Genomic DNA, 42,041 nt, shown 5'->3' on the forward strand with positions numbered 1-42,041 from the left:
ACGTGCACACACCCCGCAAGACACAACCCGCGAAACGGCGAACGAAGACGTCAACCACCCCACGACCACGCCGCACAGGTTAAAGATCAAGCTAGGGCCTGTTGCGAAAGTCCGTACGGATGTGTCCCTGTCCGCAGTGCTCGAGCTCGACGACACGCGGCGCTCGGGTGTCGGAGAGCGTCCTGGCGGAGCCGGGCATCCCGGCGTTAAGAGACGGGCATCGCGCCGTCAGTGCCGTCGAGTAGGTTCTCTCCGTTCGGCCCGACAGGCGGGCCGCCGAGCTGGGAGGACTCGTCGCCGTGAGTATCCACATGCACATGCGGGCCGTCGCGGAATCCGAGATCCGGGACGACCACACCTGGCTTGCAGTGTTCATGTGGGAGGCTTGGGAGAACCACCCCGCCGAGTACGCAGCGGGCATCGCCGAGTCGATCGACAAGGTCTGGGGCTCCGTCAATGACCTCTATGCCGCTGCCGATGTCCTCAATGCGGATGCCGACGACTCTTGGGAGCTGCCGATTTACGGCGGGCGGCCAGTGGCACACAGCGCCGATTCCGACCCCTCCAACCCGCCCCTGGGGATTCTGGAGCCGCCTGGGGTGTCACAGGCCGCAGGCTTCCTCGCACGTGTCTCGTTCGACGAGCTGTGGAACGTCGCCGGTGCCAAGCTCGTCTGGGCCGGCTGGGACGAAGCGCAGGTCAGGCAGGAGTTCCTCGACTATCACAGGGGCCTCCAAGGGTTCTACAGGCGGGCGGCTACAGCAGGCCACGCCGTGGTCAGGGCGGTGTGGGCTTGAGACGTGGTCGCGTGCCGGTCACAGCCATTCGTTGATGGCGGCGACCAGCAATGTCGCTTCGTAGCGCACAGCAAGTTTGTCGTATCGCGTGGCGACGGCCCGGTGCCGCTTCAGCCGGTTGATGCCGCACTCGACGGCGTGCCGAGCCTTGTAGTCCTCCGGGTCGAACTTCGGTGGACGGCCGCCGCGGGAGCCGAGCTTCTTTCGGTTGCGGGCCTGGTCGGCCTTGTCAGGGATGGTGCAGCGGATTCTACGTCTGCGCAGGTAAGCGCGGTTTTTCCGGGAGGCGTACGCCTTGTCGGCGCGCACGCGATCGGGCCGAGTGCGCGGCCTGCCCGGCCCCATGCGGGGCACGCGGACCTTGTCCAGGACGGGCTCGAACTGCGGGGAGTCGCCACGCTGTCCGGCTGTGACCACGATGGACATGGGCTTCTGCCCCTGCTCGGCGGCCAGGTGTAGCTTGGTGGTCAGGCCGCCGCGGGAGCGCCCGAGCCCATGGTCGTCCGGCTCGATGACGATGCCGCCGGGCGGTTCCTTTTGCAGGTCCCCCTTTTCCTTGCCCCGGCAGCGTGCTGGTGGGCCCGGACGATGGTGGAGTCGACGTTGAGGTCCCAGGTGATCAGGTCCTGGGCGTCGGCCCGGGCCTGCAGCTCGGTAAAGATCCGCTGCCAGATACCGTCTCTCTGCCAGCGGCGAAACAGGTCGTACGCCCGGCCCCAGGGCCCGTACCGCTCCGGAACATCACGCCACGGCGTCCCGGTCCGGGTCCGCCACCGTATGCCGTCGATCAGTCGTCGCCGGGTCCATATCGCCGGCCGGCCCGGCTTCTTGCCCTTCGGCAACAGCGGCTCCAGCACCGCCCACTGCGCGTCCGTCAGATCTCCTCGCCCCACGAATCAAGATCATCGCATGCTCAAGATCCACTTTCGAAACACGCCCTAGCCCCGCCCTTATACGTGCTGGCATCAGAAGATGCCCGCGGCGGCTAGGGGGTGCTCGATGGCCGTCCTGCCACGGCCCGGCCCTGGCTGCTCAACAGACCAGCTACGTGGGTCTGTTGGCGCCCTTAATCCCACGTCGGGAGCGCGATCCCCAAAGGTACGGTGAAGTCCCGTCGCCGAGATCAAGGAGTAAACGTGTCGCGCAGCGCACTCATCATTGGCGGTGGCCTGGCTGGTCTGCTTGCCGCAGCGGCTGTGTCTCAGTTCGTCGATGAGGTAACCCTGATCGAACGCGACACGTTGCCCGACGGCCCGCAGCCGCGAAAGGGGCTTCCACAGGGCCATCATGCCCACATCCTCCTGCCCAGCGGCCGGGATGCCATCGAGGCCCTCATACCCGGCGGGAGTATACGTAAGCGGCTGCTCGCTGCGGGCGCCCACGAGGTCTCCCTCACCTCCCTCGTCACGCTTGGCCCGGAGGGCTGGTTCCGGCGCTGGCGCCCTTCCAGTCACCCCTTGATCACCTGCAGCCGCGACCTGCTCGACTGGACCGTACGCGACGCAGTGCTGGGCACCACCAAGGTCACCGTGCGCAACGGCGAGGTGGTCGCTCTTCTCGGTAGCGGACAGCGCGTCACCGGCGTGCGCATTTCCACCGCGGACGGCGAGGAAGCAGATCTCTCCGCGGACTTGGTCGTTGACGCGAGCGGACGCGGGTCACGAGCTGTGCACTGGCTCGGCGACCTCGGCATCACCGACATACCCGAGTCCATTGTCGACTCCGGGCTCGTCTACGCCAGCCGCCTCTACCGAGTCCCCGAGGGGGCCGAGGAGTTCCCCCTGACCCAGGTGACCGCGGATCCGTTCGCCTCCCAGCCGGGCCGCTCCGCGAATCTGGTGCCCATTGAGGGCGGGCGCTGGCTGGTCAGCCTGGGCGGCACCCGCGGCGGTGAACCCCTCGCCGACGCCGAGGACTTCGTCCGATTCGCGCTGGGTCTGCGTCACCCCATCGTGGGCCAGCTCATCTCCGGTGCCGAGCCGCTCTCGGATGTGGCGCTCACCCGCAGCACCCGCAATGGCCGCCGCTACTTCGAGAAGGCCGAGACCTGGCCCGAGGGCCTTGTCGTGCTGGGCGATGCCATCGCGACCTACAACCCGGTCTATGGACAGGGCATGTCCGTTGCGGCGCTCGGCGCCCAAGCCCTTCAGCACGAGCTCGGCCGGAGCGGCGTCGCCGCGGCTGGGTTCGCGGGGCGCGTGCAGCGGGAGGTCGCCAAACCGGTGGAGGCTGCCTGGATGCTGAGCACCTCGCAGGACCGGTGGTTTCCCGGCGTGCAAGGCAGCGCGCCTACCATGGTCGACCGTCTCCTCACCCGGTATACGCGTCGCATGACCAGGGTGGCTGCCAGCTCCTATCGGGTATCCGCTGCCATGTGTAACGTCACCACGCTGCAAGAGGATGCGATCCGCCTGGTGCGGCCCTCCCTCTTGCTGGCCACGCTGGCCGGCCCTGTTCTGCCCGCGCTGTCCGGGCCGCCCCTCACCGCAGACGAACGCGCGCTCCTCCGCTCCCTCGACCGATCCGAGTGAACGCGTTCTGTGGTCGAACTTCGGGGATGGAAGGATGAAGCGATGAGCATGGAGATGAGCGACCTTGAATGGGAAGCGTTCATGAACAGCGCCTTCGGCCTCAGCACCTCCGAAGGTGGTGCGCTCCTTGACCCCGATGCCCAGCCGGACCTGACGCCCTGGCGCGCGGCGCAGCATGCGCAGAGGGGGACTGAGTCGCAGGCGGAGCTGCGTGTCGTCTGGTTCGTGCTGATGCCCTGGGTGCCGGCGGGCACGGACCGCCACGATCTGGCCCAGCGGCTGGCCGATCATTTGCGCAGCATGACGCGAGCCGGTAGCGGAGAGACGTACCCGTCAGCCGCCGACGTCTTTGTGATTGCCAGGAGCCGGATCGAGGTCTCGTCTCCCGGCCAGGAGGTGCCGAACCTGCTCGTTCACGGCTGGGCGCAGCGGCCGTGGGATCGGGAGGGCGAATGGCGAAACGTGGTCATGGACTTCTTCGAGTCCGCCAAAGCGTGGCTGCTTGAGGAGTATCCAGTGCCGCCGATCCATCAGCCGGGGTTCAGGCCGATCGTCGGCAAGGTGTCGGACAAGATGGTCGGGATGAGTGAGTTCGTCGCGCATACATCGGGCGTGCTGCCGCTCGGCTGGGCGGAGCACATCGCACAGCTGGGGGCGCGGCTCCCTGATGAACCGACCCTGTAGGCCCATCAGGGGAGGGGCCGCAATGGCTCCGCCAGGGTGCTGGGTGCCGTGCCCAGTAGGTGGCTTTCACGCGCTGGTCTTCTCCAGGCGGGCGCGGCGGCGGACGTCCTTGACTATCCGCGAGCGCAAGGCGCGGGAGATGTCGGTCAAGTCGCCGTTGTAGGCGGCGCGTTGGTCGGCCGCGGTGGTGGACTGCTCGGGCGGGGCCTCGCCGTTGGTAGCGCAGTGCAGGTCGACAGCGGCGGCGATCTTTGCGGCTTGGCCGATGGCCTCGGCCGCTTCCGCTTTGGCGTTGCCGGCCAGGGCGGCCGCGCACGCCTCGTGGTAGATCCGGATGTCGAAGTGGCTGCGGCAGGCCACGATCCGGTCGGAGATGTACGTCTGGCGTTGGGTCAGCCGCAGACGCACGTTCGGCTTCCACCAGGGCAGGGGCAGCGGGGTGGGGTGGGCTGCTCCCTGCACGGGTCGGACGGCTCTCGCCAGCGGGGCAAGCTGCAGGTAGCGGACTGCTTCCTCACCGCGGGGGCCGATGCTCGGCAGGATGAAACCGGACGCCACAAGGACCGCGCTGGGCGCGGTCGTTGCGCGGGCGACATCGATGAGGAAGTTCCAGTCGTGGCCCGCCCAGCGGGCGGCGACCGCTGCGGCCACGGCCGGGTCGTAGACGGCGCAATGCATCAGGTAGCCCGTTGCCAGCACGCGCAGTCCGATGCGGAGCGTGCCCCGTACCTGGTGCGACCAGCGCCAGCACAGGCGGCTGGCGGTCAGCGACGCGGCGGCGTGTGCGGTGACGTACAAGACGATCATCTCGCGGATGTACGGGGTGGTGGCGTAGTAGGTGTCGAAGGAGGACCGCTGCTCGACCGGTGTGTCGCCCAGCGCGAACAGGACGGCGATCAGAATGCAGCAGGTGCCGTACACAGCGATCGTGATGCGGGAAAGGCGCCGCGTTCGGGCAACGTCGGGTCCATCACGCCAGTTGAGGACGAGCACAATCGACGCGCCGGAGAACGCGGTCAGCAGGATGTAGATGACCGGGGCTGCGATGTTGGTGATCCCCGTGGCCCGGCGGAGGAAGACGATGGCGTCCTGGGCCGCCAGCGCGATGACGCCGCCACCGACCAGAAGCAGTGCGCAGATCGAGGCTAGCAGCCAGTCCCGGCCGCGGGCTCGGATGAGGGCCGGCAGCTTGAGCAGGCACGCCAGCAACAGCGATCCACCGGAGAAGAAGAAGACAAAATCACCGTTCATCAGCTGCGCGCGGCCTCCGTGCGGCTATCTCGGTGCACTCGTCCCTGCCGCCCGCGGCTGACATCAGAGTGGCGCGGGTCGTCCAGGGCGACCGTAGGTTATCTCGCAGTCATGTTCGACTCGACCCCGACACCGCCCGACCGGCGACTTCCGGCCTCCACGCGGAGTCCGGTTGGCGGGGAGCGCTATCGGGGAGGGTCGGCGCGGCGATGGGCACGCTGCATACCTGTGCGGCCGTCGTGCCGTCGGCCAGGCCTGCTGGTTCGCGGCCTGGTGTGTGCGCGTATCGCTGCGTTGACGATGGGAGTGCGCACGGCTCGGGAGAGGCGGACGAGATCGGTTTCGTCGGTGTCCAGCGGTCCGGGGCCGTCAGGCGGTGGGGTGCGCTGGGAGGAGTGCTGGGCGGCGACGGCGACCATGGCCGCGGCGCCGATGGCCTCCGCCTCCGTCAGGCTGGCGCCGCCCGCTATGGCTCTGCTGTAGGCGCGTTCCCGCACTTGGTCGTCGAGGCGGCTGGTCAGGCGGGTGAGGCCGTCTCGAATGGCGGTGGTGCGTTTGGTGAGCTGGAGTTCGACATCGGTGAGGGAGCGCCAGGACAGCGGCACCGTGTACCGCCCCTTGTCGGCCGGGTCGATCAAGAGCCTGAAGAGCGGTCGCAGCCGGAGGAACGTCACCGTGCTGTCGATGCGCGGACCGAGCAGAGGCAGGAGGTAGCCGGCCGTGACGAGGGTGGCGCCGATCGCAACGAGCAGCGGCGCGAGGTGGGTGCTCAGTGCATCCCAGTGGCGGCCCTTCCAGCGCGCGGCGACGGCGGTCAGTTTGAGGGCGCCGTAGGCGGTGTTGCACAGCCAGCCCAGGACGAGGACGTGCAGGGCCCGGCGATTCCAACCGCCGATCTGGCGGCTCCAGCGCCAGCACAGGACCGTGGTAGTGAAGGCGGCTGCCAGGTGGGCCGTCAGATACAGGACGATCATTTCGCGGATGAACGGGGTGGTGGCGTAGTAGGTGTCGAAGTCGGTACGGCGCTCGATGGGAGTGTCCCCGGCCGCGAACAGGGCGCCTTGAAGGGCGATCACCAGGGCGTAGGTGATGAGCCACCGGCGGGAGACAGACCGCACCTGGTCCGGGTCGCCGCCGCGCCAGTGGACGATCAGAGTGAGGGAGGCGGCGCTGAAGGCGGTCACGGCGGCGTACGCCAGTGGCGCCGCGGCGTTGGGTGTGCCGGTGAAGCGGTTGATGAAGGCGACGGTTGCCGGGGCGCCGAGGGCGAAGCAGGCTCCTGCGAGGAAGATCACAACGCATGATGATCTTTTGAGGGGATCACGCCAGCCGTGCCAGAGGCCGGGCAGTTGGGCCGCTAAGCCTGCCCACAGGGAGATGGCTGCGAGGTAGTAGATCCAGTTGTCCACTTCAGGCCCACGGACCTCGGCCCAGGGAACTCTCGATGCGCCCAGCAACTTGGTGCAGGTCGAGACGCCGGTGCGTCTTGCTGAAGGCTCGCAGGTCAGTAGCGAGCCTCAGCCCGAACATCTCCGCCTCGCCCTCGTCGTTGGCATCAAAGTCGGTGCGGGCGGCGTACTTGAGGTCCGAGACGCTGATGTTGCTCAGCCGGTTGTCTACGGGGGCGAGCAGGAGAGAGGCGATGTCTTCCACGGCCGCCGCGCGCGGGGAGTTGGCGCGGGCTGCGGCTCGTCCGGCCTTGGTGTGGGCTGTGCAGTGTCCTTTGTGCATGTGCCAGATCTCGTGCCCGAGGATCACGTGTTCGTGCCCGCTGTCGGCGGTGTGCGTGCTCACCGCCACGATGTCTATGTCGGGCAGGTCCAGCCACAGACCTGTGGCGGTGTTGGGAGGGAACTCCGCCCGTTTCAGGATCACCGGGCGGCCGCGCAGGTCGCTCAGGACGGGGGCGAGCGCGGTGAAGATCCCGTCGTCGGTGGGTTCCGTCTGTGCGAGGCCCGTGACCAGTGTGGCGCTCAGCGCCTTCATCTCGCGCTCTGCTGTACGCACTCGCGACACCGCGAACTCCCCGTTCCTGCCCTACTGCCGGTTCCACTGCGCGTGGTTGCTGCCTTCACACACTAGTCACACCGTCAACCCGGGTAGCCCAGACCGAGGCTGGGGATCGAGAGGGCATTCGGCCGTGCGGACGCCAGACATCCACGTCACCTGTCCTCCCGTTGTTCTTCGCGGACTTGCCGTTCCAGGGTTTCGATGAAGCCCTCGACGAGCCGCCATTGGTCGTCCGGCAGGGTGGCAGCGGTACGCAGGGCGACGGCCCGCCGCCCCGTGTCGGGGTTTCCCGCTTGCGAGCGCAACGTGGCCAGGACGGGCTGGAGCGCCTCGCTGAGCGCGGTCTCCGGTTCGGCGGAGAGCCAGCCGTTGGGCTGGCCGAAGAAGAACCTCTCGATACCGGCCTGAGTGGAAGCCAGCGGGCCGCCGGAGCGGCTCGGCCGCTGCTCCGCATGCCGTTCGGTGTTCGTCCTCTTGCGGCTGTTGACGAGGTTCGACAAAGACGCCCGGGACACGCCGAAGTCGGCGGCGATTTCCTCGTAGGAATGGCGGGTTCCGTCAGAGCGGCGCCGGGTCTCCCGCAGGTGTTCAAAGCGGCGGACGATCCGGTGGGTGACGTCCTCCGCAGGGGGCTCCTTGCCCTCCAGCAGGGTCTCGACCACGTCCTGTGGTTCGCCGCTGTCGATCGAGAGCTGCTCCACGTTGAGCACGTCGTCGCGGCTTTGCCCGTCCCCGAGGAAGGAGTCGATGTGGCGCAGGGTTTCGGCGAGCGCACGGCGCGTTTCTCTCACCGGCAAGTCTCCTGAAGTCAGGTGGGGGAGCGAACTACGAGTTGAGGTCCAGACGATAGCTGCTGCACACTCCGGCCAGCCAGAGCAATGGATAGCTCAATAGCCATAGACGGCTACAGCAGTTGACATAAATCGCTGCGGGTTGCAGGATCATCACACGACATGAAGGCCGGTCATCGCGCTGCGAGCGCGGTGGCTCGCGTGTGCTCTGGTGCCAGGGCCCACCGAGTGCACAGCCGCAGGCCGGGTCAACTCCCGCGGTGCCGCGATGAGCGCGGCGGTGTCCGGCGGTCACCGAGGCCGACGCAGTCACACCCGATGTCCGGAGGGCCCCACCGTGCACACGACAGAGCGTCGGCCCATCCTGCTCGTAGAGGCCGGCGTCCGTGCGTACCACGCTCACAGCCTCCTGCAGATCGCCGCACACCCGGTGGCGCTCGTCGACCACTCAGTACCGGCCTGGCCCCGACCCTGCCCTGCCGGCGATGTCGCAGGCGATCTGACGGAAGCCTCCATGCCGGCGAGGGCAACAACAGTTCAGATTTCGGCAGCGTCGGGCGCGGACCGGGAGGCTGCGGCGAAGGCGCAGCTGCTTGCGCCGAACTCCCCTCAGCGGGATCTGAGTACGAACTTCCGGTTCAAGGCCCCCCGCCTTGGACCGGGGCCAGGTCGAGGAGTCACTGTCATTTCGCCACACAGTGCCGGGCTGCGCCTTGGCTCGCGCGGCCCCGTCCTCGATCTGGGCAGGGGCGCCCGGAGCGGACCCGGGCGCCCCAGCTCAACTGTCGCTCACCGCAGGGTAAGCGCCATGATCCATGACTTCCGGGCTGGCGGCGTGCCCAGAGTCGAGGGAACCGTGATCGCCCCCACCAGCAAGGCTTTGGATGCGGTGCGGCTGCCTCGCCAACTCGGCCTCAAGGCCTTAGGCGATGTAGACGGAAGGGACGGCGCGATCGTTCTGCAGCCGGGTGACCGGGGGATGTACTTCCTCCTCCCGCCCGGCAGCACAGGACCTTGGAATGTGCCGCCGACCACTGCGCTCGGCGAGACCAACTCGTCCTGTCGCCGATGGGAAGGATGCCGCCGCCTGGACCGCACTGGCTTATCCCGCCTCGCCGCGGCCGACTACACACCAGCACGAGCGACCTCCGCTCCACACTCAGGGAATTTGCTGACCCTTCAGGTTTCAGCGGCGGAGACGAACAGCCACGACTTGATCTCGACTCGGGCAATGCCTGGACGAAGCGCGAAGTTGCGTACGAATGTACGACCATGCCCTTAGACCCCCGTTCCCGCACTTCACGCATACCCGAGGATCAGCCTAGGTCCCGGCATCCCCTGGACACCCGAGGCGACGCGTTGGCGGGTGGTTGCCTGACCTTGATCCTGCTGCTCCTTGAGATTCCAGTCGCCTTCCTGCTGATCTTGACGGTGGGATTGGACGGGTGGGCCCGTTCGAGCGAATCCAGGAATACCGTGACGCCTCCGATGGATTGGATGCCGGTGCTCTGGTTCGGCGGATTCACGCTGGCAGTCCTTTTAGCGGCTGTGGCCCTGTTGCGTTGGGCACATCCGCTCGCAGGGTCCATTCAGCTGCTCGTCGCGATAGCCGCATTGATCATCACGATCACTGTCTGGCGCGCCGAGTACGAGCGTGCCCATCCGTCTCCGCTGCCGTCGTGCCCGACGCGGGCGGGAGTGCCATGCGCTCCACAAAATACCGCTCCCTCTCCCTAACTCCAAAGGGCCCAGACCGCCATAACATCGCGAATGCAGCAGCTAGAGAAAGTCACCCTGGTTACCGGTCGACCCTTGCCCCCATGAACGGCGAGCGTGATGACGGCGGCTGAATGTTCAGGTGAGTGACTACTGGACATCTGCGCACCATGCGGTCGAGCACGAAGACGCCGAGACCTTGCCCGACTTCTGGCTGCCGGTGCTGATCCCGACGAGGTCTTCAATAATCTGACCCTGCTCACGCACGCGATCGACACAGAAGGCGACGGTGCCCTGCAGAACGGCCAGCCACTGACCGTCCACACCACTGCCGTGCTGCTGGAATTCGGCGCTGACCTTGAACTCGCTGACCCGGACGGTCATACGCCCATGAACCTCACTATCCACTACGGTCACAGCCTGGCCGTGAACCTGCTGAACGCGCACATCGGCAGGCGAGCCGGCCGAACTGGATGAGGATGCAGGCGATCCCGACGAAGCCGCGGAAGTGCTCGGCGCGCTTCCCATCTGGGCGGTGCAGGCAGCGGAAGTCGATGCGCTCCGCGCCCGGTGGTCTTGCGCTGGGCTGACCGACCGTACGGAATCAAATTTCCGCTTGCCGGGCCAAACTTCGCCGGCAATTCGCTCCGCTCGCCTCTGCGGCCAGCTTCTTGGGGTGACCGTTCCGGCCACGGCCTACGGCTCCCCGGTTGTCCCGAACCCAGGCACGCGCATGACTCCCGATGCAACCTGCCCGCAAAGAAGAGCAGGCAGCCGCAGCGGTTACGGGAGGATGGTTTCGATGGCGGTGTCGGGGGAGCAGCGCACTTGATGACGGCGTGATGGCTAGAGAGTTAAAAACCCGCCTGCATAATGTTTATTCCAGGGAGGTCGCCGGCTTCGGGATCCGTGTCGAACTGCGGTCGCACGGTGCATCAACTTCAGGTCGTCGAAATGCCGACGTCCAAGTTTGTCGCAAAGGCGTCAGCAGTGATGCACCGTTCAGCACGATTTGTTGGGGCTTGTGAGGCTGTTGTGAACCGTAGGCTTTTCCTAAAATAGATCGCAGTGGCACTGACCAGCTACTGCTGAAGGGCGGGGAACGTTGGACGCGGCTCTGGAAATCGGGGAGACGGATCGAAAGATTCTGAGGCTGCTGTATAGCGGACTGGACGATGCCCGAGTCGCGCTGGAATTGGGCGTGAGTCATCGCACTGTTCAGCGTCGCGTGCAAAGTCTCATGTTCCTCTTGGGGGCGAGAGGGCGTCTGGCTCTGGGGGCAAGAGCCCAGGAGGCAGGGCTTCTTTACAGCCATGATCGGGTTATGGATGCCACTCGCGCAACCACACCTGCTCAACTTCAGCGATCATGAACCCGCCCCGAGTGGGTTATCAGTATCCGTGCACTCGGTAATGCATCCTATTGAATTCCGAGGCGGCCGGACCCGCCCCTGAAGTGGATCACCGAAAGAGTCAACTCGCGCTTTTTTGCGTCCTATTTCAGGAATCACCTTGCCCGACTTGGGCATCAGCCGACTTTCCTCTTCCTGGAAAGCGGCACGACGAGAGTGAAGTGAACGGAGGGGAATGCGAAAGATATTCGGAGTGCTAGCCGGTGCAGCCGCGGTGCTCGTCACGGCAACAGCCGTGGCACCTGTCGCGCAGGCCGATGACGAGGACAACCTCTACAGCATGCAGGCGTGCGACGAGCTGCCGTCTACCTCGGACTTCAAGTTCCACATCTACTACAACTCGGGGCAGGGAGGGGCGTGGAGGAACATCGGCTACTCCGTCTACGACTTCAACGCGCTGCGGCCCGGGGATGGTCACGCGCACCCGCTGCGCTTCTGCAACATCGGCGCGAGTAATCCCTGGCCTGGATCCCTCCAGAACATCAAAAACAACGCAGCCTCCGGCGAGAACGACCACTACAGGTACTGGGCCAGGGTGTACTTCCACAGCGGCTACAAGGGCAACCAGGACGCGATGGCCCCTTACCAGCACATTGACCGATTCAGGAACGTCTACAACGAGAACGCCTCGTTCCGTTGGACGTCCTGATCTGCCGAATGAAGGCGAGGGGGAATACCGTGAACCGCCCCAAGAGCATCGCGAAATTAGCTGCGCCGGTCCTGGTCGCTGCGGCGGTGGGAGCCGTGGCTTTCTCGACTACGTGGCCGGACACGCCGTCCGACGGCCACTCAGTTCCTCAGAGTCCGGGCGCAGTCCGGCACCAGCAGCCCATGGCTGAAGCAGTGGTGGGCGACCCGAAAGACCCGGCGACCTGGCGACTGCCGATCGAGGCCTACATGCCGACCAAGGCAGAAGTGCGGCTTCTGACCGGCACACGCGACAGCCTCATCGATGAGTGCATGGCCGCCGCAGGCAACGCTCAATGGACCCCGGCCCCAGATCTGCCCCAGGTCGGTGGCAAGACGCTGACCGACTGGCGCTACGGCATCCACGACGCTGAACTAGCCGCGCGTCGCGGCTACCACCCCGACGCTCAGGAGCAGAAGGCGTACGACGCAGCCATGGAAGCCGGCGCCGTCGACGAGTCCGGAGCCGACGAGACCAGACTCAAGGGCTGCGTCGCACAGGCAGACAACGCGGTGCCCGCCGCCACGAATCCCGACCTGGTGCAGAAGATCAGCGGCGACGCCTACCTGCAATCCGAGCAGACCCCTGCCGTCGTCGACGTGTTCGCAAAGTGGTCGTCCTGCATGAAGGCCAAGGGCTACACCTACGCCAAGCCGATGGACGCCAACGACGACCCCAGCTTCAACGACCCCAACACCGTCACCGCCACAGAGGTCGCCACGGCAACGGCAGACATCGCATGCCGGGACAAGTACGCCGTGCAGAAGACCTGGTTCGACGCCGAAGTCACCCTGCAACAGGCAGCCATCGTGAAGAACAAGGACGCCCTCGAGCAGGTGAGCGCTGACACCAAGTCGGCCGTCGTCAAGGCAAAGGCCGCAGCAGCCCGCTAGCTCCCGTACGCGCCCAGAAGCTTGAGCGCGGAGGGATGGCACGGCACAGGTACCGCTGCATCCAGTACACGCGCCTACGCACCACCGCACGTCATCAACTAGCCGTCCGATGGGCCCCGCAGAGGCTCATAGTCGCGCGTGGACGTCGCGTTCCGTGCGGCAAAAAGCCGTCCCGAGACCTCTCCCTGAGCCCAACAGCGGGTTGCCAGGCGACGATTCCCGCTGCTCGAGACACGCGGGCCGAACCAGCACAGCGGGCTGCAGATGACAGGCCGCTATCGCACCACGGGGCCCACTCCCACCGAACGTGGCGCCCCTGTTTCCCGCGGTCGCTTGAGAGCACGCGGCCGCCTACGGCTCAGGAAGGCAATGTGAGACTCCGAAGACAAGGGAAGAGATGGGCGGCCGCCGCAGCTTCAGCGCTGACCATAACGCTGCTGCCGCCGGCATCCGCCTGGGCCTCGCCTCAGGGACAGACCAGTGACCAGACGTCAGTCCGGAAGGCCCCGGCCGCCTCAGAATCCGCAGAGACAGACACCGATCCGTCAGAGGTCACCACGCCTGACAGCAAGCTGCCGAAGGGCTGGCGCACCTCGGACGACCGCGCCGTCACAGCCGTCGGCGACGCACAGGGACTTCACGTGCTCGTCGCTGACAGCGAGCAGGCCTACCAATGGCGGGAAGCCGCGACGCTGCGGGAGGACGGATTCGACGCCGACGCCTGGATCGGCAACGTCTGCGTCACCGGCTCGGGAAAGCGAGCGGTGGTGGCTTACGCCCCGCGCACGTTCACCAACCGGCCCGCCCTCTTCGACCGGGGAGCGTTTGCCGCAGTCATCGACCTCGACAAGCACACCGTGACGAAGCTGCGCCAGCAGGTCTCCCTCGCCTACTTCAACCCCGGGTGCGGGGCGGGCGAAGACGCGGTGCTGACGCAGGCCGCCGATGAGGAACTCGGCAAGACCCGTCTGCTCCGCCTGGACACGGCCACCGCCAAGGTGACCCACAGGCTCACCGTCCGGGGGGAGGCGACCTCGGCCGTCCCGGTGGGCAAGGACATCGTCGCCGCCCTCGGCAACCGCCTCACCCGCGTCCACCAGGACGGCAGCCGGCAGCTCATCGCCACGACCTCCGGGCCAGCCTTCCACCTGCATCCCGACAGCACGGGAGCGGTGGCCTTCCTCGACCGCAAGGCCAACCGCGCGGACGTCAAGCGGGCAGCCGGATCCAAGGTCACCACACTGGCCCACGGGAAGCTCGGCGCGGTCGGTCTGTCCCCCGGCACGAAGGGGCGGCTGTTCCTGACCGGCGACCCGAAGGGCGTCAGCCCGCTTCCCTCCGGCATCCGGCAGACCAAGGCCGATGCCACCGCCGTGCTGTCCTCACGGGGCCAACTGGCCGTGGACCGGGCCGTATCCGTCGGGCTGCGGTCCCACGTCACCGATCCCCTCGCCGCGCAGGTGGCCGACGAGGCACTTCCCTACAAGATCACGGCGCATGTTCCAGCGACCGGGAAGAAGCTGGCCTTCACCGTGCCGGGTGCCTCCACCGGACGTACGGAGAAGCAGTCGCCCGCGCTGGCCAGCACCACGGCCGGGACAGCCGCAGTCGGCAAGTCAATTTCTGCGAGCCGCACCGCCGCCGCCACGCTCCAAGCGGCCACCGCCTCCTCCGCGTCGCCTCAGGACCCGGAGCGCAACTGCTCCATCGCCCGCAACGACCAGGGCGCGCAGGCCCTGCAGCCCACCCCCAACCAGGTGGAATGGGCCGTCGACATGGCCATCAGGGGCAACCTCACCAGCAACTACATCACCCAGGGCGGCTGGCGCGCGGGGGACAGCCTCGGCTCCTCCGTCTCGCCCTCGACCATGTTCCCGCTGCCTGCACTGAAGGGGGCCCCGTCCGGATCCCGCATTCCGGCGCAGGTGCTGCTTGGCATCCTGGCCCAGGAGTCCAACCTGTGGCAGGCCTCATACCACGCGCTTCCGGGCCAGACCGGGAACCCCCTGGTCGGGAACTTCTACGGCACCAACATCTATCCCGGTACGCCAGGTTACGACCCGAACAAGATCTGGTCGATCGACTGGGCCAAGGCCGACTGCGGCTACGGCATCGGCCAGCAGACCGACGGCATGAGCATCGCCGCACGCCAGCAGCCTGGCAAGCCCGGCGCCTTCCCCGCCGACCAGCAGCGGGCCATCGCGCTCGACTACACGGCGAACGTCGCCGTCGCCGCCCAGACACTCGCCAAGAAGTGGAACGAGCTGCACACCGACGGCCAGACCATCAAGATCAACGATGATGATCCCAAGTACCTCGAAAACTGGTTCGCCGCCGCCTGGAACTACAACCTCGGCTACAACACCCCGGACTCGACCGGGAAGTGGGGTCTGGGCTGGCTCAACAACCCGGCGAACCCGAAGTACCCGGCCGACCGTTTCGCCTTCCTCGACAACAACCACTACGCGGACGCCGCCCAGCCGCAGAAGTGGCCCTACCCGGAGAAGGCGATGGGCTGGGCCGCCTACCCCATCGACACCGGCCGCTCCTACAGCGACGCGGGAGTGCAGGACAACGGCAACACTCACGGCTTCCAGGCCGCCTGGTGGGGCGACGCGGGAGCCCGAACGAGGGTCAAGCCGTCTCTGGACACCTTCTGCAACAGCAGCAACGGCTGTGACTCCGGCAACCCGCCGCAATGCACCACCGAAGCCTGCTACAAGCAGTACTGGTACCACGCCAACGCCAAGTGGAAGACGACCTGCTCCATCGAGTGCGGCAACGAAACCCTCACCTACAAGACCCTGCGCGCCGAACTCGGCCGCGGCAACAGCGGCCAACCCAACTGCAGCACCGGCGGGCTGCCGGCGGGCGCCCTGATCATCGACGACGTCCCCGCGAGTGCGGCGACCCTTCGCAGCGACTGCTCCAAGCCCTGGACCAACAGTGGCAAACTGGAGTGGGAGTTCAAGGGAACCAGCGTCCCGAACAGCACCATAACCACCTATGAAGGCAAGGAAGACTTCCACCAGATCGGCGGCGGCTTCGGAGCCCACTTCTGGTTCGCCCACACCCGCGACGACCAGCACCGCATCGACCCGATGAGGGTTACCGGCACCTGGACGCTCGACAAGAGCCTCAACCAATGGGCCCGCGTCCTCGTCCATCTGCCCGACACAGGCGCCGAGACCCAGCAGGCCCACTACACGATTGACCTGGGCAACGGGACACGGCACCGGTACCTCAACCAGAGATACAGAGCCAACACATGGGTGCCACTAGGGACATACCGCTTCGCGGGAACGCCCAAGGTGAGCCTCGACAACCAGGCCGACGACGGCACAGCGGACAACGACGTAGCCTGGGACGCCATCGCCATCCAGCCCTTGTCGGCAAAGCCCAAACAGATGGTCGTTGCGATGGGCGACTCCTACACCTCGGGCGAAGGTGCCGGGGACTACGCCAAGCCTTCCGACACCGACCACGGAAAAGACACCTGGAACGCCTGCCGCCGCAGCGCGAACGCCTGGCCCCGCAAGGTGACGCTGACCGGACACACGGACACGGTGGGAGCCCTCGCCGACAAGAACGATCCGTCGCTCGACTTCCAGTTCGTCGCCTGTTCAGGAGCTGAAACGGGCCAACTGACCCAAGGCAATCCCATCGGCACGGATGGCAAGGTGCACTGGGGTTGGGACGGGAACTTCCACGAGAAGTCGCAGATCGACTCCGGGGTGCTCAGCGCCGACACCACGTTGGTCATGCTGACCATCGGCGGCAATGACGCCGAGTTCGACAAGAAGATCGAAGCCTGTGTAGTCAGCGGATGCCCCTCCGAAGCCTCGATGAAGGCGGACATCGACGCGGCGGTGGCCGGTACCAAGAACGTGCTGGAACAGATTCATACATATGCGCCAACGGCCACCATCGCCCTCATGGGCTACCCCCTCCTGTTCAGTCCGACAGAGGCCTGCTCCACCGTGGTGAGCGCATCCCAACGTGTCATCCTGAACAACATGGCCCAGTACTTCGAGGACAAACAGCGCGCGCTGGCCCTCTCACTGAGTTCCTCCGGAGTCACCTTCAAGTCGCCTCAGAACGCCTTCAACGGCAAACGTGTCTGCGACGCTCAGGAAGGCATCAACGGAGTCGTGGCCGGCCCGAACGGCGACGGCGACTTCCACCACGGCGACGCTCGAGCAAGCTGCTGGTGGTTCTGGGCAGACAGCTGCTTCAGCCGCGAGAGCTACCACCCGAACAAGCTGGGCACCACCACGTACGCCAACGCGTTCATGCAAATGGGCCCGTCCCTGGCGGCCAGGCAAAAACGCCAATAACACCAACCGAATCCGGTCACAGTGGTGCGACACGGTTCCGACCGTGTCGCACCACCGACGTGTGCCTGCCTGATCGCTTTGACAACCCCATCCCCGCCGATCTCGTCATTGCATGCGTACTCATGGCCATCGCTCTATCGCAATGACGGGGATACCGAACGCACTGAGGCGTTGCCCGGCGTAGTCGTCGCAGACGTACCAGCTCTCCGTGAAAGACGTGCTCGACAAGGCGGAGCCCAAGCACGTGAATTGGCAGCCGCGTCACGTCGCGCCCACCGCTGGGCCAGTCGACGCGGAGGAGACCGAAAACCTGCACCAGCAGCCGGTCACAGGACAGCCGCGGAGACTCGCGCGCCCGACCAGCAATCTCGCACGTCTGGGAGCGGCCAGAAGGCAGGCCCAATCCGGTGACTGGAACAGGCCTTTCCGACTCGTGCAGGAGCAACTCATGTAGGAGAGTGATGCCCTCAACTGAGCGCCGGGGGAGCGACTTGGACATAAACAGAACACGCGCGGTCACGATGTGCGCCGCAGCTTCAGCGATGGTGCTCTCGCTGTCCTCTTGCACGCGAGACGGAGGACAAGATGACGATGCCAAGGCAATGGAGAACGTCCTGCAACAGTTGCACGACGCAAAATCGTTCCGCATGGAAGGTGAACTCCACGCACCCAACGGGACCCAGACCACGTTCGACGCACGGCTGGACGGCCACGGCGACTGCCGCGGAACCATAGGCAAGGCGGAGAGCCTGCTCGTCGGCAGCCGGGTCTGGACTCGCTGGGAGGACACTGCCCTGCACGATGCGATCACCGGACTGAACGGTGCGCCCGTCAAGCCCGTTGATCCAGCTGCATCGGAGGACCAAGACCCGGAATCAGCGGCCACGAGGCTTCTGCGCGGGAACTACATGGTCACAGACCTTCCCGCCGAGAACCCCTACGCACAAGGCATTGCGCCTGTGTGTCAGACGGGCCAACTGCTGGCCGGGTTCGGGAATGCCAGCGGAGACGTCAACTCCCGTCCCGCCGTGGGCAGGAACGGTGAGCGCCTACGTGCACTGACCAGCGTGGCAGGCCCCGTCACGCTGAGGGTGTATGTGCCGGCGACCGGCAAACCCATCGTGCGACGTGCCGACTACATCGTCGACGGCGGCCGATCCGTCGAGGCACGGATCAGCGAGCTCGGACAACCCGTAACCGTCAGATCGCCCGAGAACTCTCCAGCGGTGAGTGCAGACGACGTACTGGGACTTCTTCGCTAATGCTCTGACCGCACAGGCACCTCAGGCGCTTTGCGCGTCAAGCCGGTTGTCGGCGTGTTCGAACAGCGGGAGTGTCGGCCCGTCGTGCCGAGCGAGGCGTCAGCCGGCGTCCTCGCCTGGGGTCATGTCGTACTCGTCGACGTCGAGCTCTGCGCCGGTGGCGGTGAGGAAGTCCAGGACATTGCGGTCCAGGTGCCAGCCGAAGAGGTTGGGTGCGTGCGAGGACGGCGACTGGTCCGGGTTGGTGTCGTTGAAGTAGCGGACGACTTGGAGCACAGCTCCGCCGCCGTGGTCGGCCAGGCGGCTGACGACCTCGGAGATCCGATCCGTGTGCGGTTGGAGTCTGTTGAGGATCTGGGCGATCTGTTCGTCGACGCGCAGGCCAGGGTCTCGGCAGACGATCTGCCAGGCGTGGTTGACCGGCACTGGCGGATCGGTGTGCCGACTGCCGCGAACGGACACTTCATCGGGAGTGATGTCCAGCTGCGACGTCATCTCGGCAGCGGAAACGTGATCGCTGAACAGCGCGAAGTAGGTGTACTGGCGAAGAGTCATCGCGGGGAGGATAGTCCGGCGAGGGCCTGAATGATCAGGCGACGGCTGCTTCTGGGATCGCCCGTGCCGCGGGGAAGGCCATGGTCTCGTCATAGGTCCGGTTGTGCTGGAGGCAGTGGTAGAGCTGTCCGATCAAGCGGTTGAAGAGGATGCGCTGGGCAGCGGCGTGCCAGTCGCCTTGGTCGCGGCGGCGCCGGTAGTGGGTCTTGGCGCCGGTCGAGGCGGTGATCGCGGAGAAGGCCCAGAGGCAGCCGGCGTGGTTGAGGCGGTCGTACTTGACCCATCGGCGAGTGATGCTCGACTTCTTGCCGGAGGCTCTCGTGATGGGCGAGGACCTGGCGTATGCCTTCAGGCCGCGGGCGTCGGCGAACCGCTGCCGGTCGTCTCCAATCTCGGCGAGCACCCGGGCGCCGAGCTGGACAGCGAGGCCGGGGAAGCTGAGAAGGATTTCAGCGTCCGGGTGCTGAGGGAAAGCCTCTTCGACCGCCTCGGCGAGGTCGTCGGTGGCGATGCAGGCGGCCTCCAGTTGGACCAGGAGGGCGAGCATCTGCTTGCCGAGCGCGTCCTCGGCCAGTGTGGGCTGGTGGGCCCAGTCGGCGCGAAAGACCTGGCGGAGCCGTTCGGCGTCGGCTTCGATGCCGCGTTTGCGGCCCCAGCTATCGCCCCAACAAGCGCCCCAAGAACCCCACCGCCAAGCCCGCCAAGCCACCGATCACCTAGCGCGATTCGGACGGCCGGCCTACTGATCATGTCGGTCCGGGATGAGATCGTTCCTGCATGACTGACGTGGACGAAGGAGCAACCGAGACCGACGCTGAGAATGCCGTCATCGCTCGGTATCGGCTGGCCGATGATGGCTTCGGCGGGCAGGGCCAACGCGCGACTGTCCGCGAGGCCCAATCGCTACTGATCGAGGTGATCGATCAAGCTGACGTCGGCGAGTTTGACGGCAATGAGTTCGGAGGCGGCGAGGTCGTGCTCTACGCCTACGGACCTGACGCTGATGCGCTCTTCGCCGTGATGGAACCCATCCTGCGTGACCTTCCTTTCCGCCCCGCGCACGTCGTCCTGCGCTATGGATCGGCATCCGATCCTTCGGTGGCCGAACGTCGCGTGGACCTCTGAAGAGACAAGTCGCCAACTACCCGGCCCAGACGGGAGCCTGGGGACAGGCGAGAGCGTCGTTGTGGAGCTTCGACGGGCAACCTGAACGGTTGTGCAGGCTTAGCTCATGTACTCCACGTCAATGAGGTGCGGCTGGTAGGACGCCCTCATTGCGGTCTGATCGATCGGGTGGCGTCGGCCGTCCCGCGCTGACCACAACACCTCGCGGTGACGCCACTGCTGCTCGGCCCGCATCACTTCCCCTTGCTTCGGGAGCGGTGATTCGTACCCTTCGCAAGCGCGCCTGACAGCGGCCCGAAGACGGCCCATCGGCCTGTCTGCCCGTACGCCCCAGGACTCGGCCGCTGCTGCTCGCACGAGGAAGGGGACGCACCCCGCAGGTGCACGCGGTGCGTGGCTTACCCTTACGGCTCCTGCGGCCAGGAAAGGCCGCTGTTCATGGGGGGTTGCGCTGTGCGCGCTTGTGTCCGCCGTGCCGTTGTGCCGGCCGTGGTCCTGTCCGCTCTCGCGGTGGGGTGTTCGGGAGAGAGTCACTCGGATGAGGGGGCTGCGAAGCCGTCGGTGTCTGCACAGGGTGTTGTGGAGTCTGACTCGAAGCCGTCGAAGGCGCCGTCCTCGCCGGGGCTCGCCCCGTTGCTGATGGTCGGAACGGTCGGCCCGTTTACGGCCGTGGACGGGTCTGACGAGTCGGTGTCGACGAAGATGCGCGTCAGAGTGCAGTCGGCCAAGTACCTGTCGGCCGCGGAGCTCGGCACATCGCACAAGCCGAAGCACGGGCAGTACCTCGTCCTCACACTCACGATCAAGAACGTCGGGAACGCGACCGGGCGTTTCAGCCCGTACGGCGCGATGAAGTGCCAGGACGACGAGACCGCCGCGCAGGACTGCACGACACGGGAGTCCGTCGACGGACGGGACATCGACACGCAGTACGCGCCGGGCCAGTCCGTGACGGGCAGTGTCGTCCTCGACGTCGTCCGCAGGGGCGGGACGGTGACCTACTTCGACGCCCCGGGGAGACCGTCGTTCACAGTGCTGCTGCCGAATTAGTACTCCAGCAGCGTTTCGCTATTCCTGCTGGTCAGGGGCCTGATTTTGAGTGTAGTGGGCTGAGGGCGGGTCAGGTGCGGGGTTGGCGGATGCGTGTTGCGTACCGGTCCGGCGGAGGTAGTGGCAGTGGCGGGCGACGGCCTGGTGTCGGCGTCTCCATCTCGACCAGCTCATCGCGTGAACGCGTAGGCGGTGCTGGGGAGTTGGGTTTGTCCGGCAAGTTGGCCACCACGACTGGCAAGCGTCCCACCGTCCCCGCCCTTGCCGGCGAGTTCGGGCTGAGCAACACCACCTTCCGCCGCCATTTCCCCGACATCGCTCGGGACATCGCCGAAGCCGCCCGGACCCGCGCACCCACACCTGGCGCCCCCACCACCAGCCACTATGACCTGCTCATCGACCGCAATGCGAAGCTGAAGCGACGCAACAGGGAGCTGACCGCTCACCTCGCGCTCGCCGCCGCAGCCGACTTGCCCCCGTGTACGGCCCTCCCGCGGTCCTTTCGACAACACAGCGGGAGTCCAGCCGTTCTCGGCCACGGATCGCTGATTCCGGGCTCCGACAGGTCAGCCGGCCGGATGCACGCTCGCCTGGTACGTCAGGATCTCGGTGCCGTTGCCTTCGTCGCCGTTGTCGGGGGCGGCCCACATCGTGATCTTGTCGCCGTCGACGGCCAGCTTGAGGGGATTGCGGGTCACCACGTGGCCGGCGGCCGACCACTGCTGGAAGGGCACCTCGTGCAGCACCTCGTGGCTGCGCAGGTCGATCAGGGCCATGCCGCCGAGTTCGTAGGTGGCGCCGGCTCCGCCCGCGGCCGGAGTCTGGGGCAGGTTCGTGACACCGCCGCAGAGCATCTTGCGGTCCGGGACGTACTGGCAGTCCTGATAGTCGATGAAGTGCTGGGGGTTGTCCCAGCTAGTGATCTGCCGGCCCTGCTTGTTCCACTCGTAGAAGCGGCGCGAGCCCCAGTTGTTGCCGATGAGGTGACCGGTGACCGCGTCGCGGACGATACCGCCGATGTGGTCCTTCGCCTCGAACTCCTTGTGGACGTCGAGGGTCTTGAGATCGATGCGGTAGATGATGGAGCTGCTGTTGGGGCGGTACTGGGCCACGGGAACCCACACCGAGCTCCCGTCGGAGTCGATGCCGCCGGGGTGGTACATGTCGCCCTCGCCCAGGACGATGTCCCGTTGCAGGTGTCCCTCGCGGTCCAGCACGAACACGTGGCCGACGCCGCGGCCGGGGGTACGGTCGTAACCGCCCTGCGGGGTGGGGTACTTCTGCGTGGGCTCGATGATCTGGACCGCGGACAGGAAGATGCGGCCGTCGGCCTGGACCATCCCCTCGGTGTGGTAGGTCGGGAAGTTGAGCTTCAGCTTGCCGGCGGGCTGCCAGCTGGTGTTGCGATTGACCGTGTCGAACGCCCGCACCAAGGCGCTGTCCTGCCCGCTCACGGCTGCGACGGACCGCGTCGCGGGTGCGGTGGTGTTCTGGGTCGCGTTGGCCGCAATCGCCACGCCCCCGGCGGCGAGGCATGCGGACAGGGCCGCAGCGGCAGCAATACGGCCGGTCATCGTGTTCTTCATGTCTGCCCCTGATGATGTGTGGCCCCCGAGAACGCAGAAACCGTATGGGGAGGAAATGAATCCGCCAGGTCACAACGGATAACGGACATCGAAAAAACCGATCACCTGACGCCCGCGCCGGATACCTGTCCCATTCACTCTGCAGGACAGCAGGCCATGGACCTGCCGCAACTGAGCTGAGACATCACAATGCGGGGGCGCCCCATCCGTGCGCCCTTGCGCTTGCCTTGCTTCGACTTCGCGTAGTTGTCGAACGCGGCCGACGCGCCTGCCAGGCCGGTGTTGTATGCCTCTTTGGAGTTGGGTGTAGCTCTCCCTGAGTGAGATCGTCGTGGTGGGTTGTTGCTGCCGCGGATCGTTTGCCGGATCGTCGTGTCCAGGGTTCGGGGCTGGGAGGCGGCGATGGTGTCGTGGTTGGAGGAACTGGAGCGGCGGGAGGCTGCTGCACGGGATCGGATCGCTGAACTGCGCGGGCGGATCAAGGAGTTGACGGTCCTTCTGGTCGAGCAGGAAGGGCGGTGTCCCGGTTGGAGATCACGCGGGAGACGATGAGCGAGATCCTGTCCGCAGACGGGTCGGTGACCGGTCCCGAGACCGACGATGGCGGTGCGGCGGAGCCGGCGAACGGGCCGGTGGCCGGGGTGGGGTCGCCGGTGGGGGTGCGGCTGGTGCCGACCTGGTCGGTGGAGTTGGACGCGGGGGTGTTGCCGTCCTCGTACCGGGACATCGTGGAGGTCCTTGGTGACGCGGTGCATCCGATGCGGGCGCACCATCTGTGCGCCGCGCTCGGGTTGTCGACCGACAAGAACAAGGTGGAGGGGTTCCGTTCGAAGCTCAAACGGCTGGTGGAACGGGACTGGATCGCGGAACTGGAGCCGGGGTTGTTCGCCGCGCGAGGCACGCCGATGCCGACGAGGCGTGTGCCGGGGCAGCCGGGGGCAGTAGGCCAGGACGTCGTCCCAGGTGCGCGTGGTCAGGTTGTAGATGTTCTGCACGGCGGCGACTTCGACGATCGCCCGAGCGACCTCGATCTGCTCCACCGCCCAGCCGGCGCAGGCTCATCTCGCACTGGTGGCGCAGAAAGGCGGGACGGCCGAGTGGCACCCATGCGCCGGGCCGTGGTTGCACCTGGCCCACCTTCGTGGCGATTAGCAGGCGGTCGGGGTACGGGTGCAGGGCCTCGCGCAGGATGTCCTCGACGACGCCGAAGCCGTAGGCATCGGCTGTGTCGATGTGATCGACGCCGAGCTCCACCGCTCGCCGGGTCAGCCGGATCGAGTGGTCCCGGTCCGCCGGCGGCCCCCAGACCCCCGGCCCGGCCAGCCTCATGGCGCCGAACGCCATCCGCCGCACCGTCCTGTCGCCGAGCCGGACCCTGTCGGGCACGTCCCGACTCGCGCGCCGCGTCCGGTAGCCGCGATCCTCGGTCGCCGCCGGTCAGCCCCTGCGGGTCGAGCGGGACAGGCGGAACGCCGAGACGAGGAAGAAGATCCCTCCGAGCGTGGCGTAGCCGGCGAGAGTGGTCAGCGAGGGGTCGTCCTGTGAGGCGCTTCGGATGAAGGTCGCGCCGGCCAGCACCGAGATGCCGCCGCTGACGATCATGGCCCACTGGCCGCCCATCGGCCGGCGCGCGACGCCCACGAGGAGCTGGACCAGCCCTGAGGCGACCGCCCACGCGCCCCAGACACGCAGCACGTCGGCGACGCCCGAGGTGCTGGCGACCGCGACGCCGACGGCGGCGAGCGAGCTGACGGCGATGTTGGCGTACAGGCCCTTGACCGGCCCGTCGGCGCGCGCCGACCTGGCATCGACGACGGCCGCGACCACGTCGAAAGCCGGATAGAGGAACAGCAGCAGCTTGGCCGCGACGGTGAGGTCCGAGCCGGACAACAGCAGGAGCACCGCCCACGCGGCGGCGAAGACGAAGCGGATGACGTACAGCCGACGCAGGGCGGGCGTGGCGCCGACGTGCTCGGCGGAGGCGGCGGATGCCATGGGGTTCTCCAGTGAGTGCGGGATAGAGAGAACGCTCTCTCTTGTTTGCAGCCTGGCACACCCCTTCCACGAAAACAAGAGAGAGCGTTCTACCCGCTATCATGGTTGACATGACGCAGACGGAAGCTGGCACAGGCACCGGCAGGAGAGTCTCCGAGGCCCGGGAGCGGCTCCTGAGGACCGCCGGGCAGCTCTTCTACGCGGAGGGCATCCACACAGTGGGCGTCGACCGTCTGGTCGCCGAGTCGAAGGTCACCAACGCCACCTTCTACCGCCACTTCCGCAGCAAGGAAGACCTTGCCGTCGCCTATATCGGAAGCGTCGACCACGCGATCCGCACCCAGATCGGCTCCCTGATGGCCGCGGACGTGCCGACCGACGGCATCCTGCGGGGCATCGGTGCGTCCCTGGTCGAGCAGATCCGCTCGCCCGGTTACCGCGGATGCGCCTTCCTCAACGCGGCAGCGGAATTCCCCGATCCCGACCACCCGGTCCACCGTGCCGTCGTGCAACACCGCGAGTGGTTCCTGGAGACGATCACCGGACTGTTCGCCGAGATCACGGCCGCGCAGGCCGAGCACGCCGGGCGGCACTTCGTCATGCTCCGCGACGGCGCGATGAGCGCCGGCTACCTCGGCGACCCCGTCCTGGCCGGCGAGACCCTGCTGCGCGGCATCGATGGACTGCTGCGGATCCACACCGCCCGTGGGCTCGACGAGCACGCCGCCTCCGCACCCGGCCAGGCGTCCTCGGCGGTCACGACGGTCTCCGACATCGAGTGCTCGCCGGCCAACGCGTAACCGCGGTCGGGGCGCGACCGGCCGCGTTGAGCGCCGAGCGGGCCAAGGCGCGGTCAACTGCCGGAGTTGAAGGCGCGCGAGAGTCCCGGGCTGCGGTGCGGACCGCAGGGTCCAGTTGGGCGGGCTCAACGCGAAACGGATCCCCGGTCGCAAGTTTCGTCACTTCCGGAGGCCGGTTTCGTCGGTACCTCTGACGGCCTGAAGGATCTCACTGCAGGAGAGCTACACCCATTTCCTAATCCTGCCGCGCTCGACCTGCCCCATGCCCTGGTCGAGTGGGTGACCATGCTCATTGTCACCCGCGAGGGTGACCGCTGCTGCAGGCCGGCCGCCGCACTGGCGTGCCGCGGCCGGCCTGGTGTACCTGCGCCGGCACGACACCCTCGCGCAGATCGCGGCCGGCTTCGGGTATCTGCGTCGGCAACCGCACACGCCTACCCGGGCGCGGTGATCGGCCTGCTCGCCGACCGCGCGGCCGGTCTGCTGTGTGCCCTGCGCGAAGCCGACCCCGACTACGTCCTGCTGGATGGCAACCTCGCCGAGTGCGACCGGGTCGGCGACGGCCGCGCCGACGACCTTCGCAAGCAGCGACGACCAGACGGCGCTCATGGTGCAGATACCGAAGGACACGGTCGCCGCTGGAAGTCCCCGAAGAGTGCGCGCCGTTCGGGATCGATGATCCGTCCGGGCCTGGGGGGACGCCGGGCAAGTCCAAGTACGTCTGCGGCCGCCGACCACACCATCGACGTCGGCGAGTCCCTCTCCTTCACCTTCATGCGGGACATCGAGGACGACGCACAGACCACCACCAGCGAGGTGAAGGCGACCTCCGTCTACGACATCCACCCGGCCTTCGACAAGAACCCCGCCACCGGCAAGGCCCAGATCTGCATCGCCATCCCCACCGACAACGAGCCCGCACCCGCCACCTCCGGCGGCGGCTCGACGGACGGCGGCTTCGCCAGCACGGGCAGCACCGGCTCCACGTCGGCCGGCACCTCGACCGGCGGCTCCACCGGTTCCCTCGACGGCAACCTGGCGAGCACCGGCTCCGACGGCACCGCGCTCATCGCTGGCGCCGCGGCCGCCCCTCGGCGGTGGCCTGGTCCTGGCCGTACGCCGCCGTCGCGCGACCGTCACGTCTTCTTGACGACGCCCTGTCCCTAAGGCCGACAGCCAGAGGTGCCCGGCCGGTCCGGTCTCAGGGGTACGGGTCGTCCGCGCGACATGCGCCCGGAGAAGGCGCGGCGGGTTGTCGAACCCGTGGCGGGCGTACGCCGGGATCGCCCGAGGCGATGAGTGGACGGTGACCCGCTCCAGCCCGAGGTCCTTCGCCCTGGCCAGGGTCTCGGTGATCAGCCGCCCGCCCAGCCCCGCGTAGCGCGCCTCGGGGACGACGTCACTTGTTGCGCCGGTCGATCTCCGTTTGCACCGCATCGATCGCGACCCGGATCTCCGTGATTGAGGCCCCCTGCTGCCGGGACAGGGTCAACAGTTCCTCCAGCGTGATCCGTTTGTTGGACAGCTTCTTGGTGAAGCAGTCCGGCAGAACTGTCTTCTGGTAGACGTCGATGCGCGCCACGATGTCGCCGAAGCGGAGGTCGGGGGAGCGCCGCTCCGCCTGCTTGACCCGCGTGCGCAGCTCGTTGAGGGAGCCCAGGTCAGGCTTCTGGGCTGGCGTGTCTGCCAGCTTGTCCAGGACGACGGCGACTTCATCGAGCAGGTTGTAGTCGGGCTTGAGCCGTTCAGCCTTCTCTGCCGTCCTGCGCTTGCGCAGCTTGTAGACAGTGAAGCTGATCGACACTACGAGGCCAACCAGGCTGATGACGGCAGCCCATGTCCAGGTACTGCTGAAACCTTCTTGGGGAGCGTTACTGCCCAGCATCACCCGGATGCATGGACGATACGCGTTCTTCACCAGTTGGGAAGCAATGCAGGGCACTATGAGTTGTCCTTGGGGAGAACAGGGCCTCGCCAGGGCTCCGCCAAGAGCTTCCCCGACGAGGCCGTCGACAGGTTCTCACTGCACCGCACAGCCGGTGCAGAACAGTGGCCCCGGACCCGATTGCGGTCCGGGGCCACAGCGTTGTTGCATGCTTCCCCACGGCTGCGCTCTGGCGCGCTTCTTGTGAGAGGTGCCAGATACGGGAGTGCGAAGTACGCAGACTGCCTCGCTGTGGCGGAGGCACATCTCCAGTCAAGGCCGGTGAGATCTTCATTCCAAACCGCGATAAAGCAGGCCGATGAACGACGAAGAATCTTGACTCGGGACCTTGCACATGTTGCGTGCAGATAGTTTCTGATTCTTCATTCTTCTTCGTCCGCCTGCTTGAACAACTCCTGCAGGGCGGCGTGTTCAGCAGTCGCAACCTGCCGGATGGAGATCAACTAGATTATTTCGGCCGCGGACCGAAAGAATGGCGCGACTGCCGAGGGGGCGGTGTGAGGGGGGTGCTCCATGGGGCGCAGAATCAGTGCCTTGCAGGACGATGGACGGCCCTTGACCGGGTTTGCGCTCAGCTTGCGGGGCCTCTGGGACGAGGCGGGCGCTCCGGCGACCATGAAGGAACTGGCCGCCAGAGCCGGCTACCCGCAGCCTCGTTTATCGGAGTTGTTCAACGCCAAGAAGGTGCCGTCTGACGAGCTCCTTGGCGACGTGGTCCAGGCGCTCAAAGGGGACTCCGCAGTCTGGCTGGTCAGACTCAAGGCGCTGCGGGTTGCCGAAGAGAAGTACGAAGCGGCCGCTGCGCGGCAGGGTGACTCACTCGAAGCCAGGCTCGCGCGCCTGGAAGAGGAGAACAAAAGGCTGCTGGCCCTGACGTCCCATCCCGAGTCCGTTATTGCGCAGGCGAAGGCGGCCGACGAGGCAGCCGCCGCCCGAGCCCTGGGAGCATCGAACCTTGAGGCTCAGGCGCGCGCACTGCTGACGGAGGCCATCGACCAGTTTCGGCAGCTGCATGAGCGGATGCCTATCGTTCAGAGACAAGCCGATTCAATCATCGCCGACGCGCGGGCCGTAGCAGACCGATGCCTGCTCGATGGACGCACGCAACAGGAAAGGATCGTCCAGGAGGCCAACGACCGGGCCGAATCGATCATCCGTAAGTCCCTGCAAGAGGCGAGCGCACTCAAGCAGCGCACCATCCGGGAGACGAAGGTGCAGCGTGAGAAGGCGGCCGCATCGGTGGATCGGCTCCTCAAGGGGGCCGACCAACTCCGCAGTGAAGCTGAACAGCTCTTGCAGCAGGCCGAGACGCGGCGCTCGAACATGGAGACGCGAGCCAAGATCGAGATCGAGAGAATCGTTCAAGAAGCCCTGAAGAGACTAGAAGCCGCAGGAGCCGCTAGAGAGGTTGAGATGCTCGAATTACTCCTGCTGGATTTCAACATCAACGACAGTCATACGCACGTGAGAGGACGTCACGCACGCAGGCCTGCGCCCAGCATCCCCTCTCCCTCCCCGGATGCCAGAGCTGCCACTTCTCAGCCGCAGGGAGCACCCGTCGAACCCCACCCAGTGCGACGCTGGAGCCCACGGTGGGGCTTCCCGCCGCAAAGAAACTGATGCCGACGGACCCGGACTACGTCGGCAGGGCCGGATAACGCAGGAGGCTCGCCCAGAGATCTGCCCTCGCCGCGATGTAGGTGGAGGCTGATGGGGCTCGTTGAAAACGGCCACTGGGTGCTCTGAGGTGGGGGCAAACCCGCTCTGTTGATCTCCCCACCCATCGTGTGATCTTGCTCGGTGTGTCGGAGTGTGTGGGTGTTCGACGGGAGAGCCTGCGTGCGCATGAAGTACGGCCTGTTCGGGGGCCTGAATGCTCACGCAGGAGGAAGACGTGGACGCTCATGCTCTGCGTCGGCAGGGCTGGACGATCTCAGCGATCGCTCGGCATCTAGGCCGTGACCGCAAGACGATCCGTGCCTATCTGAACGGCGAACAGGTCCCTGGGCAGCGACGTCAGAGCACGGACGCGTTCGTGCCGTACTTGGAGTACTGCAGGCAGCGGCTGGCCGATGATCCGCATCTGTGGGCGTCGACGCTGTTCGACGAGGTCACCGGCCTGGGATACGAGGGCGGCTACTCGACGTTCACCCGTGCCCTTCGCCGGTATCAGGCCCGGCCGCACTGCGAGCCGTGTCACGCGGCGACGGGCCGCAACGTCGCGGTGATCGCGCATCCGCCGGGTGAGGAAATCCAGTTCGACTGGCTGGAGTTGCCGGACGCGCCCGACGGGTGGGGAGTGGGCGAGCACGCCCATCTGCTGGTCGGGGCACTCGCGCACTCGGGCCGGTGGCGGGCGGTGCTCGCGGAGTCCGAGGACTTCCCCCATCTGGTCCGGGCCCTCGATCAGGTGGTGCGCAAGCTGGGCGGCACCGCCAGGCGGTGGCGCTTCGACCGGATGGCAACGGTTGCTATCCCTCCAGCGGCCAGGTCACCGCGCCCTTCGGGGCGGTCGCGAAGTACTACGGAGTCGGAGTGGACATCTGTCCGCCGCGCCGCGGCAACCGCAAGGGCGTGGTGGAGAAGGCCAACCACTCGGCCGCGCAACGCTGGTGGCGCACGGTTCCCGACGCGCTGAGCGTGATCCAGGCTCAGTCCGGGATCGACAAGCTGGCCGTCCGGATGGACGACCGTCGCCGGGTCGTCGCCGGAATCAAGATGACAGTGGGTGAACTCGCCGACTGTGAACCGCTGTTGGACATCCCGGTGCGTCCGTTCCCGGCCGAGCTGGAGGCCGAGCGGACGGTCAGCCCGCAGTGCCTGGTGTCCTTCGACGGGAATCTGTACTCGGTGCCGCCGGGTCTGCCCGGCGCCCAGGTCCGGGTCCTGCACAGGCTCGGTGAGGACCATCTGAGCATCGCCACCGCCGGCCGGGCAGTCATCGCCCGCCACCGCCGGGCGCCTCGCGGAGCCGGGCAGACAGTGCGGGACGCCGGGCACGTGATCGCGCTGGAACGCGAGGTGCTGGCTGCCTTCTCCGACCGGGCTCCGTGCAAGAACAAGGTCCGCCGCCCGCCGTCGCAGGCCGCTCTCGCGGAGGCCGAGCGGCTGCGCGGGCAGCAGGCCGCGGGTGACCCGGCCGAACGGGTCGTGATCGACCTGTCCCGCGAGTGGGGCGGCAGCAGCAAGGGCTACTGGCGGATCGCGGGCTCTGGCGTCCTCAACCAGGCACTGCCCAACACTGTCCGCCCGGCGCCGGGCGTTGTCGAGGACCATGCCGAGTTTCACTGCCAGGCCCTCCACCGCAGCGTCCTGACGGCCCGCCAGACCGTTGTCCGGGTCCAGTTGCTCAACGTGCTTCCTGGGTACGTTGAGGTTGCCCTCACGGGCACGGTACTGCCGTGCCGCGCGCAGGTTGAGCACCCATTTGTCGTCCTGCGTACGGCGGACGGGCCGCTCATCCTCCCCGGCCGCCTCAAGGCCGAGGACGTGTCCAAGCAGCCACTGCTGAGCGGGCAGGAGCGTGTCCCAGCCGAGCCGGCACGACTGGACCCAGCGGCCCAAGTCCTCGCCCTGCACCAGGACTTCACCCGGCGCCATCGGCACCGCCCCACCGCCCTGGACCTGGGCTTGGGCGAGGCGGAAGCAGCGCTGCCACCCCGTGCCCCAGACCGGGCACCAGCCAGCGTCGATCTCCTCCAGCGCATCCCGCCGCGCCTCGGTGAGCGCCTTGGCGCCCGATTCCACGGGAAGGCCGGCCCCGCGGCGTTCAGCGATGCTCTCCGCCAGCCTGGCCGCGGTCCGCTGGTTCTTCGCCCAGATCCCGACCGGGTATCCGTCCCAGACGGCGGTTGCCGGCGGGAGGAAGTGCCCGTGCACCGCAGCCCAGGCGCGGGCTGCGGTGAGCCCTTCCTCGAACGCGACGTCCTGGTGCGACCACACCATCCCCAGCCCGTCCAGCTCAGCAACCCGCGCCGCGGCAAGGTGCCCGGCCTTGTTGAAGCGCCGCTGATCGGCCAGCCATGTCCCCAGCGGAAACCCGGCAGGCGCCCAGTCCGCCGGGGTGACGAAGTCGTACGGCACTCGCAGCTGCCCCGCTCCGCACTCCTTCACGTACCGCGCGCAGGCCTCGATCCCGCGCCGCCAGAAGCTGTTCTCCGGCTCCAGCACCCGCAGCTTCACGAACCGAGCCAGCTGCGCCGGATCCCGCGGCGTGCTGAACTTCAGCAGCTCCCGAGCGGGCGCACTCGGCACCCGCTCACCCTCCGGCTGCTCCTGGCCGTCGCCGCCCGGTGCGCCTTCCCCTTCGCTCTCGTCCGGCTCGTAACTGCCGCTGCGGGAGCGGGGGTCGGCGAGGGCCTCGATGGTGTCGGTGTCGTGCGCGCGGAGCGCTTCGAGGATCTTCGCCAGGGTGCTGTATCCGTTGGAGGTCAGCATTTCGTCCGGGCTTTCACCCGGAGCAAGGAATACCGGAACGATCAGCGAGGCAATTTTCCCTTCACCGGGCTTCATCCGGAGTGCGCGGCCGACCATTTGCACAATGTCGACCATCGACCCCCGCGCGTCACAAAAAGCGACGGAATCACAATTCGCCGTATCGACACCTTCGCCCAACACCTTCACGGAGCTCAGCACGCAGCGCGGCCAGCCGCAGCCCCCGCCCGTCACCGTCGCCGTCCTCAATGACGTCGGAGGCGAACTCTGCGAGCACGGCTCGCCGGTGGCCGGGAGAGTGCTCGCCGTACAGCCAGTCCGCCCAGACCCGCTCCGGCTGTGGGAACCGCCGCGGATCGTCCTCCCACAGCCGCCCGGCGACGTCGACGAAACCGGTGGCCGTGGCCTCGGCCTCGCTGACCCTGCTGTGGAACGTCAGCATCTTCCGCAGCCCCTCCTGCGCCGCCGCCGTCAACACGCCCGTCTGCAGAGCAGCCAGCCGCGCCCCACGCGCCGCGTCCGAACCGGTGCCGGCCACTTGCGCATCGTGGAGATCAGGGTCGGTGATGTCCGCGCCCGGTGATCATGGTTGGTTGTTAGGTCTCTGAGCTGGGGTGTTCAGTTGGCTGGTTGATGCTGGGGGTTCGTTGTGTCCGGGGTGTCTGCGGTCGGAGGGGGCGGTGGTTGTGGTGTTGACGTGGGGTTTTGAAGTGCTTGGTGGCGGTTGGTCCAGTTCTTCGGTTGCCTGTTCATGTTCGTTGGGCTGCTGGTAGGGGTGTCTTCCGAGGGTGGCCAGGAGCTGTTGTTGGCCGGGGTTCAGGGTGTGCCAGGTGCGGTGTTGGGTGGCGAGCCATCGCCGTAACTGGGGTGGGGGTGGCTGGTGTTGGGCTTCGAGGGCGCCAAGTCGGGTCCCCCGCAGAGGCCGTCGACCCGCGCACCCTCGCGGCTGGCACCAAGGGCTACAAGACGGAACGCTCCGAAGGCGGTCCACCTTCCAGCGCGATGCGGGAGTTGGGCATAACGCTGCCGCTCTGACCGGGCAGCAAGAGATGCCCAGCATTGCCGCCGGTTGTTTCAGCAGCAGCGTTTCTCCGGAACTTTGGGCAATACATGGCGGTCAATGGGCTCGGGCATGTTCACGAGAAATGACGTCAGTGCATGGGCCGACCCGCGCCCATGCGGGCGGCAAGCCGTCGAAGCGGGGCAGATTGAGGTCAGCCAGCTTTGGCGGCGTCGAGATGGCGGGTGTCACGGAGTCTGACGACTTGGCGGTTGTGGAAGAAGTCGTCTTCGCGCAGCGTGGTGATGCTGCCGGGTCCGGGCCGCAGGGCCCGCACATCTGGCGGCGAGTCGTACGTGACGACGTCGCATGGTCTGGTGGTTGAGGTGCTGGCAGGTACAACCCGTCATGCCGTGGTGACCGTGACGCGCGTCCGGTAGCTGCAATCGGCCCCGCGGCGCCCTCACCGGCCAGACACCCTACGAACGACTTCGCCAGAAGACTCAGAACCCACTGTCATAGGCGTCCGTCAGCTGCACACGTCAGAGGCCGCCCTCCTCTCCGTCACCGGCCGGCATGGGCATGTGTCCTTCTGCCTGATGTCGTTCTTGAAGGACGCGCACGAGACCGCGGCGTCCTACGCGGTTCTGGCCCCCGTCTACCTATTCCGGTACGTGGTCTGCAGAGTTATCTGGCACAGATCCGGCCCTGATCGCGGTGAGCCGAACGCGTTCACCTCCCCGGCGTGTGCCGTCGAGCGCCGGCAGAGGGGATGTGCGCACATCTGAGCTTCACGTGGCGGCCGTGCCTGGGGGAGGCAGAAGAAGACCAGCTGACAGGCTCAAAGATGCGTGACGGGCCAGCGGTGGGGAGGGTTCTGGCGGCCGTGCGCGGAAAAGCAGAATTTCATGCTGCTGGAGTGGCGTGAGGCGCAGCTACTACGTTCACTGCGGCGGAACGGTCCGCCGAACCCCCCTGAATCCTGACGGGAGTTGGAACGTGCTGTCACGACAGCAGAAGAAGCTGCTGATCCTGAGTGTGATCGTCCTCGCCTCGGTCGTGGTCGGTCTGGTCGCCGGCATGGTCGAGTACGCGGACGCGGGCCGGCTGCCGGCCGCGGTCAAGTACGGCGGCGGCGCTTTCACAGGTTCCGTGCTGCTGGGCCTGGCCATGGGGACCTGGTTGGGCCGGTCATGAGTGGGGCCGGCATCGCCCAGGACCCTGCAACGTTCCATCGCGTCTGGCGGGTTTTGGACGAGCTGAGCGACATCAGCAACGCCGATGTGGCGTACCGCCAGGCTCTCCAGCTGGTGTATATGCGGTGCAGGGCACAGGCCGGCTGGGCACAGATCGTCGATCGTCGCTCGGGATCTGCCGGCGACGTCCTGGCGCGCGTGTGGCCGCGCACCCGCGTCGCGCAGACCTACGGCATCGCCTCATCGCACCGTTCCAGAGTGCAGCAGGTCGGCGCCCACGCCGACCGTGTCCTGGACCGGCTGGCCGTGGAAATCGAGCGGCTGGACAGCGCCGCGGGCCTGTTCGCCCTTGGCGTCGACCGCTACTCCGCGCTCGACGCCAAGGGCGGCAACTACTTCACCTCCCGCCATCTGGCCGACCTGTTCGCGGGACTGGGCCATCCCCGGGGGGGCGAGACCGTGCGAGATCCGGTGTGCGGCAGCGGCCGCCTCCTGTGCGCCGCGGCACAGCGAGTGCCCGCGCACGACGGCAGTCCCTTGGACCTTCACGGGTCGGACATCCGACCCGAGGCGCGCTGGGTGGCGGCGATGAACCTGGCTTTCCACCATCTGCCCGCGGATCTGGGCGATGGCCCCGTGGACAGCCTGCGCGCCGGGCCAGGCCGGAGGCCGGCCGATCTGGTGCTGGCCAATCCTCCAGTGAACATGAAGGGATGGGGCAGGGCGGAACTGCGGGACGATCCGCGATGGAGCCTGGGCCTGCCGCCGAGCAGCAACGGGAACTTCGCCTGGGTCCAGCACATCCTGGCAGACCTCACTGCCAACGGCAGGGCCGTCGTCCTGCTCGCCTCGAGCGCCGTTCACAACACCAACTCCGACGATGCGCGCATCCGCCAAGCGCTGGTGGAACAGGGCCTGGTGGCGGGCATCGTGGAGTTGCCTAACTGGCTGTTCCCGCACACCCGCAGTGGCACGGCGTTGTGGCTGCTGGCCAAGGGGCCCAGGCCGCATCCCGGCGAGATCCTGTTCGCCGACGCCCGGCGCCTGGGCACCCGCAGAGAGCCCGCGGGCCGGATGTTCGTGGACGAGGACCTCGACCGACTCATCCGCGTCTTCGCCGTGTGGCGCGGCCTGCAGCCCGGCGGCCGCGACGACGACCCCGAGACGGCCCCGTGGGTCAGCGCCGTGCCCGTCGGCCAACTCGCCGCCGAAAACTACGACCTGACCCCCACCCACTACACCCAACCCCGCCGGACCGCCCCGATCACAGTTGATGGCCGGCGCAGCCGCAAGGAGATGCTGTACGAGCGGCTCGACCACACCGCCGAGGCCACGCAGCGCCTGCGCAGCGCACTGGAGGCGCGCTCATGAGCCAGGTGCGCCATGATCTCGAAGAACTCGGGCCGACCCAGCCGTTGGAGGACATCCCCGGCATCCAGTCGATCGCCTACGGCGCTGTGAGACCGGAACCCGACCCGCAGGGTGTGCCCATGATCGGCGCAACAGAGATCATCGAGGGAGACGTGATCGACACGGTGCCCCGCCGCATCGCGCCGCGGGTCGCCGACCGGCACCCGCGCACCCGGCTTGAGGAGGGTGATCTCCTGGTGGTCCTCGTCGGGCGCGTGGGGGAGACGGCCGTGGCCGCGCAGCGTCATGCAGGCTGGAACGTTGCCCGGTCCGTCGCCGTCATCCGCTGTACACCGCAGTCCCGGGCCGAGGGCGTAGACGTATGGCTGCGCTGGTGGTTGAAAACCCCGCACAGCCGCAGGTACTTGCAGGCGTCCTCGACCAACTCCGAGCACGTGACCCTCCCGCTCCTGGCCCTCAGGCGCCTGCCTGTCTGGCTGTCGTCTGAGGGAGCCGTGCGTACCCGGCATCTGCGCACCATCACCCTCGCCGAACGTCGACTGGCTCTCAACGCCAGGATCGCCCGCTGCGCCACCGAGCTCGCCGATGTGCACTTCACTCGGGCCTTCCACGGCCCGGCACACGCCCTTCTCACCCGTCCGGTCGGGGAGACAGGACGCATTGTCACCGGCTCCGCCCGCTGCACTGCGGCGGAACACCTGCAGGAGGTCCCGTTCGCCGCCGCCAAGGAGGTGCTCAACAGCCGCACCGTCCACCTGCAGGAAACAGCCGCGCACACCTGGGTCCCGCCAGAAGAGGTGTGCCCGCCGGGAACCCTCCTCGTCGCCCCCCGGCCAGGCGAAGTACGCACCGTGCTGACCCTCACCCCTGTGGTCCCCGGTCGCGGAGCCCTCGCGATCTGTACCGAGACAGTGTCCACCCGTATGTGGCTGCTGCACGCCCTGCGCGCGGCGAGCCGGGAACTGGTGGCGACCGCGCAAGGGGAAGCCGCCCGTGCGATGCGCCGCAAGGACTTCGCCCGGTTCCCGATCCCCTGGCCGTCGCAGGAGATCAGAGAGGACTTCGCCCGCCTCGCCGCCCCACTGCACGATGTGGTGCGCGCGGTGACCGCAGAGAAGAGTGCACTACACGACGTCGTCACGGGTGAGATGACCGCCCGCAGTGAGAGGGACCGGTGAGCATGCACCCGCGCGAGAAGAATCAGAGGACGGCGCTCGAGGTGGCGTGGAAGGCAGCGGATCACCTGCGCGGCTCGATCGACGCGACGCGTTATAAGAACACTCTCCTTCCCCTTCTGTATCTGCGTCATCTGTCAGCCCAGGCCGTGGAGGCCGACGGGAGGCAGCTCCCGCTGGCCGCCCAATGGGACACGCTCACCCAGCGGATCAGCGCGGCGGGCAGTGACGCGGCAGCGGTGCTCAACGAGGCCTTCGTCGAGCTGATGCGCATGCACCGCGACCTCACCGATGCGTTTGCCCCCGCCGAAGCCCTCCTCGAGGGGCTCAGTCCTCAGCAAGTCGCCGACCTGTTCGCCCTTTTGCACAACAAATGGCCCGCAGCGGACGAGGAGCCCGATGCCGCTGGCGCGATGTTCACCTTCCTCAACGCACGCTTCGCCGCCGACGAAGGACGGAGGGGAGGGGACTTCCACACTCCCCATAGTGTGGCCCGGCTGCTGGTCGACGCGCTGCAGCCCTGGAAGGGGTGCGTGTATGACCCGTGCTGCGGTCTGGGCGGACTGCTCGTAGAAGCAGCCATGTCCGCGACGGCCGAGGGAAAGTCGCCCGCCGACCTCGTGCTCTTCGGTCAGGAACTCAACGCGGACACGGCCCGGCTTGCGCGCATGAACCTCAGTGTCCACGGCCTCGGCACAGCGGGCATCCACCGCACGGACACGCTCGAGCACGATCTCCTGCCGACCGTCGAGGCTGATGTTGTGCTCGCTCGTCCCCCCTTCAGCCTCAAGTGGCACCCCCAAGCGATGGACCCCCGCTGGAGGTACGGGGTTCCTCCGCGGTCCAACGCCGACTTTGCCTGGCTGCAGCACGCACTGCACAAACTCAGTGCCCAGGGAAGCGCCGGCGTCATTCTGGGAGCCGGATCGATGTTCAGGGGCGCCGCCGAGGCCGCGATTCGCAAAGCCATGGTGGAGGACGACGTCGTCGCGTGCATCGTCGCCCTTCCCGGACAGTTGTTTACGGCCACAGCAATCCCGTCCTGTGCCTGGTTCTTGACCAAGGACAAGTCATCCCGCGGTGGACAGGACTTGGCCGACCGACGCGGCGAGACCCTGTTCATCGACGCCAGAGAGCTGGGCTTCATGGCAGGCCGGGCCCACCGCGTCCTGTCCGACGGCGACCTGGACAGCATCACCGGCACGTACCGCGCCTGGCGCGGCACGCATCCGGCGGCCTCCGAGTACCGCGACATTCCCGGCTTCTGCCGCGCCGTCAGCACGGACGACATCCGCAAACAGGGATACAACCTGGCCCCCGGCAGGTACGTGGGCAGCGCGGCCGACGAATCCGGCAGCGCCGCGCAGTCCGTGCACGACACCGTCGGCGAACTCACCGGCGAACTCCTCGACCTGCTGACCCAGGCCGAGTTGGCCGGGGACATGCTGCGCCGGCACCTCGACTCCTGAGTTGGGCGGGCGGGAGGTCTATTCCAGGGAGCGCAGTGTGCGGGTGGCGTCGTCGTGGATGGTCCAGCCCTGACGGGTGCTGCCGTGGCTGGCTCGTCTGTCGGCTGTCATAGGAGCAGGGCTCGGGCGTTGTGGCTTCGTTCACGTTCAGCAGCAGCGTTTGGCGATGAGTTTCAGCAGAACAGAAGAAAGAGAGGTGAGAGGACGGCGGGCGAGGAGGGCGGACGGCGCGCGGCCGGGGGATCGGGGCGGACCGGTGTCTGTTGCGCGTCGGCGGGGCCTCCGCGCTCGCTCCGGGCAAGCCGGCGTACCAGACGAAAGGAAGGTCGGCGGGCGTCGGGTGCGAGTGTCAGGGCGTAGTGCCGGAGCCTGCAGTGCGCGGGGCCTCGGAGACGGAGGGGGCACGCTGATGGCTGGCCGCCTGGGTGCTATGCCGGACAGATGGCGTCCTTGGGACGGTGCGCTGTACTCGCCGTGCTGGCTTTGTTCACGTTCAGCAGCAGCGTTTGTCGATCGGTCTGAACAGCGGTTGGTGATCAGCGGGCCAGTGGATGTTCACGAGAAATGACGTCACCTGGACCGGCGTTGCTCGTCGTCCGGAAGGAGTGATGGGTGCGGGGTGGTGCTCGAAACTCAGGTGCGGACCGGTCTGGAACCTCGGCAGGATGGGTGGATGGAGCAACCTCTTGACGTGCCTGAACTCGCCGCTGGTGGTGGACTCGCGCTTCGTCCGTGGCGCCTTTCAGACCTTCCGCTGGTCCGTGAGGCGTCGGAAGATGACTACATTCCGTTGATCACGACGGTGCCGTCGTCCTATTCAGAGCCGGCGGGCGTCGCGTTCATCGAACGGCAGTGGGGCCGGGCGACCACAAGGGCTGGGTATACGTTCGTCATCGTGACCCCTGACTGTCGACCGGTCGGCCAGGTGGGGCTGTGGCTGAGGGACCTGGAACAGGGCCGTGCGTCGCTGGGCTACTGGGTCGTCAAGTCGGCGCGTGGTCAGGGTGCCGCCGTAGCTGCCGTCGACGCAGTGGTCGGCTGGGCCCTGTGTGATTTGCGGATTCCCCGACTTGAACTGTGGGTGGAGCCGTGGAACACGGCCTCCGTGCGTACTGCCGAGCGTGCTGGGTTCCAACGTGAGGGACTGCTGCGGAAGTGGCAGCAGGTCGGGGACGAACGCCGGGACATGTTCATGTACTCGCTGCTGAATGACGAGCTGTGACGTCGTTGATCCTGCTGCCGTGCCAGCAGGATCAACGCGCTGGCAGCAGGGTCAACCGGTCTTGGCAGGGGCTTCGGCGCGAGCTCGGGTGCTCGCGAGGCGGTAGGAGTCGGTGCCAGTCTCGATGATCGTGCCGTTGAAGGTGAGCCGGTCGACGATGGCCGCGCAGAGTCGCGGGTCGGTGAACGTTTTCGTCCAGCCGAAGCTCTCGTTCGAGGCGATGGCGACGCTGTTCTTCTCCTCGCGCTCGGTCAGCACCTGGAAGAGCAACTCGGCGCCGTGGCGGACGAGTTCCATGTATCCCAGCTCGTCGATGCACAAAAGATCGACGCGTCCGTAGCGGGCGATGGTCTTGTTCAGCTGCTTCTCGTCGGCGGCTTCGACGAGCTCGTTGACCAGCTTCGCGGCCAGTGTGTACTTCACCCGGAAGCCTCGGACCGGCGGCGGGCCCGGTCGTCGCACTCGGCCATCAGCAGCTCGGCGAGGAATCCGCGGTAGGTCATCTGCTCGCGTTCGGCGGTCGCGGCCACGTCGGGGAACTCCGCGCGGATCGTCGGCAGCCGCAGTGCCCGGCAGGCGGTGTCGATCGCGACGTCGGCGGCCTGCTCGGTCATGCCCCGATGGCGGTTGCTGGTCATCCCATCTCACCCCTGTGGCCTGCGGCGATGCCGCAGTAACTGGTCGTAGGCCGCAACCGACGGAAGCGGTCGGGTATCGGCCGGCAGACGAGCCAGCCGCCGCAGCGTCAGCGACGTCACCTGCGGTTGTTTCGGCAGTGAGGACTGCGGGCCGGCGAACGTGTCCAGACCGTCGAAGACCAGTCCGGGCTGGGAATCGGCGGCTTTGCGGGCCTCCAGGGCGACCGCGTCCGCGGTCAGAGCACCCGCCCGAAGTGCGGCGGCGATCCCGGCGACGACGTCGCTGTGGTCCAGGTGACGGTGCAGCAGCAGGACCTCTATCAGCGCGCGAGTGCCCGAGGCGTCACCGTGGGCCTTGCGGGCCGCGGCCCACCATGCTTCGTGGACGGGGTGAACCGTCCCGCCTGCTGGGCCTGTTCCAGCACAGTCGCGCCCGGCAAGGCACCGGGCTTGCGGACCAGCGCCTCCAGATTTCGGCGTCCCGCTCCGGACGCTGACACGTAACTGCTTGGATATCGCCGCCGAACTCATCCGCGCCCATGCCAACTGCCGCGGCCAGGTGCACCGCCGCTATGCCACAGCCATGCGTTGCCAGCGACCGTATTAGCGCGGTCACGGTGACACACGAGGGTCCCCCCAGGCGATCGCGGTACTGCAAGCGTATTCGGCTGGCCCCAGCCACACACCAGTCGTGCCGGAAGGGAGCTCTTCCTCTAGAAGGATGCCCTTTTTCTGTGTGGGCAGTTTGACCTTGTCTAGCCGTGACCAGGTCGACTCCTCGGTTGGGTCGGGCTCATCTGTCGCATATACCACGACCGATACGCCATCCCGATAGGAACTGTCATCGTCATACCCGACGGTGACTGATAGCTTGCGATATCCTTCGGGTAGTCCGGTGATCACCGGATAATCAAAGCAGATGCTCTGCCTAAACGAGTGTGGATACCTTTTACCACCGATAAAGGCCAGGCCCTTCTCGGAGTTGTCGGGTACTTTCGGATCCAGTTCGGTGAGATAGGCAGGTTCCGGTTCTGGCGATTGCGAAGCGGGAGGATCGCTCGTCGCTGTTTCCATTGGAGTCTCGCTGGACGGTTCACCACCGGGCAGGGCGTCCGACGAATCTGTTGAAGAAGGATGCGCGGAAGGCTTCGTCTGAGGTGGAGAGGTATTTAATGACGGAACGAAGAGGAGCACTAGTGAAGCGAGCATGCACAGAACTCCAATCGCGCCCAGTAACACCCGCATGCCCTTGGGTAGGGGACCGTTAAGTCTTACGCTTCCAATATCAATCTTCCCGTTAGATACAATAAGGATAAGGATTCCCAAGCCAGCCAGACCCAAGGTCACCGCACCACTCACAGTGGCACTGTTGATGTTCACGATCTTTCCTCCCCCGACGGAACAACCGAGCGCATACAAGTCTTTATCTTGACAAGATAGCAATCTCCGGGGGAGAGATATGGCAAAGCTGCTGCAGTCAGGTCACAGTTAGACTACTGGGCGTCAGATATCGAAATAGTTTGACCAGTTGCGTACGGCTTCGGTAAAGGTGTTTGGCGCAGCTGGTCATGGTGATTGTCGCCGGAGTCAGCTCACGTCAGTATAAGCCTGGGGAAACGATGCTCTAGACACCACCCTGAATCAGAGACCTGAAACATGGCCGGCGCTTAGGTTTGGGAATTGACTGGCTTTCAAGAGAGAAGAAAACCCTAGGCATGGAATGAGGGACTGCAATTGAGGAGAAGTGTCTAGGAATTGACGAGGCGTTAGAGAGGGGCCGGGTGAAGACGATCACTAAGAACTGATCGTGCGTATTGGGAATCGTCCGTTCTGGGGGTACGATTCCCAATGCACAAAACCGCGCCATGATTCCCCGTCATTTCCGAATCCTCAGGAATGGAAATGACGGGGAGTCAGAAGAGGGAAACGGGCGACCGCCCCTCTAGCCGGCTGCTTTTAGGAATTCGCGGAGCGAATTTCTTCGGGTTGAATTGCGGAGCAATTCGACTGTCCGTTACGGAGTGACGGACCATCAATTTCCTTGCGGAGCAAGGAAATTGTCCCGCCGCGTAGCGGCGGCGCGTCGTGTCTGCGGAGCAGACCGCGCGC

At 66.7% G+C, this 42,041-nt stretch carries 30 protein-coding genes and 9 pseudogenes; 21 read left to right on the plus strand and 18 right to left on the minus strand.

Annotated features, from left to right (window positions below; genetic code table 11):
- The first annotated feature begins 299 nt into the window (after window positions 1–299).
- Complete coding sequence (locus tag ACZ4RZ_RS47510) at window positions 300–797, plus strand: DUF1877 family protein (RefSeq protein WP_467753838.1); 498 nt, start codon at window positions 300–302, stop codon at window positions 795–797.
- 18 nt (window positions 798–815) lie between these two features.
- Here the strand turns inward: ACZ4RZ_RS47510 and ACZ4RZ_RS47515 are convergent.
- Window positions 816–1,690, minus strand: a protein-coding gene (locus tag ACZ4RZ_RS47515) for an IS5 family transposase (protein WP_467753839.1) whose coding sequence is annotated in 2 segments (ribosomal slippage) — window positions 816–1,343 and window positions 1,346–1,690 — 873 coding nt in all. Because the reading frame shifts where the segments join, the coding sequence is not laid out codon by codon here.
- A gap of 243 nt (window positions 1,691–1,933) precedes the next feature.
- Between ACZ4RZ_RS47515 and ACZ4RZ_RS47520 the strand changes: the two genes are divergently transcribed.
- Window positions 1,934–3,328: an NAD(P)/FAD-dependent oxidoreductase gene (locus tag ACZ4RZ_RS47520; RefSeq protein ID WP_467753840.1), complete on the plus strand. Its 1,395-nt coding sequence runs from the start codon at window positions 1,934–1,936 to the stop codon at window positions 3,326–3,328.
- 42 nt (window positions 3,329–3,370) lie between these two features.
- Window positions 3,371–4,012: a hypothetical protein gene (locus ACZ4RZ_RS47525; protein WP_467753841.1), complete on the plus strand. Its 642-nt coding sequence runs from the start codon at window positions 3,371–3,373 to the stop codon at window positions 4,010–4,012.
- A 66-nt stretch (window positions 4,013–4,078) separates the two neighbouring features.
- Here ACZ4RZ_RS47525 and ACZ4RZ_RS47530 read toward each other — a convergent pair whose 3' ends face one another.
- From ACZ4RZ_RS47530 to ACZ4RZ_RS47545, 4 genes are all read right to left on the minus strand, one after another.
- Window positions 4,079–5,263, minus strand: a complete 1,185-nt coding sequence (locus ACZ4RZ_RS47530) for a DUF6545 domain-containing protein (protein ID WP_467753842.1) — start codon at window positions 5,261–5,263, stop codon at window positions 4,079–4,081.
- Window positions 5,264–5,448: 185 nt separating this feature from the next.
- Complete coding sequence (locus ACZ4RZ_RS47535; RefSeq protein ID WP_467753843.1) at window positions 5,449–6,672, minus strand: MAB_1171c family putative transporter; 1,224 nt, start codon at window positions 6,670–6,672, stop codon at window positions 5,449–5,451.
- A 1-nt stretch (window position 6,673) separates the two neighbouring features.
- Window positions 6,674–7,270: a toxin-antitoxin system, toxin component gene (locus tag ACZ4RZ_RS47540; RefSeq protein ID WP_467753844.1), complete on the minus strand. Its 597-nt coding sequence runs from the start codon at window positions 7,268–7,270 to the stop codon at window positions 6,674–6,676.
- Window positions 7,271–7,425: 155 nt separating this feature from the next.
- Window positions 7,426–8,064 (minus strand): hypothetical protein, encoded by a 639-nt coding sequence (locus tag ACZ4RZ_RS47545; RefSeq protein ID WP_467753845.1) that lies wholly within the window; start codon window positions 8,062–8,064, stop codon window positions 7,426–7,428.
- 1,272 nt (window positions 8,065–9,336) lie between these two features.
- Here ACZ4RZ_RS47545 and ACZ4RZ_RS47550 point away from each other — a divergent pair.
- The 6 genes and pseudogenes from ACZ4RZ_RS47550 (at window position 9,337) to ACZ4RZ_RS47575 (ending at window position 18,371) form a co-directional block, all read left to right on the plus strand.
- Window positions 9,337–9,801, plus strand: coding sequence for a DUF6234 family protein (locus ACZ4RZ_RS47550; protein WP_467753846.1), 465 nt, complete (start codon window positions 9,337–9,339; stop codon window positions 9,799–9,801).
- Window positions 9,802–9,922: 121 nt separating this feature from the next.
- A pseudogene (locus ACZ4RZ_RS47555) lies at window positions 9,923–10,257 on the plus strand (ankyrin repeat domain-containing protein).
- Window positions 10,258–11,366: 1,109 nt separating this feature from the next.
- Window positions 11,367–11,840 carry a hypothetical protein gene (locus tag ACZ4RZ_RS47560; protein WP_467753847.1) on the plus strand — a complete coding sequence of 158 codons (474 nt, stop codon included), beginning with the start codon at window positions 11,367–11,369 and terminating at the stop codon, window positions 11,838–11,840.
- 29 nt (window positions 11,841–11,869) lie between these two features.
- Window positions 11,870–12,772, plus strand: coding sequence for a hypothetical protein (locus ACZ4RZ_RS47565; RefSeq protein WP_467753848.1), 903 nt, complete (start codon window positions 11,870–11,872; stop codon window positions 12,770–12,772).
- Between the two features lie 641 nt (window positions 12,773–13,413).
- Entirely contained in the window at window positions 13,414–17,109 is a 3,696-nt protein-coding gene (locus tag ACZ4RZ_RS47570) for a golvesin C-terminal-like domain-containing protein (protein WP_467753849.1), read from the plus strand.
- 602 nt (window positions 17,110–17,711) lie between these two features.
- Window positions 17,712–18,371: a hypothetical protein gene (locus ACZ4RZ_RS47575; protein WP_467753850.1), complete on the plus strand. Its 660-nt coding sequence runs from the start codon at window positions 17,712–17,714 to the stop codon at window positions 18,369–18,371.
- 99 nt (window positions 18,372–18,470) lie between these two features.
- Here ACZ4RZ_RS47575 and ACZ4RZ_RS47580 read toward each other — a convergent pair whose 3' ends face one another.
- Both ACZ4RZ_RS47580 and ACZ4RZ_RS47585 read right to left on the minus strand, forming a co-directional pair.
- Window positions 18,471–18,926, minus strand: a complete 456-nt coding sequence (locus tag ACZ4RZ_RS47580) for a DUF4279 domain-containing protein (protein WP_467753851.1) — start codon at window positions 18,924–18,926, stop codon at window positions 18,471–18,473.
- Window positions 18,927–18,960: 34 nt separating this feature from the next.
- Window positions 18,961–19,578, minus strand: a pseudogene (locus ACZ4RZ_RS47585) (transposase); the annotation flags it as partial.
- Window positions 19,579–19,703: 125 nt separating this feature from the next.
- Here ACZ4RZ_RS47585 and ACZ4RZ_RS47590 point away from each other — a divergent pair.
- Together ACZ4RZ_RS47590 and ACZ4RZ_RS47595 are read left to right on the plus strand one after the other, a co-directional pair.
- Window positions 19,704–20,051, plus strand: a complete 348-nt coding sequence (locus ACZ4RZ_RS47590) for a hypothetical protein (RefSeq protein ID WP_467753853.1) — start codon at window positions 19,704–19,706, stop codon at window positions 20,049–20,051.
- A gap of 579 nt (window positions 20,052–20,630) precedes the next feature.
- Window positions 20,631–21,101, plus strand: coding sequence for a DUF4352 domain-containing protein (locus ACZ4RZ_RS47595; RefSeq protein WP_467753854.1), 471 nt, complete (start codon window positions 20,631–20,633; stop codon window positions 21,099–21,101).
- A gap of 566 nt (window positions 21,102–21,667) precedes the next feature.
- Here ACZ4RZ_RS47595 and ACZ4RZ_RS47600 read toward each other — a convergent pair.
- The 4 genes from ACZ4RZ_RS47600 to ACZ4RZ_RS47615 all read right to left on the minus strand — a co-directional run bounded on the left by ACZ4RZ_RS47600 (window position 21,668) and on the right by ACZ4RZ_RS47615 (window position 24,682).
- Entirely contained in the window at window positions 21,668–22,687 is a 1,020-nt protein-coding gene (locus ACZ4RZ_RS47600) for a DUF6454 family protein (RefSeq protein WP_467753855.1), read from the minus strand.
- 478 nt (window positions 22,688–23,165) lie between these two features.
- Window positions 23,166–23,414, minus strand: a complete 249-nt coding sequence (locus tag ACZ4RZ_RS47605) for a hypothetical protein (RefSeq protein ID WP_467753856.1) — start codon at window positions 23,412–23,414, stop codon at window positions 23,166–23,168.
- Between the two features lie 107 nt (window positions 23,415–23,521).
- Entirely contained in the window at window positions 23,522–24,031 is a 510-nt protein-coding gene (locus tag ACZ4RZ_RS47610; protein WP_467753857.1) for an aldo/keto reductase, read from the minus strand.
- Window positions 24,032–24,124: 93 nt separating this feature from the next.
- The gene (locus tag ACZ4RZ_RS47615; RefSeq protein ID WP_467753858.1) at window positions 24,125–24,682 is read right to left on the minus strand and encodes a hypothetical protein; all 558 of its coding nucleotides are present in this window, start codon (window positions 24,680–24,682) and stop codon (window positions 24,125–24,127) included.
- Between the two features lie 101 nt (window positions 24,683–24,783).
- Here ACZ4RZ_RS47615 and ACZ4RZ_RS47620 point away from each other — a divergent pair, with 101 nt between their 5' ends.
- Together ACZ4RZ_RS47620 and ACZ4RZ_RS47625 are read left to right on the plus strand one after the other, a co-directional pair.
- Window positions 24,784–25,482, plus strand: a complete 699-nt coding sequence (locus ACZ4RZ_RS47620; RefSeq protein ID WP_467753859.1) for a TetR/AcrR family transcriptional regulator — start codon at window positions 24,784–24,786, stop codon at window positions 25,480–25,482.
- A gap of 285 nt (window positions 25,483–25,767) precedes the next feature.
- A pseudogene (locus ACZ4RZ_RS47625) lies at window positions 25,768–26,106 on the plus strand (transposase family protein); the annotation flags it as partial.
- 642 nt (window positions 26,107–26,748) lie between these two features.
- Here the strand turns inward: ACZ4RZ_RS47625 and ACZ4RZ_RS47630 are convergent.
- Window positions 26,749–26,919, minus strand: a pseudogene (locus tag ACZ4RZ_RS47630) (GNAT family N-acetyltransferase); the annotation flags it as partial.
- Complete coding sequence (locus ACZ4RZ_RS47635; protein WP_467753861.1) at window positions 26,882–27,400, minus strand: hypothetical protein; 519 nt, start codon at window positions 27,398–27,400, stop codon at window positions 26,882–26,884. The gene ACZ4RZ_RS47635 and the pseudogene ACZ4RZ_RS47630, both read right to left, overlap by 38 nt.
- Before the next feature lie 540 nt (window positions 27,401–27,940).
- On the opposite strand from ACZ4RZ_RS47635, the gene ACZ4RZ_RS47640 reads away from it, so the two are divergent.
- Both ACZ4RZ_RS47640 and ACZ4RZ_RS47645 read left to right on the plus strand, forming a co-directional pair.
- Window positions 27,941–29,047, plus strand: coding sequence for a hypothetical protein (locus tag ACZ4RZ_RS47640; protein ID WP_467753862.1), 1,107 nt, complete (start codon window positions 27,941–27,943; stop codon window positions 29,045–29,047).
- A 1,098-nt stretch (window positions 29,048–30,145) separates the two neighbouring features.
- Window positions 30,146–30,355: pseudogene (locus ACZ4RZ_RS47645) on the plus strand (Mu transposase domain-containing protein); the annotation flags it as partial.
- 819 nt (window positions 30,356–31,174) lie between these two features.
- Here the strand turns inward: ACZ4RZ_RS47645 and ACZ4RZ_RS47650 are convergent.
- Together ACZ4RZ_RS47650 and ACZ4RZ_RS47655 are read right to left on the minus strand one after the other, a co-directional pair.
- Window positions 31,175–32,095, minus strand: a pseudogene (locus ACZ4RZ_RS47650) (helicase associated domain-containing protein); the annotation flags it as partial.
- Window positions 32,010–32,399: a hypothetical protein gene (locus ACZ4RZ_RS47655; RefSeq protein ID WP_467753863.1), complete on the minus strand. Its 390-nt coding sequence runs from the start codon at window positions 32,397–32,399 to the stop codon at window positions 32,010–32,012. The gene ACZ4RZ_RS47655 and the pseudogene ACZ4RZ_RS47650, both read right to left, overlap by 86 nt.
- A gap of 368 nt (window positions 32,400–32,767) precedes the next feature.
- Between ACZ4RZ_RS47655 and ACZ4RZ_RS47660 the strand changes: the two are divergent.
- The 6 genes and pseudogenes from ACZ4RZ_RS47660 to ACZ4RZ_RS47685 form a co-directional block, all read left to right on the plus strand.
- A pseudogene (locus tag ACZ4RZ_RS47660) lies at window positions 32,768–32,896 on the plus strand (DUF6009 family protein); the annotation flags it as partial.
- Between the two features lie 964 nt (window positions 32,897–33,860).
- Entirely contained in the window at window positions 33,861–34,058 is a 198-nt protein-coding gene (locus ACZ4RZ_RS47665) for a hypothetical protein (RefSeq protein WP_107308822.1), read from the plus strand.
- Window positions 34,055–35,428, plus strand: coding sequence for an HsdM family class I SAM-dependent methyltransferase (locus ACZ4RZ_RS47670; protein WP_467753864.1), 1,374 nt, complete (start codon window positions 34,055–34,057; stop codon window positions 35,426–35,428). Before ACZ4RZ_RS47665 ends, ACZ4RZ_RS47670 begins: the two co-directional genes overlap by 4 nt.
- Window positions 35,425–36,606, plus strand: coding sequence for a restriction endonuclease subunit S domain-containing protein (locus tag ACZ4RZ_RS47675; RefSeq protein ID WP_467753865.1), 1,182 nt, complete (start codon window positions 35,425–35,427; stop codon window positions 36,604–36,606). The genes ACZ4RZ_RS47670 and ACZ4RZ_RS47675 overlap by 4 nt, the downstream gene beginning before the upstream one ends.
- Window positions 36,607–36,647: 41 nt before the next feature.
- Window positions 36,648–38,072, plus strand: a complete 1,425-nt coding sequence (locus ACZ4RZ_RS47680; protein ID WP_467753866.1) for an N-6 DNA methylase — start codon at window positions 36,648–36,650, stop codon at window positions 38,070–38,072.
- 691 nt (window positions 38,073–38,763) lie between these two features.
- Window positions 38,764–39,294 (plus strand): GNAT family N-acetyltransferase, encoded by a 531-nt coding sequence (locus tag ACZ4RZ_RS47685; RefSeq protein WP_467753868.1) that lies wholly within the window; start codon window positions 38,764–38,766, stop codon window positions 39,292–39,294.
- Window positions 39,295–39,345: 51 nt separating this feature from the next.
- Here ACZ4RZ_RS47685 and ACZ4RZ_RS47690 read toward each other — a convergent pair.
- The 3 genes and pseudogenes from ACZ4RZ_RS47690 to ACZ4RZ_RS47700 form a co-directional block, all read right to left on the minus strand.
- Window positions 39,346–39,932 (minus strand): annotated as a pseudogene (locus tag ACZ4RZ_RS47690) (ATP-binding protein).
- Between the two features lie 6 nt (window positions 39,933–39,938).
- Window positions 39,939–40,402, minus strand: a pseudogene (locus ACZ4RZ_RS47695) (IS21 family transposase); the annotation flags it as partial.
- 142 nt (window positions 40,403–40,544) lie between these two features.
- Window positions 40,545–41,312 (minus strand): hypothetical protein, encoded by a 768-nt coding sequence (locus ACZ4RZ_RS47700; protein ID WP_467753869.1) that lies wholly within the window; start codon window positions 41,310–41,312, stop codon window positions 40,545–40,547.
- Window positions 41,313–42,041: the final 729 nt, after the last annotated feature.

The sequence above is a fragment of the Streptomyces sp. NPDC027189 genome (genome assembly GCF_055566975.1).

Coding starts and splice junctions, on each gene's coding strand:
- ACZ4RZ_RS47590 (WP_467753853.1), top strand. CDS start 19,704: ATGACTGACGTGGACGAAGGAGCAACCGAGACCGACGCTGAGAATGCC.
- ACZ4RZ_RS47550 (WP_467753846.1), top strand. CDS start 9,337: ATGCCCTTAGACCCCCGTTCCCGCACTTCACGCATACCCGAGGATCAG.
- ACZ4RZ_RS47620 (WP_467753859.1), top strand. CDS start 24,784: ATGGTTGACATGACGCAGACGGAAGCTGGCACAGGCACCGGCAGGAGA.
- ACZ4RZ_RS47670 (WP_467753864.1), top strand. CDS start 34,055: ATGAGTGGGGCCGGCATCGCCCAGGACCCTGCAACGTTCCATCGCGTC.
- ACZ4RZ_RS47525 (WP_467753841.1), top strand. CDS start 3,371: ATGAGCATGGAGATGAGCGACCTTGAATGGGAAGCGTTCATGAACAGC.
- ACZ4RZ_RS47640 (WP_467753862.1), top strand. CDS start 27,941: ATGGGGCGCAGAATCAGTGCCTTGCAGGACGATGGACGGCCCTTGACC.
- ACZ4RZ_RS47675 (WP_467753865.1), top strand. CDS start 35,425: ATGAGCCAGGTGCGCCATGATCTCGAAGAACTCGGGCCGACCCAGCCG.
- ACZ4RZ_RS47600 (WP_467753855.1), bottom strand. CDS start 22,687: ATGAAGAACACGATGACCGGCCGTATTGCTGCCGCTGCGGCCCTGTCC.
- ACZ4RZ_RS47580 (WP_467753851.1), bottom strand. CDS start 18,926: ATGACTCTTCGCCAGTACACCTACTTCGCGCTGTTCAGCGATCACGTT.
- ACZ4RZ_RS47610 (WP_467753857.1), bottom strand. CDS start 24,031: ATGGCGTTCGGCGCCATGAGGCTGGCCGGGCCGGGGGTCTGGGGGCCG.
- ACZ4RZ_RS47615 (WP_467753858.1), bottom strand. CDS start 24,682: ATGGCATCCGCCGCCTCCGCCGAGCACGTCGGCGCCACGCCCGCCCTG.
- ACZ4RZ_RS47530 (WP_467753842.1), bottom strand. CDS start 5,263: ATGAACGGTGATTTTGTCTTCTTCTTCTCCGGTGGATCGCTGTTGCTG.
- ACZ4RZ_RS47605 (WP_467753856.1), bottom strand. CDS start 23,414: ATGTCCCGGTACGAGGACGGCAACACCCCCGCGTCCAACTCCACCGAC.
- ACZ4RZ_RS47575 (WP_467753850.1), top strand. CDS start 17,712: ATGGAGAACGTCCTGCAACAGTTGCACGACGCAAAATCGTTCCGCATG.
- ACZ4RZ_RS47560 (WP_467753847.1), top strand. CDS start 11,367: ATGCGAAAGATATTCGGAGTGCTAGCCGGTGCAGCCGCGGTGCTCGTC.